The organism is Fodinibius sp. GM108, from assembly GCF_058386985.1.
This window is the reverse complement of record NZ_JBYEIR010000006.1, coordinates 230,687-288,357: the sequence shown is the minus strand read 5'-3', so window position 1 is coordinate 288,357 and position 57,671 is coordinate 230,687. Positions and strand designations below refer to the sequence as shown.

Genomic DNA, 57,671 nt, shown 5'->3' with positions numbered 1-57,671 from the left:
CGATGACCACGGCGTTGAGATCCCACTTTTCATAAATATCGATAATTTCCTGCTCTCGTCCCTTTTCAGCAACAACCAGCATACGCTCCTGACTTTCCGAAAGAAGCAGCTCATAGGCTGTCATACCATCTTCGCGTGCCGGCACTTTATCCAGATCCAATACCATGCCGCAATTTCCTTTGGCGCTCATCTCCGAAGACGAGCAGCTGATACCAGCAGCACCCATATCCTGCATGCCAACCACACCCCCGTTTTTAATCACTTCGAGACTTGCTTCCAAAAGCAGTTTTTCAGCAAACGGGTCGCCGACCTGAACACTCGGACGCTTATCTTCGCTTTCCTCGCTAATCTCTTCGGATGCAAATGTCGCCCCATGGATTCCATCTCGGCCGGTATCAGATCCAACAATAATCACAGGATTTCCCGGCCCCTCGGCTATCGCCGACGCAGTCTGATCTTCTTTGACGATACCTACGCTCATAGCATTTACCAGCGGGTTTCCTTCATACTTCTCATCAAAATAGATCTCTCCTCCTACCATCGGTACGCCAAATGAGTTTCCATAATCAGCAATGCCACGTACTACGCCATCAAGAAGAAAGCGGACACGGGGTGTTTCAATATCTCCAAAGCGCAAGGAGTTGAGACTCGCAATAGGACGTGCACCCATGGTAAAAATGTCGCGGTGAATCCCGCCAACACCAGTAGCGGCGCCTTCATATGGTTCGATGGCAGAGGGATGGTTATGGCTCTCTACCTTAAAAGCGCATCCAAGCCCGTCACCGATATCGACCAGACCGGCATTCTCTTCGCCGGCCCCTACCATAAGCTGAGGACCTTCGTTCGGCAGCTTCTTGATTTCAAGAATAGAATTTTTATAGGAGCAGTGCTCACTCCACATCACGGAGTAAACACCCAACTCGGTAAACGTAGGCGTTCGTCCGAGATATTCCTTTATCTTTTCGAACTCTTCTTCAGTCAAACCGTGCTCTTTGGCCAGTTCGAGTGTTACTTCCGGTTCTTTAATCGTAGTATCAGACATCTGTTTAGGTATGTTGAATGTTGGAAAGTTGAAGGTTGAAAGTTATTTCAGTTGGTATCTAACCTTCGATCTTTAACTTTTAATATCCAGAAATTCTGTTAAGGTGCTAAAGTTGTTAAATACAAAATCTGCTTTTTGGTGTTTTTCGGCATCGCCATTTTGTGTATACCAGGCAGTATTCCATCCGAAAGCTGATCCACCTTTGATATCGGATGTAAACGAATCTCCCACATACAGTATTTCATCCGGAGCAACACCGGCAAGCTCCGTTGCATGTTCAAAAATTTTAGGATCAGGCTTAAGTACTCCTACATCCTCAGAAATTACCACATGCTCAGCAGAATCAGTCAATGCAAATTTCTCGAACTTCAATTTCTGAGTTTCGGCAAAGCCATTCGTCAAAATGCCAACAGGATATTTCTGTACCACCTTTTGATAGACTGACCGGGCTCCGTCGACCCACTGCCAATGATTGCGGTAGCACTGCATATAATAATCGCCGACCTCTTTATATCGACTAGCATCTAAAGCCAGCTGTTGCAGCGTCTGTTCAAATCGATTTCGCTGAAGATCATTTCGTTCAATCTCCCCACTACTGTACAGGGTCCACTGTTTACTGTTCACAATGTGATAAGTATCCACAAGATTGTCTGGGGAAATACCTTTAAAGAAAGGAAAATACTGATGTACGTCTTTCAGAGCTGCTGCCTCGGCTGATTTGTGATCGAGCAGCGTATCATCCAGATCAAAATAGATAAACTTGTAAGGCAAAATCGGTTATATTCATTTATAAAAATTGTTGGGTCAAAGATAGTGAACTCGCGTCTGATCAGAAAATCATATACGGTATAAAATCACTCCTAATGCAGATTATCCGTAGAATATAGCTCCCGAGTAAAAACGAGACTATCGATATCGGGAAACTTGTTGTAAACAGATGTTGAAGAAAACTCTATTGATACTATTTTTATTCAAAAAAGGGTTGGTTGTAATTTGTATCTATTTTAAGAAGCTTTCGTATATTCAGTTTCAATTTTAAACTATCAAACTTTTGCAAATGAATATTAAAACAATCATCGGATTAGGCGTTATTGCACTGCTGGTTTTTATGGGGATAGGAAAATATAATACCCTGGTCGAACAAGAACAGAATGTTGAACAGTCATGGGCTCAAGTAGAAAATCAATATCAGCGCCGGGCCGATTTAATTCCGAACCTGGTTAACACTGTAAAGGGAGCCGCCGATTTTGAACAGGAAACATTGACAGATGTTGTGGAAGCACGCAGCAGAGCTACCTCGATACAGATTTCAGCTGACGATCTGAATGATCCGCAACAAGTACAACAGTTCCAGCAGGCCCAACAACAGCTTTCGGGTGCCCTTTCCCGGCTACTTGTTACAGTCGAAAAATATCCCGAAATAAAAGCCAACCAAAATTTTCGTGACCTGCAGGTTCAGCTTGAAGGTACTGAAAACCGCATCTCTACCGAGCGTCAGCGGTATAATGAATCTGTACAACAGTACAATACTACCATTCGAAGTTTCCCCAACAACGTATTCGCAGGGCTCTTCGGATTCGATCAAAAAGCGTATTTCGAAGCAGATGAGGGTGCCGAAGAAGTTCCGGACGTTCAATTTTGATTTATTTCTTTCAGCTTTACTGTAGCTAATTTCAAACTAAACTGGTCAATATGAGCAAGTCTGATTTTGATGAATCCCAACTGGCGGGATGCAGTTTTTCCGTCCATCCGATGAGTGACGACTTTGTAGATATTATCACCAATGCATTAGAAAATACTGATGATTCTAAAGTCTGGCTAGAGACGGATGAAGTTAGTACAATAGTACGAGGACGTACAGCTCATGTGTTTGATGTAAGCCAGTCGGTCTTTATTAATGCAGCCCAAACGGACAAGCATGTAGCTTTTCATGCTACATATTCAATCGGCTGTCCCGGTGATACCGAAGGGCATTCTTATATTGCTGAAGATGATGAAGCGCTAAATAAATCTGTAAATAGAGAATTTTCTCAAGAAGTTTCAGCTAAATTTGCACTCTATCCGATGGATGGCGGCGATTATATGGACACAATCTATGAGCAGATTGAAAATATTAAGGATTTTGGAGTCGAAGTTACTCCTACGCATTACGAGACCTGTCTGGACGGTGAATCTAATGCTATTTTTCAGGGTTTGCAGAACGTCTTCAGCAAAACAAAAGAAGCAGGTTCGGAGCATACAGTAATGACTGTATCAATCTCGGCAAATAGCCCCAGCAATTAATCTACAATTTAAAATAAGAACTATGTCTGCACGACAGTTTCTTACCGAAAAAGAAGAAGAACAAATTGTTAAAGCTATCAATGAGGCCGAGAAAAAAACATCGGGAGAAATTCGTGTGCATATTGAGCACAACTGCAACGGTGATCCGTTGGAGCGCGCCGCCCGGATTTTTCATGATCTTGGAATGGATGAAACACGGCTGAAGAATGGTGTACTCATTTACATCGCTACTGAAGATCATAAAGCTGCTGTTTATGGGGGAAAAGGAATTGATGAGGAAGTGGAAGAAGGCTTTTGGGATGAAGTACTCCGGATTTTGATCGATCATTTTAAGCAAGAAGCATATGAAGAGGGAATTGAAAAGGCCGTCCGTACCGTGGCAGACAAGCTGGAAGAGTTATTCCCTTATCATCAGAAGGGAAAGCTTAACGAGCTATCCAATGAAATCAGCTTTCATGATAATAAAAACAGATAGATCTTTTATTCGAGAATTTAGCATGTATATCATCAATCAGAAAAAAATATTATTTACTGCCTTAGTTGCTGTTCTGCTTTCACTTTCAACTATTGTCGATGCTCAGGATCTGCCATCCGAGCCAGTGGGACATGTGAATGATTTTGCCGAAATGTTGAATTCTGGCGAACGTCAACAGCTCGAGCAGAAACTTCGAAATTATAGAGATACAACCACCACTGTTATCGCTATTGCCACGCTCGAAACCCTGAACGGTATTTCTATTGAAGAAACAGCCACCACCCTCTTCAATAATTGGAAAATGTGGGAAGGCGATAAAGACAATGGGCTACTCATTCTTATTGCTGAAAAAGAACGGGAAATGCGTATCGAAGTGGGATACGGCCTTGAAGGTGCTATCCCTGATGTGATGGCGGGCCGTATCGTCCGCGAAATATTAACTCCCAACTTTAAACGCTCCAATTATTATGAGGGTTTAGATCGTGCCACCTCGGCTATCATGCAGCTTGCCAGCGGAGAGTTTACTGGACAACTGGCCAAAAACAGTACGTCTGAAGATAGTGGAATGGCAGATTTCATCATATTTATACTTTTTATCGTCTTCGTAATTTATGCTTCTAGCCGTAAAGGAGGTGGAAAGGGAAGGGGCAAGCAAAGACGTCGCACTTTTGGTCCGGGAGGACTTATTATTTTCGGCGGCGGTGGCTTTGGAGGAGGAAGCTCCGGTGGTGGAGGCTTTGGCGGCTTTAGCGGCGGGGGCGGATTCGGATCCGGCGGCGGTGGTGCCAGCGGCGGATGGTGATCTTTAAAGGCTGGATAGTTGAGATTCGATTCTGGGAATTAGGGAATTGAAGAATTCCCAAACAAGATTCCAGCTTATAACCTCTCCAAGCAGGATTGAAAATTACCTTAAATATGTAAATCGAAGCGCCTGCTTCGATGAAAACTAATAATTTTGTCTCTGTTAGCTCGTATTCCTCACAATTATTTTGATTAAACCTCTACACCCTATTCTGGAACAACAACTTAATCCTCAGCCTTGCTGACAACTAAACTTCTTTTCCATATGAGAATCCCGATTCCTTTTCTCTTTACTTCTCCAAGCAGGCGCTTGAGTTACTTAATATTATAGCGTTGAGTTAAATATAAATTGAGGCACCGCTTCGATCCTATAATTAAGTAACATATACTGCTTGATGCACACACATTTCTATTTCTTATCCAAGTTGGAACTTGGGAAAGAGAAAGGAGAAATTATGGATCCAAATAAAAAAGCCCTGCCGGTTGATGACCGACAGAGCTTCTTGTAGCGCACGCTCAAGTAATCTGTAGTAATTCTATCTGGCTATATTTTCGGGTTCGGCACTATCTTTCAGTTTCGGCGTTGAGGGCGTCTGGTTCTGGTATTCTTCTAAAGTAAATTCATCTACCTGCACCATATCTACGCGGGCCTCTTCGGCTTTTCGTACCAGTTCAGCCTCATCAGCAGTGATAATCTCTTTCTCCAACGCCTGATCAATGACAAATCGTACTTGGGTTTTGGGCAACTCTTTTCGCTTCGTCGCCTTATATATCTTTTTGTACACTGGGGCAGCTTCTTCATTCATCCCTAACGCATATTCATAACGTCCCAACGCTTCCTCTTTATTCTCGGGGATATAAATGCCTTCGGTCAGACGGTCACGCTGTTCACCACTTTTCTGCATCGCCTGTGCTACTTTATGTCCAAGTTTATCGGATGGCATACTGCCAATAAGATTCATACGGGACCAAAGAGCAATCGGTCCACGGAACAACCAGCTTAACCCCGGTACGTTGATTTCGCGATAAATAGCATCAAAAGCTTCCTGAATTTGTGCAAACGCGTAGTCCATTGACCATTCAAAAAATATCCGATCATCATCGCGTTGACCTTCCGCATCATAACGGCGCAGTGTAGCTGTGGCCAGATACATCCAGCTTAGGATATCGGCAAAGCGACCGCTTATCTTCTCTTTGATCTTTAATCCACCGCCGTACGACCCGAGGGCAATATCAGCCAGGAAGGCAAAAGATGCTGATGCCCAGGATAGTTTTTTATAATATTTTGCCGCAGGTCCACCAACCGGTGAAGGTGTAATTTTTCCGCGCGTGATCGACATCAAGAGTGAACGCGCAGCATTCCTCACAACGTGACCGATATGCTTCCAGAAGGCATCATCAAACGCTTTTGTATCACCACGGGTTAGTGCATCAATTTCATCATATGCGTATGGATGGCAGCGAATGGCACCCTGACCAAAAATCATTAGGCTTCGAGTCAGAATATTTGCCCCCTCTACTGTAATAGCAATGGGCGTGGCAATATATGAAGACGCAAAAATATTGCGCGGTCCGCGCGAAATAGCCGCCCCGCCCTGTATATCCATCGCATCATTAACAATTTTGCGTCCCAACTCTGTAAAATTGTACTTTGCAATAGCAGTCACTACCGACGGTTTTTCGCCCATATCCAGTCCGGCGCAGGTATATCTCCGCGCCGCATCCATCAGATAGGTAAACCCACCGATACGTGCCATCGGCTCTTCGATACCTTCAAATTTCCCGATATTAATACCAAACTGCTTGCGGACGGCGGTATATGCTCCAAGAGCTCGCGTGGCTACTTTGGCACCACCCATACTTTGAGCAGGCAGCGAAATCCCCCGTCCCACACCAAGTGACTCCATCAGCATGCGCCAGCCGTTACCTGCCTGTTCAGGTCCGCCAATTATTTGATTGACAGAGACTACCGCATCTTCACCGTCAACAGGACAATTATAAAAAGGTATCCCCAACGGATCATGTCGACGGCCCAACTTTATACCATCTGTATCGCTTGGGATAAGGGCACATGTTATACCCGGATATTCTCCTTTGCCCAAATGGTTTTCCGGATCGTGCAGTTTAAATGCCAAGCCGATTATTGTAGATATAGCTGCCAGCGTTATATAACGTTTTGTGAAATTAAGACGGATATAAAGCTTACCATCATCTCCCTTAAATACTTCGCCTTCGGCCGTCATCGATCCGGCATCGGAACCAGCCGTAGGTTCTGTTAATGCAAAACAGGGAATTTCCTCTCCCGTTGCCAGCTTCGGCAAGTATCGATTTTTCTGTTCTTGGGTTCCGTAGTGCATCAGCAACTCAGCCGGGCCCAGTGAGTTTGGCACCATCACCGTAGTTGCCAGCGGTCCGCAGCGGGAAGCCAGCTTGGTAACAATAGCACTGTGTGCGGAAGCCGAAAATTCGAGTCCGCCATATTTTTCCGGAATAATCAATCCGAAAAACTTGTGCTCCCGCATAAATTTCCAAACCTCATCGGTAAATCCCTTGCGGACAAATACATCCCAGTCGCTGACCATAGAACACAACTTTTCAACGGGACCATCTAAAAACTCCTGTTCACTGTCGCTAAGATCGGGATATGATTCATTGGCCAATCTCTTCAAATCCGGCTTTCCAGAAAATAACTCGGCATCAACCCATACATTGCCGGCTTCAATAGCCGTACGTTCCGTCTCGGAAATAGCAGGCAAAAAATTCATCGCATCCAACAACTTCATCAATGGACCAGTGACTATGGTACGACGAACAGGCTTTATACCGAATATCACCACTAGTACAGCGAAGACAACGAAAAGCCATGCAGGGGCCGAAAATCCCCAGAGGGCTACAAAACCTGCAATTGCCCAAATCAACAACGGGGCTCCCCAAAAAGCGAATAATGTAGCTACTATTATCATGCTTACAATAACCGCCCAGAGTGGGTACTGGAATAAGAATCCAAAACTCTCATTTAAAAAATCCATAGTAGTCACCTCACTGGTTAAGATCCTGCTCATCTAGTTATTAGTTTTTATGGATGTTCGCACCTGATATCCTTTTATGATATGATCGATTGCCTCCTCGATAAACTCTTCCTGATCGATGCGTGTATCTAACCGCTTCGACAGAACTACCGACATCACACCGTGTAGCTGTGCCCAGAAAGTGTAGGCCGCAATCCGGGGTTTTTGTTCATCAATCAATCCTGATTTTACTCCTTCTTTTAATACATCTGTAACTATTTCATACCCTTTTCGTGCTTCTCGAAATTTTTCTTTGGGATACCTTGTCATTTCCTCGGAGCTAATCAAATAGATAATTTGATACTCCCGCGGATGGTCAAGTGCAAAGTTAATGTACTTATAAGCCAGAGCACTCAATTTCGATATCGGATCTTCAAACACCTGGATCGTCTGGGCCAGCTGGCTATTAAGCTGTTCAATAGCTTCTTCCATTAAAGTATGCACAAGGTCATCCTTGTTCTCAAAATGCAAATAGATGCTTGTTGCACTTACATTAATCTCACGAGCTATCTTCCTAAGCGAAAAGTTACGATAACCGTCAGCCAGCAGCACTTTACGTGCAGCATCAAGTATGCGTTGTTTTAATTTTTTTTGCTTTTGTTCTGCCATAAGACAAGGTTAACAGTGTTAAGTTGTTAGTAATTTAACAAATATGGAGAGATAAGCAATCAGTTAAATAATATTCTATGCAAGGTGAAAAACAAATTCTTGAAATGATAGAAGATATGTACGGACAAAGTTGTTCTTATTATACTTTCCAGGCATAAAAAAATCCCCAACATGTTCGCGCTATCGGGGATCAAGTTTCTATTGAAATAAATTCAGGGTATCTTCTACTGTAATAACGACCTCCCATGTACCATTAAAAATTATTAGATATCACTCTTCAATCTATTAGGAACTAATATTACCGCAGTCAGTTTTTGGTTTTAGAAGTGATATAAAGGTGCAAAAAGGTGGTAGGGTTGAGAGGACAATTGGAAAAGCACTTAATCATTGATATTAAGAATTTACGGTGCCAATCGATACCTGGTCCATCCTCCATCTTCTTTCTCATAACAGATGCGATCGTGCATTCTTCCCTCTCTTCCCTGCCAAAATTCAATCCGGAATGGTTCCACTAAAAAACCTCCCCAAAATTCTGGCAGTGGAATTTCTTTTCCCTCAAAACGTTTTTCCATTTTCTTGAAAGCAGATATAAGTTCTTCACGAGAACTTAATTTCGCGCTTTGTTCCGAAGCCCATGCTCCCAGCTGACTTTGTCGGGGGCGTTGATGAAAATAAGCCTCTGACTCGGCTCTGCTGAGTTTCCGAACATTCCCCTGAACACGTACCTGTCGTTCATGAGGAGGCCAGTAAAAACAGAGAGCAGCCCGAGGATTTTTCTGCAACTCTTTGCTCTTCATGCTTTTGTAATTCGTATAAAAACGGAATCCCTTCTTATCCACACCTTTTAAAAGAACAATGCGTGATGAAGGAATTCCCTCTTCATTTGCTGTAGAAAGTGTCATGGCATTGGGATCAAGCATATCGGCCGAAAGTGCCTTCTCGAACCACTCCAAAAACTGATCAATCGGATCTTCATTGATTTCCGATTCAGTCAGTGACGCTTTGTTATAATCGCGCCGTAACTTTGCCACTTCATTTGCTTCTTGTTCATCCCCGGACATGATCTCTCCTATGCGAAGTAATCAGGCTCGTTGCCTTCTTTCCATTTTATATTGCACCCCATACTCGGCTTCTGATCTTCTTTGACTTTTCCGTCAAACAGCAATTCTACGGCTTCGCGAATATCACTTCCGGTAACAGGCTCATCGTTACCCGGACGACTGTCATCAAACTGACCACGATAAACCAGCTCATTATTTTCATCAAACAAAAAGAGATCAGGGGTACAAGCCGCACGGTAAGCCTTAGCTACTTCTTGTGTTCCATCATACAGATAAGGAAACGAAAACTGTTTTTCACGCGCTTCAGCCGCCATTTTTACAGGGCTGTCATCCGGATAATTTTCGACATCGTTAGAACTGATGGCTACCACACCGATTCCCTTTTGCTGCAGATCTCGGGCGGTCATAACAAATTCATCAAGAATATGCTGTACATAAGGACAATGATTGCAGATAAAAGCTACTAACAATCCCTTGGCATTATTGAAATCATCCAGCGATACAAGCTGGTTATTTACGGTATCGAATAATTTAAAGTCAGGAGCTTTGGTACCAAGCTCCAACATCGTGGAGGGAGTACTAGACATAAATAAAGATAATGTTTGAGTTACTTTTGTTTTGTTCGATCATTCAGTCGGGAATATAGGCGAATAAGGCGGGAATGTGAATTAAAAATCTCGGATAGGTACTAATGCATGATTGATTTACGTTCCTACGCGGAGTATCAGAACGAAATGTGGGATTTATTTTAGCTTTATTTCATTTCCCTCAAAAGAATTTACATTAAATGGCTTAAAATTTGTGCCGTATTCTTTATTAAAGAGCTTCAAAAGCTGATTAGCAAGTAATGCCTGACCTTTTTTATTCAGGAAGTAGCCATCAGAAGAAACTATTGTATTTTGCCCAAATCCAGTATTGAGCAACACGCCATCAAAAACTTCTTTATTCTCTTTTACCTTTCTAATCGTTGGTTTAAAATCCAACAATAGAACACGTTCTTCTTCGCCTGCAATAGAGCGTATTATCCTATTGTACTTCTCGATTAGTTCTTCACCTTCCTCTTTCTCATCAATAGTAAGAACATAGTCGTCAGCAGCAGGATCGATAGTTGCAAAGTTCTTTTCACCAGTTAATGAATTATGTTGCTTGGGTTCCGCGCTATATAACATGTTATCTCCTTGTACCATCTGTCTGTATTTGGGAATAACCGAACCATCATCTGCCTCTGCATAAGAAAGGTTATCATCAACAAATACTTTTGCATTTCGTGTATCACCTCCAAATGCAATAGTAGGTCGTATATCTTGGCCCGAATTAGAAAGATTATATTCTGTTACGTGCTGATTAAACGATTTGTAATGAGACCTTATCTGTGTCAATTCATCTTCAATATCAGATAAAGCAAAATGCCATTTTAATGTATTGAAGTAGAAAAAATCTATCGGATTTATGATTGTCGGAAGGATAATATCAGCTTGCGATCTATTAAGAATTGTCTGAATCATACTTTTCAGCGACTGTTCAAACAATGACAGAGGGGTCGCATCATCACTTTGAATATCATCTAAAGGAGGCTCAATTCGTCCGGCTGCCCCATCAATTAAGTATGGATATATATCATCAGTCCCAACAGATAATAATAATAGAGTAGGATTTTTCGATAAGACAAATTCCAGCAAATTTTGATTTATATCATCACTTAAAAAACTGCTGAAATAAATGTTGTTATACAGGCTATCCTGACTGACAATCTGATAACTTCGAAGGTTGGGTACACTGATATTATTTACAGTATCAATGTCACCTTTAAAAGGTTCAATAGCTTCACCGGAATCAGCAATACGAGCTGGAAATTCACTATCTATATTCCTGTAAACAAGACTATATTTACCCTTTATATTATTTTGGCCAGATTCTTTCAAATTAAACCCCTCCTCGGAATCAATATCAGGTATACCATATATATTCCCCTCCAAAACAGAATCTAAGCGGCTCCCAATCAAATTCGGATAAGCAGCATTCTGGCCTTTGCTATATAAAGCACCATCCATGATTCCCGCAGTAGTATTCCCACCCAAAATCATAAAACGTGCAAACTTAGAACTATCTTTGGGAAGCGGATTTTGCCCATCGGATTGTGTAGGAAATTCATAATCACATCCAGAAAGAAAACAAAAGTTAATTAAAATGAGGGCCAAACATTTACCAAAAGTATTCATCTCAAAAGTTATTTGGATCAACTGTAAATGAAGTAAAAAGGATACTCCCTATTGAGGGGCCACCATAGATATTGTAATATTTTTCGACCCCTAAATTACTTATACCGAACTTAACATTTCCTCCGACAGAAGGTATGTCTACATTAACCTGCAGATCGAGACGATTAATACCATCTATTGTACCATCTATAAATGAACTGTGCCACTCATAATTTGTTCGAATTCGATAAACCATTCGAAAACTAAACCGACTGGCTATATTCCGATACCCCCACTTAAAATTCAACTTTAGAGGAGGAGTATTAAAACCAGGGACAATGGGATCATTCGAATCTTTAAGTAATCTTGTCCATGTGCCGTTAAGACCGGTCATAAAAGAACCTGACAAATATTCTAAATTAAATGATACACCGTGTACCATTAATCTCCCCTCAGAATTACTATACACAAAATACTTTTTATGTTCTGTAGCATTATTTAACTGGCTGGCCGCCGTAAATAGATCAAGAGTAGGGCTTGTTCGTGGTTTTGCAACTCTCGTAATACCTATAAAATTTTTATATAAACACACATAATAGTTTGTGTCTAAATAGAATTGCTTTGTGAAAAGTCGTTTATACCCTACTTCAAAAGTATTAGCAGTTTCACTTTTTATATCTTCAAACGATCCCTTCCCTAAGATACCTTCCTTTAAAATACTTAAGTTTTTCAATTCGGCTTGAGGCCTGCTATACTCTTCGGGATATTGGTAAGAAACATTCATGTCTCTGGCAACAGCCTCATTAAATTTTTCAATTGATCTAGTTGTAACAGCATTCTGGGAAAGATTATACTGATGAACTACACCCGGCAAACCGCCTATTAGCCTTGCTTTACCTAGATCTTTGTTTATAAACTGTTCCCGAAGCCCGGGATAGCGAAAACCATTTTGGTAGGAAGCTCTGAAATAATTTTTGTGGTCCGGCGCATAATTTACTGCTATTGTCGGGCTCACGCGTAATTCAAAATTCTCATTTTTATCTATTCTTACTGCAGAACGAAGGTTTATCTTTTCATCATAAAGGCGGCTATCCATACTGATAAAGCCGCCAAATTCATAATTTTTTATATCGTTTGACGCAGTATCAGGAAATACAGTCCCGTTTGAATTGATATCATATAACCTAAAGTTTCCACCAAATTCCAGATCCGAATCAGCAAACAAATCTTCAATCATATATGATGACTGTAAGTTATAAAGTCTGGAGTTATCTCTTATTGCAGCACCATTTTTAAAATCAGTATTGTTTTTAATTTCTTCTGCTTTTTTATTAAACCGCTCTGTCCCCGGCACATAACGTTCCGATGCTGTTTCTCCCTCGATTAGAGTACTACCACTATCTGCAAATTTCCTGGCTGCTTTATAATCTCGAGATGGTATTCCCAAATGAGGGAGACCCCTGTTAAAAGCAATCTGAAAATCTCTAAACCAATTCTGGTCATTTTTTGCAGTTTCCATCAAATTGTTCGCTAATCTGTTTACATCATAAGAATCACCTGAGTTTTGCCAAGTTGAATATCCAATCAGACTGAAATTATCAAAACCTAATTCTACCTTACCTTGATACATCTCAAACCCATTCAATCTAACTCTGGAATCTCCTGTATAAAGAGCATTTGTAACTCCATACCTTCCTTCTGCAATAAGCCGATACTGCGGGGCAAATTTATAATGAACTGCCCCTGCAAATTTTCGTGTGGCTATGTCATAATCAACTAAAGAGCCTTCTTTATAGCCCGTTCGCGCCACCGGTACTAAGGCCCCTGGGTTTACATCAAGCTTTCCACTGCCAACCGGTAAGAAAGCAAAACTTTCATCACCATAAATATTTACGCCATTATATCCTGGTTGAGGAGCACGTTGGACTGACCCTGTTTGATCCGATCTGCGTTCCCATGATTCTCCTGGTCCTATATTATCATAGTTTTCAGCTTTCCAATCGGTCCCAGCAATTATATTTGCAGTAGCTTTTATTGCAATTTTATCGGCAAATGACTTTGCGAATCGTCCCGAAAAATCATAAGTCCCATTTGCTGAAAAACTAAAAAACTGTTCTCCTCCCCACGCGACCTCACTTGCTCCGCCCTTGGCTTGAAATGTAATCCCCTCTGAAACAAAAGGATCTTTGGTTTCTGTAAGCAAGGTTCCATTCAAGGCGCTGGATCCATATTTGGCTGAGGAAGGTCCCGGTATTACTTCGACTGAAGAAATATCAACTTCGGGTGCGCCCATCAGATTTCCAATAGGAAAACTCAATCCAGGTGCTTGATTATCAATACCGTCTGTAAGTTGCAAAAATCTTTTATTTGCACTTGCATTAAATCCACGAGTATTAACGGATTGCATTGTCATACTTTGGGTAGCTACATCAACTTCACGTAAAGTAGAAACCAAGTCAAAAACGTCGTAAGAAGCTAACTGCTCTACATCTACGGTACTTACACGATCAACCGTTGTAGGATTTGTAAGTTCCTCCTGTGATATTATATTCGATGTTACAATCACTTCCTCTGATTCGACTACCTTGGGTATAAGTTCGATCTTTAAACTAATTGTTTTGGAGCTGTTAATAGCTATTTCCTGTTCATGATAAGCAACATGATCAACTATTAACTTGAACGGTATCTTGTAGTCGAAAGAAAGTTCAAAATTACCTTCGTGATCTGTAGAAACGCCAATACTTGTGGAATCTGTACCTGTTATAGGAGCAATACGAACTGATACACCTTTAATTTCTTCGTGGGTCTCACTATTCAAGGCTATCCCGGAGACATAAATAGATTGCTGTGCCTTTGATGTTGTTGCACACCAGAGAAGTAAGCAAAGCGCCCCAATAGCCATCAACCATCCTTTTTGTCCTTGCAAAACAGAATTCTCTTTGTTAAAAACAATAAAAATCAAAATGATGTTATATGATGAATTCTATTATAAGTTATAAGATCAATTAACCCAACTCTTGATCCTGCAGCTGCTAATAGCTTTTTTGCATTGAATCAAAATAACCTCAACTGTCCCTCTTCAGGTCTTCTAAAATGCTTAGTGGAAAGCGGCAATGAAGTTTTATTAAAACCTAATTTCTTTGTCTGAATCTTAAACATACTCCGTATCTGATCGGCGAACTTTCCCTCTCCGCTAAAACGCTTTCCAAATTGTGGCTCATTCAATTTTCCTCCGCGGATATCACGAATTCTATTGAGCACTTTTTCTTTCCGCTCGGGGAAATGCTGTTCGAGCCAATCCTGAAACAGATCTTTAACCGCATGAGGAAGACGAACAATCGTAAAGCCAGCATGAGTGGCACCTGCATCGCGTGCTTTTTCCAAAATCTCCGGACACTCATGATCGGTAAGTCCCGGTATGATGGGAGCAACATTCACACCAACGGATATCCCCCGATCCGATAATTTTTCAATAGCCTGTAATCGACGATTGGGCTGAGAAGTTCGCGGCTCCATTACCCGGGCTAAATCGCGATCAAGTGTAGTTACTGAAAGTGTAACATGCACAGCATCATATTCAGAAAGCTCTTCCAGCAGGTCAACATCCCGGGTTACCAAATAGTTTTTGGTAATTATTCCTACCGGATTCCGGGCTTCGGCAAATACTTTCAGGCAGCTTCGCGTTATCTCCAGTTCACGCTCTACGGGTTGATAAGGATCGGTAACGCCGCTGAGTGTAATTGCTTCGGGCTTCCAGCTTTTTGAGGCAAATTTTGAACGCAGCTTTTTAGCGGCATCATACTTCACCATGATGCGAGACTCGAAATCGAGTCCGGCCGAAAATCCCAAAAATTCATGCGTGGGACGGGCATAACAGTATATACATCCATGCTCACAGCCTCTGTAAGGATTTAAACCATATGTGAAAGGTATGTCAGGACTGTCATTTTTGGAAAGGATGTTTTTCGAGTCATCGGCAATCAGCTTTGTATCCTGTGAAGGCTTTTCACCGGTTTCTTCATCCAGATCATAATCGGTATAGTGTCCTTCAAAACGGTTAGCGGGATTGTCTGAAGCTCCACGACCGCGTATGGGATTTTTATTGTCTATATTTTCAGATGCCATCTGGCTGATTATTTCCTATACAATCCTCTGTTATCATATTTATTATAACAAAGTTACTGACGGCATAGTGTCATTCAAAATTACAAATGCTAAGGGATCTACCGATTATTCCTTTATCAAATTAACAGCGAAAATCCGCAATGTCCGTGGCATCCGTGTTCCATTTATCAACGCACTTTTATTTTTGTGGTAACACAAATCTGTACAGAAATCCTTCCAATCTTTACCAAATAAAAAGCCCCGGATAAACCGGGGCCATACAAATTAGATATTTAAATTTAGCAGTTACAGACCTATATCAGAACAGGATATATCGTCTTTACTGGAGTTCCAGCATAATTTTTCTCCATTGTCTTTATTCCACCAATAGCCGTGGTCTGCATCCACATCCCAATAGACTTCAAGATTGTTTGAACTACCTTCTATTGTAAGCGTATGAGTGCTGCCATCCTGGACATATCCTATTGTTGAAAGATCTTCTTCATCATGGAAATTAAAGGTAGCCGTCAAATCATCATCCGCGTTAATATTCCATTCATAACTCATAATAGCTTCAGGAGTTGTATCGCCTTCGGGATAGTCATTGATTTGCCAGCTGCCACTGTTGCCGTCCAAACTGGTGGTTCCTTCCATATAGCGATAATCCTCATACTCCACTTCACCACCCGTTGCCGAAATAAAATAGGCCCAGTTTACTTCATTGGCACTTTCATTAACATTAGCAGTCAGCTTGAACTCAACAGACTGACCTTCCCAAGAAGCGCTGTAGGACCATACCCATTCACCATCTTCGAATTCCGGGTCCTCATTCTCGGCCATCTCAAAATACGTGGTACCAAGCTGGCTAAAGCTAAAAAGAAACTTTGCGCTAGTCGCTGTACTCTGAGCACTGCCGAATGCATCACCGTTAGCAAATTCTACCGAAGACTTTGCAGCGTTATCAAAATAACTGAAGTCAGGCTGTGCAGCAGTAATTTCTGGTACTGAAGGAGCTTCATCAGGATCAGGACCTGTTGCGTTGTCACCCCCACAACCTGACAGACCAATAAACAACATAGTGACTAATAGTAGGTAACTTATTTTTTTCATGACATCTGCTCTATTTTGTATTTATTTGTTGGTTCTACTAAGACTATGCGTACTCTCCGGAGAAAATAGTTCAAATAATGATAAATGAGGAGTCGTTCCGGGAAATTTTTAGTTAGAAAAATCTTATGCCCGGTAAACCGTCTTTATATTAACAAACTCTCTAATTCCATAATGTGAGAGCTCACGGCCATATCCGGATTCCTTAACCCCGCCAAAAGGAAGTCGTGGATCTGACTTCACAAAATCATTTACGAAACAGCAACCTGCTTCGAGATCGTTAGCTGCAATACGCTCTGCTCTCTCTTCGTCTTCAGAAAACACTGCAGCACCCAACCCAAACTTAGAATCATTTGCAATATTGACTGCCTCTTGCTCATCTTTGACTTTAAAAACTGATGCCACCGGTCCAAACAGCTCTTCTTCATAAGCAGGCATCCCCTCAGAGATATTCGTAAGGATGGTGGGAGGATAAAAGGCTCCGTCCCGGTCAGGTATTTTACCACCGAGGATGCACTCTGCTCCCGCCTCGATACTTTGCTGTACTTGCTCATGAAGATCATCCCGCAATCCCTGATGTACCATAGGACCAACATCGGTTTCTTCATCAAATGGATCGCCCATCTTTTTCTTTTTCATTTCTTCCGTAAAAGCCTCCAGAAATTCGTCATAAACCTGTTCGACTACAATAAATCTCTTGGCTGCGATACAACTTTGTCCGCTGTTGATGAGCCTGGAGGCTACACATGTTTTGGCAGCCTGTTCAACATTGGCATCACGCAGTACCAGATAGGGATCACTGCCGCCGAGCTCCAGCACCGACTTTTTCACCTGGCTACCGGCCTGACTGGCAACAATTTTTCCAGCTTTGGTACTACCGGTTAACGTCACTGCTGCAATACCCGGATTTTTAATTACATCTTCCATTTTATCCGAACCGGCAACAAGCGTACGGAATAGGTTTTCAGGAATTCCAGCCTCGTGCAAAATCTCTTCAATGGCCAGTGCACACCCCGTAACACTGGAAGCATGTTTGAGCAAAGCGGCGTTTCCCGCCATTAATGCAGGTGCTCCGAAACGAAATAACTGCCAGAATGGGAAATTCCAGGGCATAATCGACAGCACAGTACCCAGCGGATTAAATGTCACATAACTTTTAGATGCATCAGATTCAATTATCTCATTCGCCAAAAAATCAGCAGCATTATCGGCATAGTAATTACATACCCATGCACATTTTTCACTTTCGGATTCTCCCTGCGGAAGTGGCTTTCCCATCTCGCGGGCCATCAGTTCAGCCAGCTCTGACTTTCGATCAGTAAGCTGTCCCGCAACACTTCTCAATACTGACGCTCGCTCATCGAATGACTTCTGTTGCCAACTCTTTTGTGCCTTTTCTGCCTTTCGAATAATTTCTTCAATTTCTGTATTGTCCATCTCTTCATATTCAGCAATAATTTCACCGGTAGCTGGATTAACTGATTCCATAGCAACTACTTTTTAGTTTCAATTGATTTATTAGCACAACTTATTTCAGCAAAATCAAATTCCTTTGAAAAAGTTTGCGGCACATCATCGCCCGGCCTTGAAAGGGACCGGTCTATAAAATAAAACTATAAGCTGTCTGAAGACAGCTGATAAAAAGCACCAGAATAGATGGCTTTACTTGAATCTGCAATGATGGCTTATCGATTACATCCGCCCTTTCCTTCTTTCATCCATCTGCGGACTATTTCTGGAGACCTGTCCCCCACTTGTCCTGTGGAACCCGCTGGTATGTTTCACCGGGACCGGCGTGATCTTTCGACTCCTCGCGACAGCAGTCGGGAGGAACAGAGGGACCTATCATGGCTGAAAGAAAGTGCCACCGCTGTGTGGTTTTTCTAGGATTGGGATGAAGGCTGTTCATCAATATCACTGTGAGTACTCTTCTACACTACTGTTGATGACTTGCAAGGTTGACCGGAGCAATCCCTCTTCAATAATTAATGGTGGTGCCAAGCGCACCAGCGTATCAGAATGCAGAGTCCAGCCCAAGATAATACCTTTCTCTAAACAATTCTCCACCACCTGTTGTGTAAGTTCTCTGTTTTTTAGCTCCATTCCCAGCATTGCTCCTTTACCTCGAACTTCAACTATGCCATCAGCTTTTAGGATATCGCGCGTTATCTGTTCTATCTTTTGGGCTTTTGCCCCAAAATCTCCTTTCAATAGTTCCTGAAGTGTTGCATGAGCAGCCGCACACGACACCGGATGTCCACCGAAGGTAGTAACATGATTCAGCGGCGGATCATACATAAATGATTCAAAGATATCCGAAGACGAAACAAAAGCTCCCATCGGCATGCCTCCGGCCATCGCCTTTGCCAGGCAGAGGATATCAGGTACCACTCCATACTGTTCAAAAGCAAACAGCGATCCCGTGCGAAAAAAACCGGTCTGAATTTCATCAAAGATCAGCAGTGCCCCTACCTCGTTACAGCGATCATGCACCGCCTGTAGCCACGCTTTTTTTGCCGGGATGATACCGCCCTCTCCCTGTATCGGCTCCATTATGACAGCCGCTGTTTCATTGTCGATAGTATTTAGATTTTCATAACTGTTGAAATCCAAAAATTCTATATCGGGCAGCAGTGGCTTATAGGGATTACGATAGATATCGCGGCCGGTGACACTTAATGACCCGTGGGTATCGCCGTGATACCCGTGATGGAAAGCCACAAATTTATGACGGCCGGTATGCTTTTTGGCCAGTTTCAAAGCTCCTTCATTTGCTTCTGTGCCGCTGTTTACAAAATATACCCGGTCTAGTTTTTCAGGCAGCTGCGATGTAAGAAGATCGGCATAAGCCGATTGCGGCTCCTGAATAAATTCTCCATACACCATTACATGCAAGTGTTTATTTACCTGCTTTTTTACAGCTTTTGTTACACTTGGGTGCCGATGTCCCAAACTGCTTACGGCAATACCAGAGATAAAATCAACATACTTCTTGCCGTCTGTAGTGTGAATATGAGAACCTTCAGCCCGATCGATTTCAAGTCCCATCGGTGCTTCACTGGTCTGGGCAACATGCTGATAAAAAGATTCTTTATTTCCCAAAATGAAATGATCTTCTGTTATAATTTACATGTTCTGGCTACGACATTTCCTTGTTTATTTAAGAGCTCTAATATCCTGTGGGTTTCTATTTTTAATTTTCTTTTATTAATTATGAATAGTTTCATCAATCGTGCTATTATTAGTTACTCAGTTCGTAATATAACAGAAATGAATAATCCTGCCTATCCCTTCAACTAAGGTATTTTAATTATCCACCGGGATAGAATACTTACATTACATCTGGCCATACCGGCTTTTCTATAATATTTCGATTATCTAAACCAATAAACATGATTTTTATATGAAGATTAGTGCTACCAAACGCCTGCTGGCAGCCTTTGGATCTACATTCATAGTTATTGTAGCAGCATTTTTATTATTTACTGATTTCAGCAACTCTTTGATTGAGGATAAAGCAGCTGCTAAGATTGCGGAAGAAACAAAAACGATGGATCGTGCCGAAAAAAAGGCTGCCCGGTGGGAATATTTTTTCCAGCTGATGCGAGATCCGGCAACTAATAAGATTCCGGAAAATATCCGTAACCGGGAACTTCAATTTTCGAGAACGCTGCCATCTGCCAATCAAGCCTTCCAGCGAGCCAAAGCGAAAAATCCGACGCTTCAGGCTGCCGATTTTACCTGGCAGCAAGCCGGTCCGGTTGATGTAGGGGGACGTACTCGTGCCTTGGCTGTGGATCAACGCAATCCTGATATTATACTGGCTGGTGGCGTATCAGGTGGTATGTGGAAATCAACGAACGGGGGACAATCATGGCAATTGCGCACTCCTGATTTATCAAATTTGAGCGTAACTTCAGTAGATCAGGACCCAACTAATCCGGATACCTGGTACTATGCGTCGGGTGAGGTAATCAGAAACTCAGCCAACGCAGTAGGAGCTGCATACTATGGAGAGGGCATCTATAAATCCACTGACAACGGAGACAGTTGGACGCTTATGTCGCAGGCAAGTTCTGATACGAAGGGACTGGTTGACCCCTTCAATACGGTAAGTCGGATTCGTGTTAGTCCTACTTCAGGCTCCATTTTTATTGCCAGTACCGGCTTCGGCATCTATCGTTCTACCGATGGTCAATCATTCTCCACTTCTCCAATAAAAGGAACAGAAGGGACGCAACTCTTTGTGGATTTAGACATAGCAAGCAATGGCGATATTGGTGCCGTATTTTCCGAGGCTGACTTTAATGATCAGCAGTCCCAAAATCCTTCTAATAACCATGATACAGGGGTGTGGGTTTCTCAAAATGACGGTGATGCCTGGATTGATGTTACTCCCGATGATTTTCCCGATACTCACCGCCGAAGTGTCATAACTTTTGCTCCAAGCAATCCCGATATCCTTTACGTTTTTACGCTGAAAGGTGCCGGCGATACTTCAAACCAAGGTGTGGCCTTTTTTAAAATTGATATCAGTGATCCGCAGAATCCAGTGGCTGAAGATCGATCAGCAAACCTGCCTGATTTCGGAGATCCAGTAGGCGGCGTCAATACCCAGGGAGGGTACAATATGCTTGTAGATGTAAAACCCGATGATGAGGATTACGTATTTTTGGGAGCGACTAATTTATTTCGTTCTGATAATGGTTTTGCCAGCCTTCCAAGCGGTGGTTATGACAACGAAGATGAGTCACAGAAAGATCAATTCTGGATTGGAGGGTATTCGAAGAATAACAATGCGAGCCAGTATCCCGACCAACATCCCGACCAGCATATATTAGCATTTCCTGAACCTGCAGATAATCCTGACCGAATGTGGGCCGGGCATGATGGTGGACTCAGTTTCACAAATGATGTTACAGCTTCATCAGTGATCTGGGACGATCGAGACGACGGGTATATCACCTCCCAGTATTATGCTGTCGATATTCCCGATCCCCAGGATGACGAACGGTTTTTGGGAGGCACACAAGATAATGGGAGTCCCTTTTTCAGGATAAATAACAGCTCATCAAGTATTGATGTCTCGTCCGGTGACGGCGGATATGCGTACTGGGGGAACAAGTATGCCTTTGTCTCATCACAAAATGGACGAATCCTCCGCATTCGTCTCGAAAGTGATGGCGATATTACCTCTCCCTTCGATGGTTCCACCTCAACCCAATGGTCACAAGTCCATCCCTCAGGTGCTACAGACCAGTTATTTATTCATCCCTATACGATCGACCCCAATGACGAAACTACCATGTATTATCCATCGGGATCGATAATGTGGCGCAATACCGAGATTGACCAAATTGCTGATTTCAACAACGGTGGTACAACACAGGGCTGGGAGGAATTACAAGAAGTTAACACTGAACAACATATTATAACGGCCGTGGAAGTTTCTACCAACCCGGGAGATATCCTGTACTTTGGTGGATATCATCAAAATGAACAGCCGGTGATGAAAAAGTTATTGGATGCGAAGACAGCAACTGATGGAGTTGAGGATATTCCGCTGCCAAACAACAGTGATCTGGAAGGGGCCTATATTAAAGACATTGCTGTTAATCCGATAAATGCCAATGAGGTGATCGTCGTATTGTCCAATTATAACATAGTGGGATTATATCATACAACCGACGGCGGCGACAGCTGGACTTCAATTGAAGGTAATCTTACGGGCACAAATCAGAATCCGGGGCCGTCGCTTCGCTCAGCTGCAATAATCCCTGCTGAGAGCGGAACGATATATTTTCTGGGAACCTCGACGGGGCTTTATTCTACACAGCTGCTGGATGGAAATAACACCGAATGGGGAAAAGAGGCCGAAAATTTAATAGGTAATCCAGTTACGGAACATTTAGCAGCAAGAATTTCTGACGGAGATATTGCAGTCGGTACACACGGCCGCGGGTTATTTTATGGCGATTTCGGTGGTAGCACCAATGCTCCGTTCATTACTGCCGATCCTCAGGAAGGCCGGGCTGGAACTGTGATTACTATAGAGGCAAATGATTTTGAGTTCAGTTCAGATCCGGATGAAAATACTGTCACTTTCGGACAAGCTGAAGCCCGTGTTACCAACGCAACATCATCACAACTAGAGGTAGAGGTACCGCGTGGTGCCGTGGAACGTGATGCTGAAAATAATTCTATTATACTGACGGTAGAAACTAATAACCAAGCTCTCTCTACAACGTTCAGTGTACTGCCTCCCAATAATTTTGCAATCGAGCAAAATTATCCAAACCCGTTCAATCCTACGACAACTATCCCGTTCGATGTTCCGGCTGATACTCGTGTAACGCTGACTATCTATAACATCAATGGACAAAAAGTACTACAGCCGATCCGTGACCGAACTTATAATGCCGGTTCTTATACCGAAACTGTAGATCTTTCAGGATTGGCAAGCGGCGTATATATTTATCGAATATATGTAGAGGCTTTGTCCGGAGAAGATGACGCAATGCAGTCTAAACAGATGACATTTATTAAGTAACTGGCAATATCAAATCTATCATTGCGAACGATCGCAGGAGTGCCCCCGTTAAATTATGCCCTTCATTCCCTATGGATATTCTGTACCGCAAAATTTTTTCTGTGGTGACGTAGGTTTCCGTTCCGCACCAGAGGTGCTGAACGAGAATAAAATACACTGGTCGCGTACCTCTGGTGCGCGACCTTTTCCTCGTTCCGAAGTTTCTTGAGTACACTCTGTTACCCTCTCTGATGTATAAGGAGCTTGAGAATGAGATAATGAATAACTATACCGACGCAAGTCTGCGACTTGTGCCAAATACAGGCTGGTTGGCAAGCTCCTGCTTCAAACTGGTGATACATTACCAGGCAGGAACTTTGAAATGAGATCAAAATCTATCGGAACAGATCAAAAATACAACCTCTCTTCCAACACAGGTTGTGCTTTTTAGGAATCATGTGTGCTTGAATACCAAAGCAAATAGCAGAAAAAGAACAAAAGCCATAGAAGTACCATATTTAATCCGCATGACAAGGGAATAATCTTCCTTAACTGATGTCAGTGATCGTAGTTTTGATCGAACTAAAAGGCCAATCGCTAATCCTAATAAGCCGAAGGCAACAGCAAACCATTTGTGGAAATAAAATATCGCCATAACAACCATAACCAATCCCGTAAAGAAAGCAGCATCAAAGAAAATAAAAACTACTCTTCGTCCGTACTGCAGCGTAAATGTTTGGTCACCGCGCCGCAAATCCTCATCCTTTTGATATATTTGCGAAATGGGATACAGACTCAATAACATCAGCATGACACCAAAAGCAGCAATAAGAATGATAACGTTTATTTGAGCATAGCCGGCAGCCAGATATCCCAACAATACGCTATTAAACCCAGTGCTCATGCCAATAGCAATCAGACTTTTTACGGGACGTCCCTTCCAGCGCGCCCATGGTGTGGAGTAGAGCCAAAAGAACAGCATACTAAGAGCATAAATACCGGTATATAAACTGCCTTGTAAGATTGCCAGCAGAAAACCGATCATTTGTAAAAGCAAAGCCCCCAGCCACATCCACTGTTTCATGGGAGGCGGATTTCGAAGTCCCCCGACAGGTCCTTTGTCTTTATCCCAAAACGAATTGTACGCCGTTGCCCCACCAAATAACAGCAAGTGTACGTTAAAAAACTGGAATATAAATGTCCCTGTATTAAAACCCGGATTCAGGAATCCTCCGAGTAAAAATCCACCTGAAAGGATGAACAACTGATAGTGCCACCGCAGATGCAGTACAAAATGCCAAAGTTGAACTAATAATCCCGCATCTTGTTTGTTCGTGCTGCTCAAAGTATTAGTTTGATGAAACTTCATTAAAAAGCTTACCAATTTTAGGCTTACCAATCCATTAAAAGATTGATATTTTATGAGCTATGATTTCAGCCAAAGCTATACCTTCATATATCAACAAAACAGTTGAAGCAAACGATTGGCGGCAGCAAAAAAAGACTCACGAACAAAAAATAAGTGAGTTAATAGATGGCTACCTGAAACGGCGTTCACAGCAGCATAAAGATCCTGTAATGGATTTCCTGTTCGAATACTATGCTTTTCGTCCCTCATACTTGAAAAGCTGGACACCGGGTTTTGGTACGCTTCTGGTGGACGGTGCCTCTGCCGATTGGCGCTTTGATGAGATGATAACAACTGGTAGCAACTGTTTTCTGGATATTTCTTTTTTCGATAAAAAACGAATTTCGTCCATAGAATGGATTCTGAATGTTTTGGAGCAGTCAGAAAATCGCAAACCTTCTTTTGGCTGTTTTGGAATGCATGAATGGGCTATGGTATATAAAGCAGATCGCGTTCGCCACGACTACCTGTCGCTGCGTATGGAGATGGATGAATTAGCCAAATTCGTAGAATCACGGCCGCTGGTTTGTACCCATTTTGATGCTTTCCGCTTTTTTACGGATGAAGCCAAGCCTCAGAATAAGTTCGAGCTCAATCGCAATAAATTTGCCGAAATGGAACAGCCAGGCTGCCTGCATACCAATATGGATCTTTATAAATGGTCATTTAAAATGTATCCATGGATCTCCAGCAGCACAATACGTCAGGCGTTTGAACTGGCGGTAGAAACACGTGTCATGGATATGAAAGCCAGCCCCTACGATCTACGGGATAGAGGACTTGAACCTATTAAGATTGAGACCGATGAAGGCCGTAAAAAATATATGAGAAAACAGCAGGCGATTTTTGAGAAATCGCAACCTATCCGCCGGCAGCTGATTAAAGAATACCGACAATTGTTGAATGCTTTCAAAAATATGAAGCAGGGATAAGGATTATGGTTTTATCAGCATTTACAAACGGATTTATTTATTATACATCCTGCCATTTAAAAAAGGAGGAATTCTCTTCTTCAAAAAGCGAATATAGCGTGGAAAAAATTTGCCCATTCCCCATTGCTTTATATGCGTCTTCAATACCAGCCATTCTTTTTTAAACTGTTTTTTTAGCCCGTTAGTTGCGTGCACAAAACGATACAGATACTTCTTAGTACTGTTCGTAGAAGCATATCCGGAAATTGTCACTTGTAAGTTACGCATGGACTGGTGTGTATAAGGACTCCTACTATTTTCGCTATTTTTTAATAGATCAACACATTCAACACCATTGTCAGCAGCATCCTCAATCAAGAAGTCTGTTAATGTTTCATTAGCCTCTTCCGCGTCAAAAGCTTTCTGGTAATTATATATCCAATCTTTAAACCGGAAAGAGAGATTTACTGCAACGCAGTTGCCGTTATTGTCAATGGCTGTACTCATTTTCAAATTATCTTTTTCAGCGAAAATATGGGTTACTTCACGGAGAAAGTTTTTCAGCTTATCGTTGACAAATATGTCAGGATATCCACGTTGATTCCATTGCTTCTGATGGAGACCGAGAAATTCGATAAATGCTGAATCTATCTCTTCCTTATCCTGAACTTTCCGGATCCGGAATAAATCTTCATCCTGTCTGTCGTCTTTTGCAACATTCATTTCACCGTTCAGACCATTTTCAATGGCATCAGACAATGCTATCCTAGTGGATGTTTCTTTAAGTTCACCATCAAATTGCCAGCCCTGCTGCCAAACTTTTAACAAGACCTCATTCAACATGATACTCTCTTCTGAAATCTCATCGATCTCTATTGTGTCCACATACGTGCGTGTTCTCTTCAGATAACTGATAAATTCATCTACAACCTGTTCTTTATAATAAGGATGGATAATCAAATCCAGATAATAAGTGAAAGTATCATCAGTAAAGATGCTTGCCGCATCTTTGTCAGAAACAGAGGAACCAATAAATTTAAGTTCTTTATACTCATATATTCCTAAGATGGAAGTTTTTTCAATAAAAAACGGAGCCAAACCAACTAACTCGTCATCCTCCCAGACGGTGAGGATATGCAGATCGTTTCCATCACCAAAATTTTTCCACCACAGTCGCTGCCAATCATACGTTTGAAAAATATGAGCATCAACCTCGGGTTTATTAATCAGGTTATTCCATTCTTGCTTTATTTCATCGAATTCCTCTTGATTAGTTAATATTTTAACAGTCGATGAGGCACTATTTATTATTGGAAAATCATCTTTAGGTGTAATTTTTTCAGGTTCTAATTTTGATCTGATATAGGCCGTCATAGGTTACCTCTATGTTTATTTCTCGTTCCCTTTAAGATTTATCTCTTTACTATTTTCCCAGAATTGAAATCTTATATCTGTTCCATCCAATAGCTTTTAATTTATTTACGCCCCAGTAGTACTTTTTAGATTTTGGGTTCTTCTTTTCTGGAACTAAAACATATTTAAGAAAGGAACAACTGGCATATAAAAAGCCTTGGGAACTTTTTGTACCCTTTATCCTTAAAACCGTGTAGTATATTTATTACAAATCTTTAATAAACTCTCCAGACCGGCGATTTGAAATTAAAAAAGAGTAGGAGAAATCGAGGTTAGTGCTGGTCATTTATTTCTAAACAACCATCTTTCTACAGAATTTATTTGATAGGATATCTAGCCAATAAAAAACGCTTATTAGTCTATAAGCCCATTTTTAAGAGCATATCGAGTAATCTCGACATTTGACTTCAGCTTCATTTTTTCTTTTATCCTTTTACGATATGTATGTACTGTTTGAATACTGATCGACAACTTATCGGCAATTTCATTCACTTCTTTTCCGGTTCCAATCATACACAAAACCTGAAACTCCCGATCTGAGAGTGACTCGTGAAGCGGTTCGTTATTGTTTAAATCAACACGATTAGCCAACTGTTCGGCTACGCTGGTGCTAATATATTTCTTCTTGTGAGTAACAATCTTGCGGATCGCTTTGACCAATTCTTCCGAAATACTGCTTTTGGTTAAATATCCTGCTGCACCCGCCTTTAATGAACGAACGGCGAAACGTTCTTCGGGATGCATGCTTAACATAAGCACAGGCAGTTTGGGGTATCGTTGTTTAATGTCTTTAAGTACTTCCAGCCCATTTTTACCAGGCAAAGCAATATCCAAAATTACCAAGTCGGGATCTGCCTCCTTTAATTCTCCCAGGAGTCCTTTACCGTCTGAAGCCTCACCCGTAACCTTGATATCGATTGTACTCTGCTTAAGGATCTTTTTCAATCCTTCTCGAACCAACATATGATCATCAGTTATAAATATATTAATCATAAAAACAGAATTATTGAGTATTTAAAATATTTATTCTTCGTTTAAGGGAATCCACAAGGTCACTGTTGTACCTTTCCCTTCCTCCCCATTAATCTTTACATCTCCTCCCAAGAATTGAGTACGTTCGTACATTCCAATAATACCCAGTGATGTGGAAGAGTCTTTTTCGGCTTTTGTAATACCAACTCCATCGTCTTTTACAATCAAATATAATTCCTCTGCTTGTTTTTTCAATTCAATAATAACCTCAGAGGCCTGGGCATGCCGAATTATATTGGTCAGCGTTTCCTGAAAAATACGGAACAGGGTTGTAGTCTGTTTATCATCCAAAAAATTTGTTTGGTCAATATTGGAACTAAAACTAACATTTATTCCCGTGCGTTTTTCAAACTTTTGAGCCTGCCAGTCGATGGCTTCTTTTAATCCCAAGTCATCCAGTACTTCGGGACGCAATTCAGTTGTTATTTGTTGTACTGATTTTATGATACCATTTATACGATCCAAAATTTTTTGTGTCTGGGGCTGAAAGATCTCCATTTTTTCATCTGAAACGTTGGCCTTTATGTTACTTTTTAACATTGACACATCCATCTTAAGTACAGTGAGCATTTGTCCCAACTCATCATGTACTTGTCGTGAAATCCTAATTCTTTCTTCTTCGCGTGCCCGTTCTATTTTTTCCGATAAATTCCGAAGACGTTGGCTGTAATCCTGCAGCCTCTGCTCCTTTTTCTTTTGCTCGGTAATATCCTGCCCGGTGCCAATCATTTTAATTATTTCATCATTTTTATCGGTAATAACATGACCACGGCAAAGCAGGGTACGTTTTTCACCGTCATTACGTATTATTTTGTGCTCTATTGAAAAAGATTCTTTTGCTTCCAGACTTTCTTCTATCCTATTTTCAAACCGATCCTTATCCTCGGGAATAATAAAATTGGCAAATGTACTGTAACTATTATCAAATTCATCTGGGTTAAGACCAAATATTCTACACATTTCATCCGACCATTTAACTTCACCATTTTCCGGATTCCACTGCCAACTGCCTACCTTGGCAATTTGCTGTGCTTCTGCCAGCTGGATTTTGTGCTCCTGTAATTTTCTTACAGCTCGGTTACGCTCTGTAACATCGCGCGAGTTAATTATAATTTTGGGACCATCAGGACTATTTTCAATATATGTTGCTATGCTCTCAAGATAAATCCAATGACCATTTTTATGCTTAAAGCGAAATTCAGTAGTAATTGTATCGGTTGAAGAATCCGTTAAAGCTTTGAAAAGCTCTTTCACCTTTTGGCGATTACTTTTATGAACATACTGAAAAGCATCTCTCCCTACCAGATCGGATGGTTTATATCCCAAAATTCGCTCAATTGAAGGACTCGAATAACGAATAATTCCGTTACTATCGATAACCGTAATAATATCCTGGGCATTTTCTATTAGCGACTGGAAATATTCTTTACTTTGGAAAAGCTCTTCTTCGACTTCTCTTCTATTAGTTATTTCCTGGTTAAGCTTCTCATTCTTTTCTTCTAGCTCTTCAATTGCATTACGGTAACTCCCCAGTTTTACTTCAAAAGGTGCCAAGCATTCCTTCAGATACTCAGACGCTCTTTTGATTTTTTTCTCATATTCAAGATCGATTTCTGCCGTTTCAAGTTCTATTAACTTGCTATGATGGTAAGTAATCAGGTCGAGCTCGCTGATCCCTTTTTGTACAGCTATACGTCCCATTTCATAAGCATGAGTTAAACCACTTTCTCCATTGTATTTTAAGTACTCCTTTAATCCTTTGTAGTAATGCTTTTTTAAGCGTTTACTTAGTCTATCCATTATTTTCTTCTCCAGTGAATCTGGCAGCTAATATTAATGCATCGTCTGTTCGTTTCAAATAGTTATTAGCTATAAATTTTACAATATCATCTGTGTTATCTTTGATATTCACTTCTTGCAGAAAAGGTTGCTGAACACCATCTGTAGTAAATATTAGTAAATCTCCAACCGATACGGGAACTATAGAAGCCTGAAGTGAGGGTAACTTATATCCGACAATACCATGTCTAGAAATTACACTTTCAATATCAGATTCACCCTTTTCATCAACAGACATCAAAATTCCCGATACATTTCCGATCCCAATCCAGGTCAATGTTTTTTGACGCGAATCTATCAAAGCCAGGTTCATAACTACGCCGCGGGTGTTTTTCAACTCTTTGTGACAGTTTTTTACCAAATTAATTATTGGTTCGTTACTGAACTTCTTCAGTAGAAATTTTGCTCTCTGGCTGGCTCTAAGTGCACTTTCCCCGTGGCCTAATCCGTCAATAGCAGCAATCAATGCTTTTTCATTACTATTTGTAACTAAATAAGAGTCTCCACATTTCTGTTCTCCTGTTTTTGCCAAACTGGTCATACTCCACTTTAAACCGGCGACATTACCTGAGTGAATTTGCAACTTCTCATCTTCCATATTCATCATGCCATTTACTCATTATCACTGTAGTACCTTTGCCCACTTCTGAATAAATTTCGAATTCATCCATAATACGTTGTGCGCCCGGCAGGCCTACCCCCAATCCCTTACCGGTAGAATAACCTTCTTTCAGCGCCATTTCTATGTTTTCAATACCAGGTCCGTTATCAGAAATTTCAATGACAATTCCCCCGGGATTTCTACCGCGTTCTCTTTTAATTTGCACTTTACCGCTGCCGGCATACTCAATAACATTACGACAAATTTCCGAAAGTGCGGTTGCTATCAGAGTTTGATCTTTTCCCTCAAAACCAATGCGGCCGGCCAAACTTCGGCCAAAATCCCTAATTTCTATCAAATCTTTACTTGAATTAATAGAAAAAGTCTTTGCAGACGTTTTCCCATTATTCGATTTAGCCCGTTTATTCTCTTTCATCTTTTATAAGTCTAATAGAAGCTAAGGAATTGAGGTTATTGCCATTGTAAAGAAGGCCAAACGTTGGTATTGTTACGAATTATTTGAATCAGATTTAGCATATCCTGACACTATTGAGAATTACTGCCGATCAGATTTGTAATATTCATCCAATAGTGCCAACCCTTCTTCCAGATCCAGTGCCGTTTCTATATGTCCCAGGCTTAATCCCAGCTGAACCATAGAAAGAGCAACATCCGGCTGAATGCCAACCACAACAGTAGGTGCTCCACGTAGCTTAATCATGTGAGCTATATCTCTGAGAATTCGAGTAGCAAAAGAATCCATAACGTCTAATACGCCAACATCAATTATAACACCCTTTGCCCTAACCTCTGATACTTTAGCAACAAGATCATCACGAAGTTGTAAAAGCTCTTCGTCACTTAGCGATGATTGCACGGATGCAATCAAGTAATTACCCTGCTTGAGGATAGGTACGCGCATCAGTCAAACCCGAAACTTTTAATTATAGTTATGTTGCTGGTCTTGTTGTTGGGGCGGATCAACCTGCTGAGTACGAAATCCAAGTTTACGCTCAGCTTCTTCGATACCTCCCTGTAAGTCACCAACGGTTATTATTTTAGTCAGATCTACCCCTATAGTTACCAGTGTCTGCGCAATTTCTGTAGATAAACCAGTTAAAATGACACTCGCACCCAACAACCTTGTTGCATCAACAGTTTCAACAAGATGATTGGCAATTTTTTCATCCATCGTGGGGACACCAGTAATATCAATAACTACAACTTTAGCTCGGTTACGACGAATAGCCTGCAGTAATTGTTCAGTAAGCTGTTGTGCCCTTTTGGGATCTATAATGCCTATTATTGGCAGAATAAGCAGTCGCTCTCGTACCTGAAGTACCGGCGTAGAAAGTTCTCGGATTGCTTCCTGCTGTTCACGGATAACCCGTTCGCGCTCTTGAACAAATCCGACGGCTACTGTATTTGCAATACGGTTTGCAGCCGGTTCATAGGCATCCAGAATACGGTTTAACTTGCTGAAATCATCCCTGTATTTAGCAAACAGAGAACGAGCTAAAACATCACGAAGCAAGAGAACAATGCCTACTACTTCATGAGTTTCAACTCCGCGTGGAATAATGCGTTCTGACAAATTACGGGCATAAGACTGTAACGCTTCATATGTACCTGTTTCCAGAGCCTCAACATAGTTATCATAAACTGATGTTGCCTCTGCCAGGATCTCTTCTTTACTCATCGCTGTCAGCAACTCAGCCTCCTGAATCCGTTGCGCCCACTCTTCACGTAACTCGCTGCGTTTCTGTCTGAGATGAGCTACCAGTTCTTTTAGCAGTTCTGCAGTGCTTTCGTCAGGTGGTTGGCCGGGAATATGCGGATACTGGCTCCCGTTACCTCTGCTTTTATCCGACTTCCCACTTTTCTTTTTATTATCCTTTTTCTTCGACATGAGATTATATCCCTTGTTTTTTTGTAATTAGTCGAAAATGATCAAGGATATTATAGGAATCAGAATTTTCAAACGAAGTAACCATATTTTGTAAATAGAAGTAATAACGCTTATTACAAATTTAGTTTAATAAAAATGGCGTACCGTCCTCATTATTCATTACAATCAGCAGATTAGTAGCGAAATTCTATTAGTAGCTGGATCGTTAAAACACAAAATTGGAAATTCTAATTATTGATTGCCTTGAGTCAATTGTGTATTGTTTTACAAAAAATCCAATCAAAAGAAATTGACATGGCTGAACTTGAAGATGCTGATTACGAAGCCTATGAACAGGATATCGAACTGTTAGTCGATACCCTTCGAAAATGTTTTAATTCCGAAAAAGCACGATATAATGTGGTGGGACATCAAAATACACTTTATATAGAAATTGAAGGGTTGGAAGAACTAACTCCCGAAGAAATTTCTGAAGTTGCCGAGCCTGTTCTGGACGAACTCGATATGGATTTTGATGAAATTTCTCTTCTCCCCTTAAAAAAGAGCTGATTAAAATTCCCTGCAAAAGGATATTATTCCTGTTTAAAATCAACTATTTTTAAACATTAAAAAGGCAACGTCATTATTTTTAAAAACAGAGATTATTCTATGGCTCGAGCAACAAAAAGCTATAAGCTACAGTGTGTGGCTAACAGACACACTAATTCTGAAAAAGAGACAACTACATTTTGTACTAAATGTGATAGTGTACTGCGTGTTTACTATGATCATCCCTCAGAAGAACTACAGTATCCGCTGGAAAATCTGTTGCCGGATCCCCTGCGAACGCACCAACCACCCCTGAAGAGACTTAATCATTTATCAGAAAAATATGAATCTGATCTTTATGCCAAGCTTGAATTTGAGCATCCCACGGGATGTTTTAAAGATCGCGGTAGCTATATAGAAGTTCAGAAAGCCATAGAGCTTGATGCCGATGCAATTTGCGTAGCTTCAACTGGAAATATGGCAGCTTCAGTAGCAGCCTATGCCTGCTATTTCGATATACCATGCTACATTTTTGTCCCTGAAAAAACGACGGATGCCAAAATTGCCCAAGCTACTATTTTTGATGCCAATATTATCCGATTAAAGGGAGATTTTAGTACATGTCAAAATGTTTGTATTGAATTTGCGAAATCCGGCAACTACTATCTGGCCGGTGACTACGTGTTTCGTGAAGAGGGACAGAAATCGCTTGCTTACGAACTCTATGATGAGGGACAATCCGATTTTGACTGCATTTTTATTCCTGTGGGATGCGGAACAAATTTTGGCGCCATTAGCAAAGGTTTTGCAGAATTAAAAGAGGCCGGGAAAATTTCCCGCATACCACAGATGATAGCTATTCAGCCTGAACAGAGCTCACCGGCGGTTGAAAGCATCTTCAAAAAGAAGAAGATTATCAAGAAACAGGTAAATACGATGGCTCAATCGGTTGCCGTCTCTGATCCTGTGGATTTTCCCAAAGTGATGCTTGGCATTGAAGAGTCTGACGGTGCGGCCTATACCGTTACCGAAGATGAAATTCTGGAATCCCTTAAAGAAATGGTGGTTGAAGAAGGGCATTTTACCGAGTCGGCATCAGCTCTTCCACTGGCCGCTTTCAAAAATAATCTCGATACCTTTCAGGATAAAAAATGCCTGTTTCTACTCACAGGATCGGGATTAAAGGACACCAATGTTGTGGCCAAGCATTCTCTATCTTCACCGGTGCTCTCTCCTGATATCAAAAAAGTCCATAAATATATCAAATCGGGTTTTATCGGAATGCAAAAAGACTCGTGGGGCAAGTCACGGGACACTTTTATGGCCAATCTCGAAATGGATGAAGATCACCAGCGGCTCTATAACGATTATGTAGCCAAGATCAAGAAGAAAGGAAAGACGTTGAGCAATAATGAAATTGAGGTACTGCAGTCACTCATTTTTAACGAGGATTTAGGGCTCGAATATCCAGCTGAAGTGCTCGACTACAAGGTGACTATGCGCAAAAATGAGCTTATTCATGCAGCAGTAAAGCTGAGTATTGAAGGTGAGGAAGTAACTTCTGAATCAAAAGGCGTGGGACCCATTGATGCTATACTGGGTGCAATGAAAGCGCAAACCGACAGCATCTTTCCTCTTGAAATAAGCAATCACGAGGTAGACATCCTGAGCCCAGACACCGATTCACTTGTAGTAGTGACTCTCACCTTAGCTAACAACGACCAGGAATGGGTTTCAAAGGGTGCCTCCCCGGATACACTGGAAGCCGTTATCCAGGCCTTTACAAAAGGACTGGCAATTGCAATGAAATCTTCTGTGACATGAAGAAGTGAATGAGACAGTTTTTTAAGCCCAACGCCACAGTATCATATTAAATTAATTAGTTACAGCAAACAAAGGTACATCGAATCTATAAGCTGTCCCTGATAGCTGAGGTTAACCAGTTTTCTATCTCGCATCGTAGGGCGAAGAGAGCTTCGTCTACTTTGGGATTTCTTGTGTAGGGGTAAATGATATATCACAGAGTTACACAAAGAACACACAAAGTGGCACAGAGGGGTTTTTATTCTTTGTGATTCTTGTATCAACTCTGTGGTTTACCGTGTAAAAGACTTGTTGTTATTAAAATCTCTTTTAAAAAATCAGTTATAGCTATTTAATAACCATTGCTTTTATTCCTGATAAAACCCCCCCGTGAGACTCCCTGGTATATTTTCTTAGTATCATTCAGCGGATAAGCCCAGTAAAACCAGGTAATGGCTATTTTGACTACCTTTCACGGTTGTTCTCCAACTTTGAATCGTATCTTAAAAAAGATTTTTACGATCGCAACGCAGAGCATTGCGACCAGATAAAGGTTTTGATTAGCTTTTCTCTTTTCTATCTCGTTACGATGCTCCGCGTCGTAAGGGAAGACCAGTAATAGAGTAAAATCAGCTATAACAGTCTAACAACCATTCTTTTAACGTCTGAAAATCATTTGACATCGGTACACTTTGCTTTTCTTTATCAAAGCACGCCCGGAGCCGTTCCGGCATCGGTATCTTTTCATCAATTACAGGCTCAATAACATCTCGGAACTTGGCAGGATGTGCCGTTGAAAGAATGATTTTGGGCACAGACCTATCTTCTCCAAAATATCCAGAGGCCGATCTGCCATACTGCTGAGCCGCAAGAAAGCCGATTGCCGTATGAGGATCCATCAGATAATCATATTCTTTATAAACCTGCTTAATGGCCTCTCTGGTTTCTTCATCCGAAAATGATCTGCTCCAGATTTGTTGTCGGATTGTTTTATGGTCGCGATCATATAAATGCAAAATGCGCGCAAAATTACTTGGATTGCCCACATCCATCGCATTAGAAATGGTTCTTTTAGAAGATCGGGGAGCAAATTCGCCGGTTTCCAGATATTTTGGAACTACATCGTTTCTGTTGGTAGCGGCAATAAATCCAGCAGCAGGCATACCCAATTTTTGAGCCATAAGTCCTGCCGTTAAATTGCCGAAATTTCCACTCGGTACACTAAAAACGGGATCCGATTCGACATCACTCTGTGCTATCGCATACACATAATAGAACATCTGTGGAATAAGACGGGCAATGTTAATCGAATTGGCAGAGCTTAAAAGCAGCTGTTTATTCAACCCCGAATCAGAAAATGCCTGCTTTACCATGCTTTGGCAATCGTCAAATGTTCCTTCAACCTCTAAAGCAGTTACATTTTTTCCGGCTGTCGTAAGCTGCTGCTCCTGAATACGACTTACTTTTCCACTGGGATAAAGCAGACAAACCTGTATACCTTCTACCTCTAAAAAACCTTGTGCTACAGCACTGCCGGTATCGCCCGAAGTAGCTGCCAATATTACCAGATCCTGATCGCTCTCTTCTCTTAAAGCTGAGAATGTACGGGACATAAATCGGGCTCCAAAATCCTTGAACGCCAGCGTAGGTCCGTGAAAAAGCTCAAGAACATGTACATCATCATTAATCTGAATGAGTGGTGCATCAAAGTTAAGAGCATTATGGATAATATCTTTAAGCTGATCATCCTCAAGACTGTCAACAAAAAGCCGAGATAATTCAAATCCGATATCCTGCAAGCTCTGTTCATTAATCTGATGCCAGAATTCATCAGTCAACCGTGGCCAGTATTCTGGTAAGTATAATCCGCCGTCGGGCGCCAGTCCTTGCAAAGCTGCCTCGGCAAAGGTAGCCGTATCTGCTTTTTTAGCGGTGCTGATATATCGCATCGCTACTGTTCCTCCAAAATCTTTGGACCTTTCTTATTTATGGCTGATATATAAACATCATTATCCAAACCAACACGGCTGCAAGCTTTTTGCATGGCGTCGCCAACTGCCGAGGCGGTATCTTCATCACGGGAAAGTGCAAATATCGAAGGGCCCGAACCCGATATACCGCTTCCCAAAGCGCCGCTATCCAACGCCGCCTGCTTTATCTCATCGAAACCGGGAATTAAAACGGAACGAATTGGTTCGATAATAACATCATTGAGCGACCGGGAAATCAGTCCATAATCTCCCTTCAAAAATCCAGCTACTAATCCTCCCACGTTTCCCCATTGTGTTACCGCTTTTTGGAGCGGGACATCCCTCCGTAAAATTCTACGGGTATCTTCGGTCTTTATCTCAATATGAGGATGAACAACGGTAGCAAATAATGGCTTCGGGCAATCCAATTCGAAAACATCAGGAGGATCTTCACTACGGATAAAGACCAATCCTCCATACAGTGATGGAGCTGCATTATCCAAGTGTGGCGTTCCACAAGCTACTCGTTCTCCTTCAGCGGCAAAGCTGAGCAATTCTTTTTTGGTACAGGGAGAGCCCAATAGCCGGTTAACAGCTACCACCGCTCCTACAGAACTTGCCGCACTTGAACCAAGTCCGCTGCCAAGAGGCATCTTTTTGTGGATTTCAACTTCGATGCCCACATTGCTCTCCAAATGTTCTATTAGCTTTTGAGCAGCCACACCTGCTGTATTTTTATCGGTCGATGTTGGCAACATGCCATCTTCTCCGGTAATATTAGTAATTCTTATGCCGGCGGTCTCTGCTCGCCGTACGATAATTTCATCGCCGGGATAATCGAGAGCAAAACCCATCACATCAAAACCACAACTGACGTTGGCAACCGTAGCCGGAGCAAATACTTTTACCATTTGTAATTGGGAGTGATGAGCCATTTTACCACTCCTCCCTGAATGAAGGTGCATTACTGATACGAAGTATATCGGCAATAATACCGCTGGCCGTAACATCGGCTCCCGCACCGGGTCCTTTAACCACGATCGGACTATCCTGGTAATGTTGAGTTTTAAAAGCCACGATATTATCGCTTCCATCCAGATTATAAAATGGATGATCCGGACCAACCTGCTCTAACTGCACCGTTGCCTTTTCATTTTCATATCGAGCGATATAACAGAGCTTATTATTATTGGATACAGCCCCCTCATAAAGCTCAGTAAATTCTTCATCATGTTCTTCAAGGATGTCAAAAAAATCCTCAACGGTATCTACGTCACGTGCCTCTGTAGGCACCAGATTTTGTATATCGATGTTATCGAATTCAAGCTTGAGCCCTGCTTCACGAGTCAAGATTAACAGTTTTCGTCCGACATCCTGCCCGTTTAAATCTTCTCTGGGATCAGGCTCTGTAAATCCTTTTTCGCGAGCGGTCCGTACTACTTCACTAAAATGAGTACTGCCATCGAAGGTATTAAAAATATAGCTTAACGTACCCGAAAGTACCCCCTCGATACGTATAACTTCGTCCCCCGTTAACACCTGTTCTTTTAACGTAGCAACTACCGGCAGCCCGGCCCCAACATTTGTCTCATACAGGTATGCTACATTATGTCTAAACGCCAATCGTTGTAGTTCCTCATACTTTGCCAGCGAACTTGAATTTGCTTTTTTATTCGCCGTAACTATCGAAATATTGGATTGTAAAATATCCGCATACGATTCGGCAATCTCGTCACTCGCCGTGCAGTCAATAAAAATGCTGTTCGAAAGATTCAGGTCAGACATCTTTGCAATAAAATTGTCGATGTCAGCCTTCTCTCCTTCCGACATCATACGTTCTTTCCAGTCCTTTAATGCTATACCATCTTCATCAATCAGGAATTTCTTACTATTCGATACTCCTGTCAGCTTAAGCTCCAGGTGATAATCATCAAGTAACTTCCGTGCCTGTTTTTGAATCAGATCCAGCAGTTTTCCACCAATTAACCCAACTCCTACCAAGAACAGATTAACGGTTTTCACATCGGCCAAGAAAAAAGCATCATGAAGCGTATTCAAGGTTTTCGTTTCGTTTTTACGATCCACAACAATTGAAATATTCCGCTCCGATGACCCTTGGGCAATAGCCACTATATTAATTCCATTAGCGCCCAATGCCTGAAAAACACGTCCTGAAATACCTGGTTTTCTACGCATATTGTCACCCACTACAGCAACAACTGACAGATCCTCTTCTACTTTAACTTCGTCAATAATATTATCTCGAAGCTCATATTTGAACTTCTCCCTGATCGCATCGCGGGCCGCGGCGGCCTGCCCGGGCAAAACAGCTACACTTATCGTGTGCTCGGAAGAAGCCTGGGTAATCAAGATTATATTAATTCCGGCATCAGCCAACGCTCCGAATAAGCGCGACGAGATACCCGTTACTCCAATCATGCCACTTCCTCGGACCGTTAACAGTGTGATGTTATCGATTGAAGAAATTCCTTTTATAACCGATTCTCCAGGCAGAGATTGCTCACTAATTCGGGTTCCCTCCTCTTTAGGCTTAAAGGTATTTTTAATAAGGATTGGAATTTTCTCCTTCATCGCAGGCTGTAATGTAGGCGGATATACAACTTTGGCCCCAAAGTGAGAAAGCTCCATGGCCTCTTCATAAGAAAGATGGGGAATCACAAAATAACGTTTCACCTTCCTGGGGTCAGCGGTCATTATACCCTCGATATCGGTCCACAACTCAACAGTTTCTGCATCAAGAGCAGCACTAATCAATGAGGCAGTGTAATCTGAACCACCGCGTCCCAAAGTTGTGGTCTCTCCATTTTTCGTCGAGGCTATAAATCCCGTTACTATTTGTATATGTTGTGGATCCACTTCTGCAAAATGGGTGCGGATCGCATCGTAGGTTTCATCTAACAACACGCGGGCCGAGCCGAATTGTTGATCTGTTTTTATAATTTTTCGTGCGTCCAGGTATTCGGCCGAAACACCTATATCGTTTAGAAATGCGCTGATAATAAAAGCCGAAAATCGTTCTCCGAATCCCATCACAAAGTCGCGGGTGCGGCCGGTCAGCTCACGAGTAAGTGACACCCCGTGTAACACATCATCAAGCTCATTATACATCATTTTAAACTGGGCCAGCGCATGACTTTGATTTTGAACACTGACCAATTCTTTGATCACTTTATTGTGGCGTTTTTCCAGATCGGCAAGGAGCTGTCGATATTGCTCCTCTCCCTGAGAAGCCATAATGATTGCCTCTTCCAGGGTATCCGTTACCCCTTTAAAAGCGGAAACCACCACGGCTATATGATGGTCCTGCTTTTTTTCTGCAATGATGTGCGAGACTTGCTTAATAGCATCGGTGGTTCCCACAGAGGAACCACCGAATTTTAATATGCGCATTGGAATATTTTTAGAAAATTAATCAAAATCGGCTCGAGCCATCCCTTAATTTCATAATTAACGAAGTGCATCTTCAAGTTCAAGGGAAGCATCACTGTCGGCATCACGATATTTCACAATTAGCGGACAAGCTACATTAAGTCCCTGCTCCTGTGCCCAATCACCGCTCATCGGTCGCGTACCCGGCACTACAACTGCTCGTTCGGGGATATCAGCACCTTTACCCAACACTTCTTCATTCACGCAGTCATACACGGGAATGGATTTTGACAAGGTTACTCCGGGTGCAATCACAGCTCCTTTTTTAACCAAGATTCCCTCGACTATAACTGATCCCGCACCGATGAAGCAATCATCTTCAATAACAACGGGAGAAAGTCCCACAGGTTCCAGTACACCACCCAGCTGTACCCCCGCCGAAAGATGGACATTTTTGCCAACCTGGGCGCATGATCCGACCAGTGCATGACTGTCGATCATCGATCCTTCATCCACATAACCACCCACATTTACATAGGCCGGAGGCATGATAATTACATTAGGAGCCACATATGCACCGCGCCGTACTGATGACCCACCGGGGACAAGCCGCACATTTTCTTCGGCAGAGAAACGTCGGGGCGGCAAGTTGTGCTTGTCAACAAATCCGTCGTATATGCCGGAATATTCGGTATTTTCACCTGCACTGAATGAGGCTAATATTGCTTCTTTGACTTCACGGTTCGCTTCCCAGCGGTCACCTTTCGGTTCGGCCGCGCGTATTTCTCCTTTTTCCAGTTTGTCTAATATCTCTTCCCAGTTATTGTCACTCATCTTTAAAATAATTTTATTTGTTTAACGTCTTTTTCGATTAGATAAAACATTCTGAGCACAGGTTTGGTTGTTTCTAACCCACACCTACTCCCTCCCGAGGAGGGGAAATAAATGCCTTGATTAAGTTTTGGATTCCAAAAGATTTAAATTTCGAACATCATTTTATCTCTTTGTTTTACAACCTCTTAGACCTCACCTACTGCAAGAGGAAGAGAAGTTTAATTGTAACACGATTTTTTATTAACCACAGAGGAATCGCAGTTAATCGCAAACTTACACAGAGTATTCCTTTGTGGTACTCTGTGCCTTCTCCGTGGTTCTCTGTGTAACAAAAAACATTTATTTAGTAATCAGCCCCCTAACTATTTTCTTCATACCAGCTTTGAATCATATTATCCGCATTTTTCAGCAGGCTAATATCTTCCAGATCCTCTTCTGTCAAAGGCGGATGGAGCGTCGAATTTTCTATAACTCCCTTATCTTTCAATAATACTTTCACCGGTACAGGGTTAGGACCCGCAAATAAGGCATCCGTGCACTCCTGCCACAACGGCAGCAACTCGGGACCGCGCCCATCCAGGCACCACTCTACGTATTGATGAGTTGCCTTCGGCCACACGTTTGATGCCACCGACACCAATCCATCAGAACCAGCCATAGCAAAAAACGGAAGCAAGCCATCATCACCGCTGTAAAAAGCAATACCTTTTGCAGTTTTGCGGTAGTGCTGATAATCATCAATACTGCCGCTGGCCTCTTTTACCGCTCTAAAATTCGGATGATCCCCTAGTTCTTTAAGCACCAGTGGACTCATTTTAGTGCCTGTCCGCGACGGCACATTATATAACATACACGGTTTATCAGCGGCATCCAGCAATGATTTAAACCACTCAACCTGTCCTTTGGGACCGGGTTTGGCATAGAGCGGAGTCACCAACAAAAACGAATCAACATCAAACTGGTGACAATACTCAATCCACTCGATCTGGCTGCGGAGATTAAATCCCCCAACACCGACCATGATGGGTACATCAATATTCAGGTTAGAGGCCGTCTTCACGACCTGCTTTTTATCCTCGAGTGAAAGTGCCAATCCTTCGCCGGTACTGCCCAAAACAAGCACGCCGTTTCCGGCATCATTCTGTCGATGAATTAGTGAAGCCAGATCATCCAAATGCAGATCCCCGTTTTCTTTCATCGGAGTTACCAGTGCAGTATAAAGTTGCGTATCTGTTAAACTCATAATTGTGTTTTCATTGCATTATCAAAGATAGTTGAAAGGTCGTGAAATCCCGGATCAATATCTCCTTTAGCGAGCTGTTCGGCCGCCCAGACAGCGCCCTCGGCAAAAATTTTACGGTCGTGTGCCTGGTGTTTCAGCATGATCGATTCTGTATCAGTCTTTACTTCCAGCTGATGAATTCCTTTAATATCGCCTTTCCGCTCAGAAGTAATCTCGGCCTCTTTGCCCAGCCATTGCTCCCACGAGAGGGCTGTACCGCTGGGAGCATCCTGCTTTTGGGTATGATGAATCTCGTGAATATGAAAAGAGGGATCTGTCAACACCGACGAACTCTGCCCAATCACCGACAGGCAGCGTCGCACGATATTCATCCCAAGGCTAAAGTTCGAAGCTTTCAGCCATTTGATATTTCTTTTTTGAAGCTGCTCATTCAGATTCTCAGGCCATTCATATCCTGTCGTTCCCCATGCAGCAGGAATACCGGCATTCATTAATGGGTCCATTATATCATCCACAGCCGGACCCGGTACGAACAAAATAGCGGCATCAGCTTCTCTTAATTTATCTGCTGTGGGTTTATTTGTAGAGTTAAAAGGTCCCACAACCTGATCATTCTCTAAGATTTCAACGACTTTTCCACCGGTTTTACCAGTGCCTATAACGGCAAACTTCATATATCCTATTTTAATATTTAGCCCAAAATGTTTATCAAAACATTAAACGGTCATTAGAATCAAAAGAAAATGCAATCTCATGCAGCCGCTCAATGTATAATCAAGTATAACCTTTTGTGATTCTATTTTCACACATTTGCACATATACGCAAATATAATGTAGATTCAGGCTCAATCATTTCTAATAAATACAAAATATGTTCAATATCATTGCAGCTCCGGTTTTCACGAACGATGCGGTTGTGCTGGGCATTTTGCTCCTCATCCTGGCAGCTATCTTCATCACTTCCAGCAGCGACAATCCCAAATGGCAGAAATTCTATACTTTTGTCCCCTCCCTGCTGTTGTGTTACTTCATTCCATCTATTTTCAATTCTCTGGGATTGATATCCGGTGAAGAGTCGAATCTCTATTTTGTGGCATCACGATACCTACTGCCCGCCAGCCTTGTGCTGCTAACACTCAGTATAGATTTCAAGGGCATTATTGGTCTTGGTCCCAAAGCTATAATCATGTTTCTGGCGGGGACAGTCGGCATTGTCATTGGCGGTCCGCTGGCCCTGATTACGGTAAGCTATTTTGCACCGGAGATCACTGCCGGCGCCGGACCTGATGAGCTCTGGCGCGGGCTCTCAACTATTGCCGGCAGCTGGATTGGCGGCGGAGCAAATCAGACAGCGATGTTTGAAGTCTTTGACCCCAGTACAGAGCTCTTTTCTGCCATGGTTACCGTTGATATTATTGTGGCCAATATCTGGCTGGCTTTTCTGCTGTATGGCGCTGGTATTTCGGACAAGATCGATACCTGGTTTAAAGCCGATGCCTCTCCCATCACCGAACTGCGGAAAAAGATTGAAAATTATAAAGCAAGTATTGCCAAAATTCCCACACTTACCGATATCACAACGATTGTGGCAATCGGGTTCGTCATTACCGCTATCGGCCATCTCGGCGGAGATGCAATCGCTCCCTGGATCAGCGAAAACGCACCTAATCTGAGCAGACTAAGCCTGGATTCTGAATTTTTCTGGATTATTGTCATTGCCACAACCGGCGGACTGGCACTCTCATTCACCCGAGCACGAAAACTCGAAGGTGCCGGTGCTTCAAAAATAGGGAGTCTCTTTCTGTATGTTCTTGTTGCCACTATTGGTATGCAGATGAATGTAATGGCTATTTTTGAAAATCCGGGCTTCTTTTTAATTGGTCTGCTCTGGATTTTAATTCACGTGACGATTCTCTTTATTGTCGCCAAAACCATCAACGCTCCGTTCTTCTTTATTGCCGTAGGCAGCCAAGCTAATGTAGGTGGTGCGGCTTCGGCTCCGATTGTCGCCTCGGCATTTCACTCTGCCCTGGCCCCTGTTGGCGTGCTGTTGGCTGTTTTGGGTTATGCTGTCGGAACGTACGCTGCCTGGCTCTGCGGTGTAATGATGCAGTATGTAAGTTAAGGCAGACGTGAGACGGCAAACGGCAGACGTGAAATGTGCTTTTATACTTTTCTTTTTTATGGAAGTTAGTTTTGCAAATACCTTATTTATGATTTTATCAAGCATATCCAAATCTGATTCTGATAGAAAATTGAGTTTTGTTGATATTATAATTTGTGTGTCTAGATCTACGAGTGAAGAACGGGCAATTTCATAGAACCTTTTTCTTTCTTTTCGGGATGAGCGTGCTGCTCCTTCTGAAATATTTGATGATACAGAAACAGAAGCACGCCTCATTTGTGATATTAATCCAAACTTTTCTTCCGAAGGATAGTGTTCAGTTAACTCGTAAAAGTAACCAGTTCAATACTGTCCTTCCAGACTTCTAATTTTTTGTGGCTTAAATTTAACATGAGGGACTGGGGTTTAATGAAAGTATTTATAGTATGATCCTTCTATCGATTAATCCTTACATTCTATTTTATCTACTCCTACCTTTCTTTCGTTTGCCATCTGCCATATTCATGCTGATTTAGGAGCTCATACTCCGTATATTAGGTGAATAATCACAATTCAAGTTTTTCCCCTGCTTCTACATGCGCATTCTCAAATTTATCGGTGCATTTCTCGGCACGCTAGTAGTCGTATTTTTCCTCGTTTTCGGATTCAATCTTGATGCCTTAACTACTCTTTTCAAAAACAGTGAAGACCTGCAAGAGGGGCAAGAATGGGTTTCAAAGGCTACTTCATTAAAAGGACTAACACAATATATTAGTCAGAATCCCGAGCATGCGACAGTTGTCTCGCGCTCCGTCACCAATCCCGATACAACAATAGCGTACGGTGAAAATAAGCAGCGCACTCTGGGAACACTTTCAAATTTCTTCCTGATTACCACTTACGTCCGGCTTGTAGAGGATGATAAAATCGATCCGGATGAGCTCATTTCAATTAATGAGATTGACCGCTATCAGCTGCCGTATATCGATGCCTCCAATCACGAGAATGCCAAAAATGCTCTTGAGTTAACAGACAATCAGGTACAGCTTCAAGATTTAATGCAGTCAGCTATCATTTACAATGATTTGGCTGCTTCCGATTTCCTTTTTCAGAAATTGGGTATGGATGAGATAGCCCAAACGTATGTTTTGCTGGATATTCAGCATACCGATGCTCCACTTCCCTTTGCGGGATTGTATATCACCCTGCATCCGGATCTCAATGAACAAGATTTTGCGACTCATCTCGAAGAGCTACGAAACCTATCCAAAGAAGAATTTAGAAAACAAGTACTATCAAACTTTGATCGTTTTTTGAATGATGATGAATTTCATGATGAAGTCAATACGCTATTTGAGGAAACGAACGGACTCGGAATAGGTTTTACCGAGCGGCGGGATATTTTGAGCCTGTTTCCAAAATCCACCGCAGCCGAACTCTCACAGCTGATGGTAAAGCTGGAACGAAATAACCTTATATCGCAGGAAGTTTCGAAAGGCGTCAAAGATATTATGGACTGGCCGTATGACGAGCAGGGATTGAATAACGACTTTAAATATTATGGCGCTATCTATGACAATCGGCTTGGTCTTCTTAACGGATTAGATTACGGTGCTTCTGTTTATTCAGAAGAACCATTCGCACAAGCTGTCTTTTTTGATTCGCTGCAAGTCGCCTTTTGGTTCCACATGAGCAGTACGCTGATGCATCAGGATTACCAGCAGCGCCTGATGTGGGATCCCGCATTGCGCACAGCAACGCTTCAGGAAATCAACAAATAATTGTACTTTATCTACTGTAAATATTCACTAAACAAAGTTTACTATGGCTAACTCTGGTAAAGCTGAAACGGTACGCGGAGGCATCACGTTGGGAACAGCTTTGGCTGTTACGATTTCGTGGACGACAAATAATTCTATTCTGTGGGCCATTATTCATGGACTGCTAAGCTGGCTTTATGTGATCTATTACGCCCTGGTTTATTAAAGAGACCGCTATCGTGTCATGCTGAACTCGTTTCAGCATCTATTGCGATGGTTGTTTTAATGCTACTGACCTGAAATTTGCAAAAGACCCTGAAATAAATTCAGGGTGACACGAGTTTTGCAAGAGCTTTTTTTAAGATTTATGTCCGTGATTACCACATTTTTCATAGATATCAGAAAACATGCAATAACCGGATGCTATTTTGTAGTCATTGATATACACTTTAAATCCACTTTATAAATGAATCGCTACAAGTTTTTCTATCTATTTTGGCTGCTGCCCCTTGCTTTCCTCTTTTTGATCACACATCAGGGGGCTGTCTATTATGGAATAAATAATACCTATGAAAATGGCAACAGCTATACCGCCGAGGTTGTTGAGTTTGAGCTTAAGCAAATTGCTGCTCAAACAAACGGATATATTGTTCTTCGATTTGAAACCGAAGATGGAGAAGAAATACAACGTCAGCTATCACTACCTGTTGAAATGGCCGCAGAACTGCAGGATATTCGCGTAGTGCCCATTCGCTATCAGCCGGATAACTGGCAGGAGATCGTAATGATGCCGACGTTTGAAACACATAAAAGTCTCATCTGGAGCAACATGCTAATGAGTGGCGTAGCATTGTTGATCACTTTTTTCATTGGCCTTGCGGCTCATCGTTTTGCCAATAAAAAATTAAGTGAAAAGGAAGAAGAATTTGTCATCGAAAGGATAGATTAATTACATGACAACCTCTGATTCTGATCAAGGTACACTTTTCCTCATCCCCAATACACTCGGCAAGACACCTGAGAACAACACGATTCCAGAATTTGTGTTAAATATTATCCGACATCTCGATGTCTTTGTCGTCGAAAATGTTAAAACCGCCGCACGCTACCTTCGCTGGGTTGGCGATACCGTCCCGGAATATGAGATCGATTTTTTACTTCTTAATAAAGAGACACCGGTCCGGGAAATGGTTTCTTTCCTGGATCCTTTAAAAAAAGGAAATGATGTAGGCCTGCTTTCTGAGGCCGGATGTCCAGCAGTGGCCGATCCGGGATCGGAATTTGTTAAACTCGCTCATGACCGGGGCATCGAAGTGCACCCACTGGTAGGTCCGTCCTCTATTTTGCTTGCTCTGATGGCATCAGGTTTTAACGGACAGCAGTTTGCCTTTCATGGGTACCTGCCTATTGATGAAAACAAACGAAAAAGTGTGATCCAAGAGCTAGACAGAGAATCAAAATCCACCGGTGGCACGCAGATTTTCATGGAGGCGCCTCACCGCAATGATGAGGTAAAAAAAGATGTAATAAGGTACTGTAACCCGCAGACGCGCTTTTGTACGGCTACTAACTTGACGCTACCTGACGAGCAGATTATTTCTAAGAAAGTTTCTGAGTGGCGGAAGGATCAGGGACCGTCTATCCATAAAGAACCGACGATTTTTCTGCTGTATGCTTCCTGATGGCAATAGCGTTTAAAATTAACTTTTCCGTATCTCGGGGGAAAATGCCATCTAATTAAAATATAAATAAGTGGAGCGGGTCTCCCTTGGAACCTATCTTAAATCAAGCCTTTTACGTTACGCACCAGAGGTACGTAACGAGCTATAACTATTTTGCGGACCTGGCAAAGCCGGTGGGTCTGGATCACGCCAATAATCAACTTTAGATTATTTATACACGACCAAAACCGTGTCATGGAAAGTGAATCCCGAATGCTATAACTTTTTCAACCGTCAAGCAGCTTTTTTCTCCCAGTCAAACCGAGAGGTGTGATTTGGGTCGTAGGACTGACCGCTGTTTCACATAGCACATATCAGGGTGATTAGCTTATTCACTGTCGGGAGAAGTCGAATCCCATCTCCCAGAAGCAGGTCGCAGGCGTGTGGTGGCAATCTTCAGATCCTACACGAACCACGTCTAGGAGATCCCTCGACTCACGCTCGGGACGACACTGCTTTTTACTCAACTGGTGCAATTCTACGTTTTGTACCTAAAGCAGGTACATTGATAATTCCCAAGTACAGACTACTAAGATCGGATTAAGGCATAAGCGCTGATAACAAATTCGTGTGACGTCATTCTTTCCTACTGTACGGGACTCCGCTCCAGAGTGCGGAGTGACGATGTAGTGGTGTTGGAATAAGCTCTTCTTCAACAGGCAATAACACACATACCCAAGCAGGAGCTTGGGAATTAGTAACCAAGCATGTCTTCGTTGCTGATTTCACGGTTTTCTGTCAGGCCTTGTAATTGTGTGCTGAAGCCAATGGATGCGGGTGTGGATTTTGTGCCGGTGATTATTTCAATAAAAAAACTTATCAGTCAACGGACCATCAAAATCCGCGCATCATACCGGCTGAAGCGTTTACACAATTCTCAGCCTTGATTTTTTAGCACCTTTTGTACCAAGACAAAAGGTGCACCACAATTTTGGTACCCACCAGCTGTATAATGTATCCCCCCAATAAAAAAGCCTGCTCTTTGGCAGAACAGGCTTTAAAATAATCGCATTTAATATCAGGCTCCGGCATCCTCCAGCATATGGACGATCTCTTCGTAGTGGTGCGAACTGGCTTGATCTTTAGCTGACCACCCGCGGTCATCCACTACTCCAACATCACTGTGATTTTGAATCAGCAGCTGTACAATCTCGTCGTGACCATTACTTGATGCCCAATAAAGGGCACTGGTCCCTCGATTGTCGCGGATATTCACATTAGCGCCGTGATCAAGTAAGATTTGAACGATCTCCAAATGTCCGTGCTTGGCTGCTTTCATCAATGCCGTGCGATCATGCTCATCACTGGTATTAACATCAGCCCCATCTTGCAACTGTTTTTTTAATGCTTCAACGTCTCCACTTTCGGCTGCTTCCAGAAAGGCGTTTTCTTCCATATAAAACCTCCTAAATTTTAAATTTTAAGGTGGGTCTCTTTTACCATTTTAACTGATTGAATAATGATAATCAACCGAAGAAAATTATTTGTTTTGGACTTAATTTATCTAAAAGTTAATTAGAGTTTTTTATAATAAATTACTGTCATCTTTCTGTACCTCATTTAAGGCAATAAAATACCATCAGCGGCTTTTCGTTGATATACTTAGCTGTCTCTGCTTTTTATTCTTGAGTAAATATTAGTTAATTTCGATTAAAGATTTCTTCAGCATTCAATCAAATCAAAAAGGTGATTCAACCAGGATTCAGACATAAGAAAACAAGAGCTGCTTGCTATCATTTACTGCTTATCTCCATAGTGAGCGGTTTCCTTCTGTTATTTCCCATCTTTGGACTTCAGGCACAGGACAACTCACTGCAAAGAGTAACAGTATCAGAGCGTAGTGACGGCAAGGGATATGTTACTCGTTTCCACCTGAATCAGCCCGTTGATTCTTTTGATGTATATCAGCCCAATGTTGATCTCGTTCAGATGACCCTCTACGGAAATCAACTGGATACCACGAATATTACTTTGCCCAACTCATCCATGGCTTTCGATGAGATAAGCTTTTATGATATACCTGATGGCATTGGCGTCGACGTGTATATCAAGGAAGGACAATTTTATGATGGGAAAGCTTATCATGATGCAAACAGCGATGACCTGCTGCTGGGATTTACAGAAACAGACAGAACCGAGCTGGAATATCTGACGAAGGATCTGGAACCAATCATCTGGTCAAGTCTTAGTATTACCGAAGAAGAGTTGCTGACGGAACAACAAGCCGGTACGCTAGGAGTCGGTAATTCTGATTATCAAAATGCCAGGGAAAAGTACAAGTTTGATACAATTGTCATTGATGCCGGTCACGGTGGACATGATCCCGGATCTATCGGTTACCGCAATGTTAAGGAAAAAGATATTGTACTCGATATTGCAAAAAAGTTGGGTGGATACATCAATGAATATCTACCTGATGTCAAGGTTGTCTATACTCGCGAAGATGATACGTTTTTAGAACTTGAAGAGCGGGGAAGTATAGCCAACGAAGCCGAGGGCGATCTGTTCGTATCTATCCACTGTAACTCTCATTCGTCCAGACAACCCTATGGAACGGAAATATTTTTCCTTGGATTAGAACGAAGCAATACGGCTCTGGAAGTGATGAAGCGAGAAAATCGCGTCGTAAGGGCCAATAATGAAACCGAGCAAAAAGAATTGAGCCAGGAAGAACTGCTTGTTTACGAACTGGCAAATAGTGCCTACATAGCCAACAGTGAACGCCTTGCCGGCATGATGGAATATCAGTTTGATGAACGTGCACAACGATATTCACGTGGTGTTAAACAGGGACGTTTTGTAGTACTATATCATGCATCGATGCCAGCCGTACTCGTAGAAACTGGTTTTATCAGCAATCCCAGTGAGGCCCGCTATCTTACTTCTGAACAGGGACAAGCTTATATTGCATCCGCTATTTTCAGAGCAATACGCAATTATAAAGAGGGCAGATCAAACAGAAAGCAATCCAAATCAAAATAGCTACCATTGGATCCTTTAATTATTGGCGTTGCAGGTGGAAGCGGATCAGGAAAAACAACCGTCGTGCGACATATTATCGATGCTATCGGCAAAGAAGATATTTTGCTGATTCAGCATGATTCTTATTATCGCGACCTGAAACACCTTCCGTTTGAGGAGCGCACGAAGCAAAATTTTGATCACCCCTCTTCCCTGGAAACAGAGCTAATGATTCGACATCTCAAGGCACTGACCGAAGGCTACCAGGTAGAAATTCCCATCTACGACTTTACGAAACATATTCGCAAGGGTGAAAAACGGCTCGTTGATCCAAAAAAAATAATACTCGTAGACGGAATTTTAATCTTTACAGAAAAAGAACTTCGCCAGCTTATGAATATCAAGCTTTATGTAGATACAGATGATGACATTCGCCTGCTTCGCCGCATTCAGCGCGATATCGTAGAACGAGACCGTGAGCTGGAAAATGTGCTTACTCAATACGAAAAACACGTTCGGCCCATGCACCTGGAGTTTGTTGAACCCACGAAGCGCTACGCTGATATTATTATCCCGCGGGGTGGCGAAAATGAGGTAGCACTGGATATGGTCAACGCCCTCATCCAGGACCGACTAAAGACAGCCGAAAGCAGCTCGGAATGAAATTTGCCTCTGCTTTGGTTCTTTTAACCGAACGATTCACCAAAAAGGAATCATTGGATGAATAACATTTTACACACTCTAAATCTCCTCTTGAAAAGGGACTGCATATTGCCGGATGCTTTAAATAAGTCCAAAGAACAAGGTTTAAATTAAGCTAATATTATTTATGGATTTAGAATCAAAAACTGCCATTATTACCGGAGCAAGCAGCGGAATCGGGGCCGAATTCAGCCGCTCCCTTATTAACAAAGGAGCCACAGTGTATGGACTGGCACGAAGCACAGATAAACTGCAAACCATCCGCGAAAAACTCGGCGATCAGTTTATACCGGTAACAATGGATATCACTGATCATGATGCTATAGAAAAATGGATCGGAGATACATTTTCTGAACAAAATCAGCCGGACATTCTTATTAATAATGCCGGACTCGGTCGCTTTGCGAATGTTGATGAACTATCTCTTGAAGAATGGGAGTCAATGATCCAGACCAATTTATCGGGCACGTTTTACATGACGCGTCAAATTGTTCCCCTGATGAAGCAGAATGAATCCGTCTGCCATATCATCAACATTGCATCCATTGCCGGTAAAATTGGTAATCCTCAACTTACCGGCTACAATGCTTCTAAATTTGGTGTTCGGGGATTTAGCGAAGCTCTTTTTAAGGAGGTACGCTACGATGGCATTAAAGTCACCTGTTTTTATCCCGGCTCTATCGCTACCAACTTTTTCGGACAAAATGATATGGAAACTCACTCAAACATGATGCAGCCTGATGAAGTGGCCGATGTATTGATTAACGTACTGGAAACCCCCGATAATTTTCTCATCAACGATATCACCATGCGTCCTCTGAATCCCAAAGATCCATCAGAAGAATAATGAACCTGCGCCTCTTTTTTTTATCTATTCTGCTGGTATTCATTCTGGCAAGCTGTTCTGACGACCCTCAAAAACCGGACAATCTTATCGATGAGGATACCTATACCGATCTTATGGTAGAGCTGCAGCTAATCCGATCCTACGGTGAAAATGCCGAAACCGATAGCTCGACAATAGATTCACTAACAACCGAAGTGTTTCAGAAGTATAATGTATCCGCTGAAATGTTCATGAAAAGCCATGAATACTATGAGCATTTTCCTGAACAACAAAAAGCACGAACCGAAGAGGCCATTGAACGATTAAAGATGGATCAGGTTGGAAATAGCGATACGGCCAGAGATACCACCATACCCTCCATCAGTCATTAGTTGAATTTTTCCATATATATTTTTCCTCTCGGACCATCACTTTGTTTTCGCGGACCAGGTAGCCGAGTAATCGTTTAGCCTCTGCTTTACTCCACCCGCCGCTGCGAGAGATCTCATTAAAGGTCTTGGCACCCTCATCCAACGTTGATTTAATTTGCCGTAAATCATCTTCCGTCACCGGCATTTCCGAATGTCCACTGCTCAGGCAGTTATCACAGTGACCGCACGCGGCAACATTTTCCTCACCGAAATAGCGACGGATATATATCTCCCTACAAGTCCCAGTTTCGATATATCCTATCATATATTCCAGCTTTTTCAACAGCGTATTTCGATGCTTCTCCAGCTCCTGTTTGCTCAAGTTTAACGAAGGTCTGCGTTCTTCTATCACTTGTACAAGCGGCTGCTCTCCGATAGATTCAAATTTGAGCATATGATCACGGTCCTGTAGCACCTGTAACCCTTTTATCACTCCATTGGGAGAGACATTCAGCTTGCCCTGCAAATAATCAAATTCGATATATTTCATTTTTGCAAAAGCCTCTCCGCCGTACTGACGAAAAAGCGTGTCCAGAAAAGAAGCTTTCTGCTGATTTTCCAGCTCCTCAATTTGACCGCTGACATAGTCCTGGCTCACAACAAACTGCACGCCCACCTGGGGCGTTATATGATCCACCAGCTCAATAATTCCCAGCTGATTAAGCACATCCAGCGCCGAACGAACCTTCCGTGAGGACAATCCCGATCGTTTTTTTAATGCTGCAAGTGAAATCTCTTCTTTCTCCTCCATCTCCGATCCTACCGCCAGATTCAGATGATCGCAAAGTACATCATACATATGCTGCAGCTGTTCTTTTTCGGGATAAGAGTCCTTGATACGCTGTTCTGCAATAATAGCATCGGCGGGCTTAAACAGCAGCAGCGGAAAACTTTCTTCGCCATCACGTCCCGCACGTCCTGCTTCCTGGTAATACGACTCCAGCGAATACGGCATCTCGTAATGAATTACATAGCGGCAGTCGGCTTTGTCGATTCCCATTCCAAAGGCATTTGTCGCCACCACCAGAGGTGTAGTCCCAGCAATCCATTCTTCCTGGATCTGCTTACGCACTGCGGCGTCCACCCCGGCATGATATGCTTTCGTCTTTATTCCCAGCCGGCTTTCTATTTTTTGGGATAATTCTTTGCAGTTTCGGCGGGTTCCGCCATAAATCAGTCCGGAACCCATAGGAGCCGCTTTTTTAACAGCTTGCAACAATTTTTTCTCTTTCTGTTCGGTTTGTGTCACCCACCACTTAAGATTGGGACGTTCAAATCCTTTCGAGACTATTACCGGATCCTCCAGCTCCAGGTTTTTTTGGATATCATCCCGAACTTCGGGTGTTGCCGTCGCCGTAAGTGCTATCCAGGTAACTTCTTCCGCAATATCTTCCAGCGATGGACGAATTTCGCGATAGCTCGGTCGGAAATCATGTCCCCATTCCGAAATGCAGTGTGCCTCGTCAATTGCAATAAGATCGATGTTCAGCTTGGGCATTTCCGCTTTCCAGAGATCGGTTTTCAGCCGCTCCGGCGAACAGTACAGCAGATCATACATGCCGTTGCGGGCATTGGCAAAACGCTGTTCAATCTCCCATCGGGAAATAGAACTGTTTACAAACGTAGCAGAAATCCCCCGATCATTGAGCTGCTGGACCTGGTCCTGCATGAGCGCCACAAGTGGAGAAATCACAATCGTCAGCCCATCCAAAACCGTAGCCGGCACCTGGTAGCAGAGCGACTTTCCTCCCCCCGTTGGGAAAAGCACCATCGTATTTTTTCCGTCCAAAACAGACTGAATCACCTTGTCTTGTCCCGGGCGAAAAGATGGGAACCCCCAGTATTTTTCCAGGGATTTTTGTGCTTTTTTAAAAAGATCGTTGTCCATTACAATGAGGCTTCATCTTCTTCAAAGCACGAGCGGACGCTCGCACTACTGGGTAACAGATTCGATTCCCAAGTTAATGAATCCAGACGAAATATGTAGGTCGAACAGCCTGTCCGACCAGACGAGCAAGCTGCCCGGTATACCTTAAATGTAAATTTTGAAATTCCTGTTTGAGTTTTAGTTCAAAAGTCATAGTTTAAGGATCACATGAAAACAACCGGAACACATACCACTTTTTCCAGCGACAGTCTATCTGTTGCAGTCCCATCTACGTTCCGGACTCCAGTACGGCCACGGGCCCTTCGGGCTCAACAATAACCTTCCTATCGGAGGGTACACGTCATTGTACCACTCCGTACGACCCAAATCATTTTAAGTAACCAATTTTAAATCAGCGATAACTTTTATTCAGCTGATTTTAACACTGCCGTACAATGGATATTCATATAACTGTAGCAACCACCGATCATCTTTCTTATGCCGAAGAAATTTGTGACCTGATGGAGAAAGCCGCCAAGAAGCGCGGCACCGGGATTGCCAAACGCGCTCCTGAATATATCAGGGATAAAATGAACGAAGGAAAAGCAGTCATCGCCGTTGACCAGGAAAACGATCAGCTGGCCGGATTCTGCTATATCGAAAGCTGGGGACATGAAAAATATATTGCCAATTCCGGACTCATCGTCCACCCGCACTATCGAAAACTCGGCCTGGGCCGTAAAATCAAAGAACGTATTTTTCAGCTTTCCAGAGAAAAATATCCCGATGCCAAAATATTCGGGATTACCACCAGTATGGCTGTGATGAAAATCAATTCTGATATGGGATACAAGCCGGTCACCTTTTCCGAGCTAACGCAGGATGAAGAATTCTGGAAAGGATGTCAGAGCTGTCCCAATTATGATATTCTGACCAGCGAAGACCGCAAAGACTGCCTTTGTACCGGCATGCTCTTCGATCCCGAAGAGAAAGAAAAAAGGGCTGAGAAACAGGAGAAACACAAGCAGAAGGCCAAACGCTGGGAAAAGTTTAAGCACTTCGTACGACGGCACAAAGTTAATATCGAACGCAAGACGAAATCTATTTTCAATTTAAAAAGCTAAACTGCAATGAGCTCGAAGACAATTGTACTGGCATTCAGCGGGGGACTCGATACCTCGTACTGTGTGCCATACCTAAAACAAACCTATGATGCGGAAATACATACTGTGCTGGTTAACACCGGCGGATTTTCCGGAGAAGAGTTATCCGAAACAGAAAAACATGCCTACAATCTGGGGGCTGACACTCATCAGACACTGGAACAAACAGAAGAATTCTACGAAAAGGTTGTCAAATTCCTGATCTTCGGAAATGTTCTAAAGAACGACACCTATCCCCTGTCGGTGAGTTCCGAGCGCGTCTTTCAAGCGATTGGAATCGCCGAATATGCACAAAAGGTTGATGCTGATGCTGTTGCACATGGCAGTACCGGCGCCGGCAATGACCAAGTGCGTTTTGATCTCGTTTTCAATGTTATTGCTCCTGATCTGGAAATTATAACACCTATACGTGACCAGCAGCTCTCGCGACAGGAAGAGGTTGATTTCCTGCAGCAAAACGGCTTCGATTTCGACTGGGCAGAATCGAAATATTCCATTAACAAAGGGCTCTGGGGCACGAGCGTAGGTGGAGCAGAGACGCTGACTTCAGACCAACCGCTGCCCGAAAAAGCGTGGCCGAGTCAGTTTGAAAAGCAAGATACGCAATCCATCGAATTTTCATTTGAAAACGGTGAGCCAACTGCCTTGAACGGGCAAAAACTCTCTCCAGTCAAGCTGATTCAACAGCTTGATGAACTGGCTTCGAAATATGCCATCGGTCGCGACATTCACGTGGGCGATACCATTATCGGCATTAAAGGTCGTGTAGGATTTGAAGCTGCCGCTCCGCTTATTCTGATCAACGCTCACAAGCACCTCGAAAAACATGTACTTACCAAATGGCAACTTCACTGGAAAGATCAGCTTTCCGACTGGTACGGCATGATGCTGCATGAGGGACAGTACCTGGATCCGGTGATGCGAAATATCGAAGGTTTTATGTCAGATACTCAGGAGGCTGTAAATGGTACGGTAAAAATTCAGCTACACCCATACCGCTTTGAAATCGAAGGCATCTCGTCGCCAAACGATCTGATGAATGCCCAGTTCGGCGACTATGGAGAGATGAACAAAGCATGGAGCGGCCAGGATGTGAAAGGCTTTGCCAAAATTCTATCCAATCAAATTAACATCCATAAATCGGTGAACAATCATGATTAATGCAGGAATTGTAGGTGGATCGGGTTACACGGCCGGAGAACTCATTCGTCTGCTGCTAACTCATTCGCAAACAGAAATCGACTTTGTCTTTAGTACCAGTCAGGCCGATCAACCCGTGGCCTCAGTGCACGGGGATCTTCTCGGAGATACCGATCTCAAATTCAGCTCAGAGATCAATCCTGATATCGACGTGCTTTTTCTCTGCACCGGACATGGGAACTCCACAGAAGTTTTGCAAAAGTACTCTATCTCGGAGGATACTAAAATTATTGATCTAAGTCGTGATTTCAGGTTTACGAATAGCAATTCATTTGAGGATCGTACCTTCGTCTATGGTCTGCCCGAACTTCAGAAATCTGATATTGCAGATGCCCATAACATTGCCAATCCCGGCTGCTTTGCTACGGCTATTCAGCTGGCACTGTTTCCCCTGGCAAGTCAATCCGCCCTGGATTATGACGTGCATATCCACGGCATCACCGGTTCTACGGGTGCCGGAAGCTCGCTGCGCGATACCACGCACTTCAGCTGGCGCGATAATAACATATCGATATATAAAGCGCTCGATCATCAGCATATTGGAGAAGTCACGGAAAAGATCAAGCAGCTTTCTCCATCTTTTGATTCGGAGCTTAATTTTATTCCTGTCCGCGGTAACTTTTCCAGGGGCATTTTCATATCCGCATACACCGCAAGCGAGCTTTCGCTGGAAAATGCACAGTCGCATTTTAAGGAATTTTATGCCGATGCGCCCTTTGTGCATATCAGCAAAGAACCGCTGCACCTGAAGCAGGTTGTAAACACCAACAAATGTCTG

The 57,671-nt window shown here is 42.5% G+C and carries 49 protein-coding genes and 1 pseudogene (2 of these 50 running past the window's edge); 20 read left to right on the top strand and 30 right to left on the bottom strand.

What is annotated here, in order from left to right; genetic code table 11:
• Both purL and ACT3ID_RS13115 read right to left on the bottom strand, forming a co-directional pair.
• On the bottom strand, positions 1-1,042 hold the start of the coding sequence (purL, locus tag ACT3ID_RS13120; RefSeq protein WP_491542501.1) for a phosphoribosylformylglycinamidine synthase subunit PurL. Its footprint begins 1,220 nt before the window's first position; only the first 1,042 of its 2,262 coding nucleotides appear in the window; the start codon lies at positions 1,040-1,042; its stop codon lies beyond the left edge, outside the window.
• A 72-nt stretch (positions 1,043-1,114) separates the two neighbouring features.
• Entirely contained in the window at positions 1,115-1,813 is a 699-nt protein-coding gene (locus tag ACT3ID_RS13115) for a YjjG family noncanonical pyrimidine nucleotidase (protein ID WP_491542500.1), read from the bottom strand.
• A 286-nt stretch (positions 1,814-2,099) separates the two neighbouring features.
• Here ACT3ID_RS13115 and ACT3ID_RS13110 point away from each other — a divergent pair, with 286 nt between their 5' ends.
• Genes ACT3ID_RS13110 through ACT3ID_RS13095 form a run of 4 tightly spaced genes read left to right on the top strand, consistent with a single transcriptional unit; the run spans position 2,100 to position 4,602 of the window.
• Positions 2,100-2,684: a LemA family protein gene (locus tag ACT3ID_RS13110; protein WP_491542499.1), complete on the top strand. Its 585-nt coding sequence runs from the start codon at positions 2,100-2,102 to the stop codon at positions 2,682-2,684.
• 50 nt (positions 2,685-2,734) lie between these two features.
• On the top strand, positions 2,735-3,325 hold the full coding sequence (locus ACT3ID_RS13105) for a YkoF family thiamine/hydroxymethylpyrimidine-binding protein (RefSeq protein WP_491542498.1): 591 nt from the start codon (positions 2,735-2,737) through the stop codon (positions 3,323-3,325).
• Positions 3,326-3,347: 22 nt separating this feature from the next.
• Positions 3,348-3,800 carry a TPM domain-containing protein gene (locus ACT3ID_RS13100; protein WP_491542497.1) on the top strand — a complete coding sequence of 151 codons (453 nt, stop codon included), beginning with the start codon at positions 3,348-3,350 and terminating at the stop codon, positions 3,798-3,800.
• Entirely contained in the window at positions 3,781-4,602 is an 822-nt protein-coding gene (locus ACT3ID_RS13095) for a TPM domain-containing protein (protein WP_491542496.1), read from the top strand. Before ACT3ID_RS13100 ends, ACT3ID_RS13095 begins: the two co-directional genes overlap by 20 nt.
• A 535-nt stretch (positions 4,603-5,137) precedes the next feature.
• Here the strand turns inward: ACT3ID_RS13095 and ACT3ID_RS13090 are convergent.
• From ACT3ID_RS13090 to ACT3ID_RS13040, 11 genes are all read right to left on the bottom strand, one after another.
• Complete coding sequence (locus ACT3ID_RS13090) at positions 5,138-7,630, bottom strand: acyl-CoA dehydrogenase (RefSeq protein ID WP_491542547.1); 2,493 nt, start codon at positions 7,628-7,630, stop codon at positions 5,138-5,140.
• A 33-nt stretch (positions 7,631-7,663) separates the two neighbouring features.
• A complete protein-coding gene (locus tag ACT3ID_RS13085; RefSeq protein ID WP_491542495.1) occupies positions 7,664-8,278 on the bottom strand; it encodes a TetR/AcrR family transcriptional regulator in 615 nt (204 codons plus the stop codon).
• 401 nt (positions 8,279-8,679) lie between these two features.
• Positions 8,680-9,339: a pyridoxamine 5'-phosphate oxidase gene (pdxH, locus tag ACT3ID_RS13080; protein ID WP_491542494.1), complete on the bottom strand. Its 660-nt coding sequence runs from the start codon at positions 9,337-9,339 to the stop codon at positions 8,680-8,682.
• Between the two features lie 8 nt (positions 9,340-9,347).
• Positions 9,348-9,926, bottom strand: a complete 579-nt coding sequence (locus ACT3ID_RS13075; RefSeq protein WP_491542493.1) for a thioredoxin family protein — start codon at positions 9,924-9,926, stop codon at positions 9,348-9,350.
• Between the two features lie 156 nt (positions 9,927-10,082).
• Positions 10,083-11,558 carry a hypothetical protein gene (locus tag ACT3ID_RS13070; protein WP_491542492.1) on the bottom strand — a complete coding sequence of 492 codons (1,476 nt, stop codon included), beginning with the start codon at positions 11,556-11,558 and terminating at the stop codon, positions 10,083-10,085.
• A gap of 1 nt (position 11,559) precedes the next feature.
• Positions 11,560-14,499: a TonB-dependent receptor gene (locus ACT3ID_RS13065; RefSeq protein ID WP_491542491.1), complete on the bottom strand. Its 2,940-nt coding sequence runs from the start codon at positions 14,497-14,499 to the stop codon at positions 11,560-11,562.
• Positions 14,500-14,591: 92 nt separating this feature from the next.
• The gene (locus ACT3ID_RS13060; protein WP_491542490.1) at positions 14,592-15,662 is read right to left on the bottom strand and encodes a PA0069 family radical SAM protein; all 1,071 of its coding nucleotides are present in this window, start codon (positions 15,660-15,662) and stop codon (positions 14,592-14,594) included.
• A 285-nt stretch (positions 15,663-15,947) separates the two neighbouring features.
• Complete coding sequence (locus tag ACT3ID_RS13055; protein WP_491542489.1) at positions 15,948-16,751, bottom strand: hypothetical protein; 804 nt, start codon at positions 16,749-16,751, stop codon at positions 15,948-15,950.
• A 123-nt stretch (positions 16,752-16,874) separates the two neighbouring features.
• Positions 16,875-18,236, bottom strand: coding sequence for an NAD-dependent succinate-semialdehyde dehydrogenase (locus ACT3ID_RS13050; RefSeq protein WP_491542488.1), 1,362 nt, complete (start codon positions 18,234-18,236; stop codon positions 16,875-16,877).
• A 241-nt stretch (positions 18,237-18,477) separates the two neighbouring features.
• On the bottom strand, positions 18,478-18,657 hold the full coding sequence (locus ACT3ID_RS13045; protein ID WP_491542487.1) for a hypothetical protein: 180 nt from the start codon (positions 18,655-18,657) through the stop codon (positions 18,478-18,480).
• Between the two features lie 5 nt (positions 18,658-18,662).
• The gene (locus tag ACT3ID_RS13040; protein ID WP_491542486.1) at positions 18,663-19,850 is read right to left on the bottom strand and encodes an aspartate aminotransferase family protein; all 1,188 of its coding nucleotides are present in this window, start codon (positions 19,848-19,850) and stop codon (positions 18,663-18,665) included.
• A gap of 301 nt (positions 19,851-20,151) precedes the next feature.
• Here ACT3ID_RS13040 and ACT3ID_RS13035 point away from each other — a divergent pair, with 301 nt between their 5' ends.
• Positions 20,152-23,298, top strand: coding sequence for a T9SS type A sorting domain-containing protein (locus ACT3ID_RS13035; RefSeq protein WP_491542485.1), 3,147 nt, complete (start codon positions 20,152-20,154; stop codon positions 23,296-23,298).
• 433 nt (positions 23,299-23,731) lie between these two features.
• Here ACT3ID_RS13035 and ACT3ID_RS13030 read toward each other — a convergent pair whose 3' ends face one another.
• Positions 23,732-24,646, bottom strand: a complete 915-nt coding sequence (locus ACT3ID_RS13030; protein ID WP_491542484.1) for a UbiA family prenyltransferase — start codon at positions 24,644-24,646, stop codon at positions 23,732-23,734.
• A 59-nt stretch (positions 24,647-24,705) separates the two neighbouring features.
• Here ACT3ID_RS13030 and ACT3ID_RS13025 point away from each other — a divergent pair, with 59 nt between their 5' ends.
• Positions 24,706-25,617 (top strand): 3-methyladenine DNA glycosylase, encoded by a 912-nt coding sequence (locus ACT3ID_RS13025; protein WP_491542483.1) that lies wholly within the window; start codon positions 24,706-24,708, stop codon positions 25,615-25,617.
• A gap of 33 nt (positions 25,618-25,650) precedes the next feature.
• Here the strand turns inward: ACT3ID_RS13025 and ACT3ID_RS13020 are convergent, their stop codons facing one another.
• The 7 genes from ACT3ID_RS13020 to ACT3ID_RS12990 form a co-directional block, all read right to left on the bottom strand.
• On the bottom strand, positions 25,651-26,970 hold the full coding sequence (locus ACT3ID_RS13020) for a GNAT family N-acetyltransferase (protein ID WP_491542482.1): 1,320 nt from the start codon (positions 26,968-26,970) through the stop codon (positions 25,651-25,653).
• Between the two features lie 393 nt (positions 26,971-27,363).
• Complete coding sequence (locus tag ACT3ID_RS13015) at positions 27,364-28,002, bottom strand: response regulator (RefSeq protein ID WP_491542481.1); 639 nt, start codon at positions 28,000-28,002, stop codon at positions 27,364-27,366.
• A 30-nt stretch (positions 28,003-28,032) separates the two neighbouring features.
• Positions 28,033-29,841, bottom strand: a complete 1,809-nt coding sequence (locus tag ACT3ID_RS13010) for a PAS domain-containing protein (RefSeq protein WP_491542480.1) — start codon at positions 29,839-29,841, stop codon at positions 28,033-28,035.
• Entirely contained in the window at positions 29,834-30,478 is a 645-nt protein-coding gene (locus tag ACT3ID_RS13005; protein ID WP_491542479.1) for a SpoIIE family protein phosphatase, read from the bottom strand. The genes ACT3ID_RS13010 and ACT3ID_RS13005 overlap by 8 nt, the downstream gene beginning before the upstream one ends.
• On the bottom strand, positions 30,468-30,917 hold the full coding sequence (locus ACT3ID_RS13000) for an anti-sigma regulatory factor (RefSeq protein WP_491542478.1): 450 nt from the start codon (positions 30,915-30,917) through the stop codon (positions 30,468-30,470). Before ACT3ID_RS13000 ends, ACT3ID_RS13005 begins: the two co-directional genes overlap by 11 nt.
• A 120-nt stretch (positions 30,918-31,037) precedes the next feature.
• A complete protein-coding gene (locus ACT3ID_RS12995) occupies positions 31,038-31,403 on the bottom strand; it encodes an STAS domain-containing protein (RefSeq protein ID WP_491542477.1) in 366 nt (121 codons plus the stop codon).
• Between the two features lie 18 nt (positions 31,404-31,421).
• A complete protein-coding gene (locus ACT3ID_RS12990) occupies positions 31,422-32,390 on the bottom strand; it encodes an STAS domain-containing protein (protein ID WP_491542476.1) in 969 nt (322 codons plus the stop codon).
• Positions 32,391-32,684: 294 nt separating this feature from the next.
• Between ACT3ID_RS12990 and ACT3ID_RS12985 the strand changes: the two genes are divergently transcribed.
• Both ACT3ID_RS12985 and thrC (ACT3ID_RS12980) read left to right on the top strand, forming a co-directional pair.
• Positions 32,685-32,939: a hypothetical protein gene (locus ACT3ID_RS12985; protein WP_491542475.1), complete on the top strand. Its 255-nt coding sequence runs from the start codon at positions 32,685-32,687 to the stop codon at positions 32,937-32,939.
• Between the two features lie 99 nt (positions 32,940-33,038).
• A complete protein-coding gene (thrC, locus tag ACT3ID_RS12980; protein ID WP_491542474.1) occupies positions 33,039-34,742 on the top strand; it encodes a threonine synthase in 1,704 nt (567 codons plus the stop codon).
• A 608-nt stretch (positions 34,743-35,350) separates the two neighbouring features.
• Here thrC (ACT3ID_RS12980) and thrC (ACT3ID_RS12975) read toward each other — a convergent pair.
• The 6 genes from thrC (ACT3ID_RS12975) to ACT3ID_RS12950 form a co-directional block, all read right to left on the bottom strand.
• A complete protein-coding gene (gene thrC / locus ACT3ID_RS12975; protein ID WP_491542473.1) occupies positions 35,351-36,670 on the bottom strand; it encodes a threonine synthase in 1,320 nt (439 codons plus the stop codon).
• Positions 36,671-36,672: 2 nt separating this feature from the next.
• Positions 36,673-37,626 carry a homoserine kinase gene (locus ACT3ID_RS12970; protein WP_491542472.1) on the bottom strand — a complete coding sequence of 318 codons (954 nt, stop codon included), beginning with the start codon at positions 37,624-37,626 and terminating at the stop codon, positions 36,673-36,675.
• A 1-nt stretch (position 37,627) separates the two neighbouring features.
• On the bottom strand, positions 37,628-40,102 hold the full coding sequence (gene thrA / locus ACT3ID_RS12965; protein WP_491542471.1) for a bifunctional aspartate kinase/homoserine dehydrogenase I: 2,475 nt from the start codon (positions 40,100-40,102) through the stop codon (positions 37,628-37,630).
• Positions 40,103-40,159: 57 nt separating this feature from the next.
• Positions 40,160-40,915: a 2,3,4,5-tetrahydropyridine-2,6-dicarboxylate N-succinyltransferase gene (locus ACT3ID_RS12960; RefSeq protein WP_491542470.1), complete on the bottom strand. Its 756-nt coding sequence runs from the start codon at positions 40,913-40,915 to the stop codon at positions 40,160-40,162.
• A gap of 358 nt (positions 40,916-41,273) precedes the next feature.
• Positions 41,274-42,158, bottom strand: coding sequence for a 4-hydroxy-tetrahydrodipicolinate synthase (dapA, locus tag ACT3ID_RS12955; RefSeq protein WP_491542469.1), 885 nt, complete (start codon positions 42,156-42,158; stop codon positions 41,274-41,276).
• Positions 42,155-42,832 (bottom strand): dihydrodipicolinate reductase C-terminal domain-containing protein, encoded by a 678-nt coding sequence (locus ACT3ID_RS12950; RefSeq protein ID WP_491542468.1) that lies wholly within the window; start codon positions 42,830-42,832, stop codon positions 42,155-42,157. The genes dapA and ACT3ID_RS12950 overlap by 4 nt, the downstream gene beginning before the upstream one ends.
• 197 nt (positions 42,833-43,029) lie before the next feature.
• Here ACT3ID_RS12950 and ACT3ID_RS12945 point away from each other — a divergent pair, with 197 nt between their 5' ends.
• On the top strand, positions 43,030-44,283 hold the full coding sequence (locus ACT3ID_RS12945; RefSeq protein ID WP_491542467.1) for a DUF819 family protein: 1,254 nt from the start codon (positions 43,030-43,032) through the stop codon (positions 44,281-44,283).
• A gap of 108 nt (positions 44,284-44,391) precedes the next feature.
• On the opposite strand, the pseudogene ACT3ID_RS12940 reads toward ACT3ID_RS12945, so the two are convergent.
• Positions 44,392-44,559, bottom strand: a pseudogene (locus tag ACT3ID_RS12940) (four helix bundle protein); the annotation flags it as partial.
• A 299-nt stretch (positions 44,560-44,858) separates the two neighbouring features.
• On the opposite strand from ACT3ID_RS12940, the gene ACT3ID_RS12935 reads away from it, so the two are divergent.
• From ACT3ID_RS12935 to ACT3ID_RS12920, 4 genes are all read left to right on the top strand, one after another.
• The gene (locus ACT3ID_RS12935) at positions 44,859-46,043 is read left to right on the top strand and encodes a serine hydrolase (RefSeq protein WP_491542466.1); all 1,185 of its coding nucleotides are present in this window, start codon (positions 44,859-44,861) and stop codon (positions 46,041-46,043) included.
• A gap of 43 nt (positions 46,044-46,086) precedes the next feature.
• Complete coding sequence (locus tag ACT3ID_RS12930; protein WP_491542465.1) at positions 46,087-46,248, top strand: hypothetical protein; 162 nt, start codon at positions 46,087-46,089, stop codon at positions 46,246-46,248.
• Positions 46,249-46,488: 240 nt separating this feature from the next.
• On the top strand, positions 46,489-46,971 hold the full coding sequence (locus tag ACT3ID_RS12925) for a DUF3592 domain-containing protein (RefSeq protein WP_491542464.1): 483 nt from the start codon (positions 46,489-46,491) through the stop codon (positions 46,969-46,971).
• A gap of 4 nt (positions 46,972-46,975) precedes the next feature.
• Positions 46,976-47,704: an SAM-dependent methyltransferase gene (locus ACT3ID_RS12920; RefSeq protein WP_491542463.1), complete on the top strand. Its 729-nt coding sequence runs from the start codon at positions 46,976-46,978 to the stop codon at positions 47,702-47,704.
• A 1,057-nt stretch (positions 47,705-48,761) separates the two neighbouring features.
• On the opposite strand, the gene ACT3ID_RS12915 is transcribed toward ACT3ID_RS12920, so the two are convergent.
• A complete protein-coding gene (locus ACT3ID_RS12915) occupies positions 48,762-49,139 on the bottom strand; it encodes an ankyrin repeat domain-containing protein (protein ID WP_491542462.1) in 378 nt (125 codons plus the stop codon).
• 359 nt (positions 49,140-49,498) lie between these two features.
• Here ACT3ID_RS12915 and ACT3ID_RS12910 point away from each other — a divergent pair, with 359 nt between their 5' ends.
• The 4 genes from ACT3ID_RS12910 (at position 49,499) to ACT3ID_RS12895 (ending at position 52,624) form a co-directional block, all read left to right on the top strand.
• Complete coding sequence (locus ACT3ID_RS12910; RefSeq protein WP_491542461.1) at positions 49,499-50,725, top strand: N-acetylmuramoyl-L-alanine amidase family protein; 1,227 nt, start codon at positions 49,499-49,501, stop codon at positions 50,723-50,725.
• Between the two features lie 6 nt (positions 50,726-50,731).
• A complete protein-coding gene (gene udk / locus ACT3ID_RS12905; RefSeq protein ID WP_491542460.1) occupies positions 50,732-51,367 on the top strand; it encodes a uridine kinase in 636 nt (211 codons plus the stop codon).
• 166 nt (positions 51,368-51,533) lie between these two features.
• The gene (locus tag ACT3ID_RS12900) at positions 51,534-52,253 is read left to right on the top strand and encodes an SDR family oxidoreductase (protein ID WP_491542459.1); all 720 of its coding nucleotides are present in this window, start codon (positions 51,534-51,536) and stop codon (positions 52,251-52,253) included.
• A complete protein-coding gene (locus ACT3ID_RS12895) occupies positions 52,253-52,624 on the top strand; it encodes a DUF4296 domain-containing protein (RefSeq protein WP_491542458.1) in 372 nt (123 codons plus the stop codon). Before ACT3ID_RS12900 ends, ACT3ID_RS12895 begins: the two co-directional genes overlap by 1 nt.
• Here ACT3ID_RS12895 and ACT3ID_RS12890 read toward each other — a convergent pair.
• Positions 52,614-54,551: a RecQ family ATP-dependent DNA helicase gene (locus ACT3ID_RS12890; RefSeq protein WP_491542457.1), complete on the bottom strand. Its 1,938-nt coding sequence runs from the start codon at positions 54,549-54,551 to the stop codon at positions 52,614-52,616. The two genes, ACT3ID_RS12895 and ACT3ID_RS12890, sit on opposite strands and share 11 nt — an antisense overlap.
• A 434-nt stretch (positions 54,552-54,985) precedes the next feature.
• Between ACT3ID_RS12890 and ACT3ID_RS12885 the strand changes: the two genes are divergently transcribed.
• The 3 genes in view from ACT3ID_RS12885 to argC are tightly spaced (at most 6 nt apart) and all read left to right on the top strand, a layout consistent with a single transcriptional unit that may run on beyond the window.
• The gene (locus ACT3ID_RS12885; RefSeq protein ID WP_491542456.1) at positions 54,986-55,654 is read left to right on the top strand and encodes a GNAT family N-acetyltransferase; all 669 of its coding nucleotides are present in this window, start codon (positions 54,986-54,988) and stop codon (positions 55,652-55,654) included.
• A gap of 6 nt (positions 55,655-55,660) precedes the next feature.
• Positions 55,661-56,854, top strand: a complete 1,194-nt coding sequence (argG, locus tag ACT3ID_RS12880; RefSeq protein ID WP_491542455.1) for an argininosuccinate synthase — start codon at positions 55,661-55,663, stop codon at positions 56,852-56,854.
• Positions 56,847-57,671, top strand: partial view of an N-acetyl-gamma-glutamyl-phosphate reductase gene (gene argC, locus ACT3ID_RS12875; protein WP_491542454.1) — the 5' portion only. Its footprint extends 153 nt past the window's final position; only the first 825 of its 978 coding nucleotides appear in the window; its start codon is at positions 56,847-56,849; its stop codon lies beyond the right edge, outside the window. The genes argG and argC overlap by 8 nt, the downstream gene beginning before the upstream one ends.

Bases quoted from the DNA above. Each gene is read 5' to 3' on its own strand.
- ACT3ID_RS13110 (WP_491542499.1), top strand. From the start codon at position 2,100: ATGAATATTAAAACAATCATCGGATTAGGCGTTATTGCACTGCTGGTT.
- ACT3ID_RS13105 (WP_491542498.1), top strand. From the start codon at position 2,735: ATGAGCAAGTCTGATTTTGATGAATCCCAACTGGCGGGATGCAGTTTT.
- ACT3ID_RS13100 (WP_491542497.1), top strand. From the start codon at position 3,348: ATGTCTGCACGACAGTTTCTTACCGAAAAAGAAGAAGAACAAATTGTT.
- ACT3ID_RS13095 (WP_491542496.1), top strand. From the start codon at position 3,781: ATGATAATAAAAACAGATAGATCTTTTATTCGAGAATTTAGCATGTAT.
- ACT3ID_RS13090 (WP_491542547.1), bottom strand. From the start codon at position 7,630: ATGGATTTTTTAAATGAGAGTTTTGGATTCTTATTCCAGTACCCACTC.
- ACT3ID_RS13085 (WP_491542495.1), bottom strand. From the start codon at position 8,278: ATGGCAGAACAAAAGCAAAAAAAATTAAAACAACGCATACTTGATGCT.
- pdxH (WP_491542494.1), bottom strand. From the start codon at position 9,339: ATGTCCGGGGATGAACAAGAAGCAAATGAAGTGGCAAAGTTACGGCGC.
- ACT3ID_RS13075 (WP_491542493.1), bottom strand. From the start codon at position 9,926: ATGTCTAGTACTCCCTCCACGATGTTGGAGCTTGGTACCAAAGCTCCT.
- ACT3ID_RS13070 (WP_491542492.1), bottom strand. From the start codon at position 11,558: ATGAATACTTTTGGTAAATGTTTGGCCCTCATTTTAATTAACTTTTGT.
- ACT3ID_RS13060 (WP_491542490.1), bottom strand. From the start codon at position 15,662: ATGGCATCTGAAAATATAGACAATAAAAATCCCATACGCGGTCGTGGA.
- ACT3ID_RS13055 (WP_491542489.1), bottom strand. From the start codon at position 16,751: ATGAAAAAAATAAGTTACCTACTATTAGTCACTATGTTGTTTATTGGT.
- ACT3ID_RS13050 (WP_491542488.1), bottom strand. From the start codon at position 18,236: ATGGAATCAGTTAATCCAGCTACCGGTGAAATTATTGCTGAATATGAA.
- ACT3ID_RS13045 (WP_491542487.1), bottom strand. From the start codon at position 18,657: ATGAACAGCCTTCATCCCAATCCTAGAAAAACCACACAGCGGTGGCAC.
- ACT3ID_RS13035 (WP_491542485.1), top strand. From the start codon at position 20,152: ATGAAGATTAGTGCTACCAAACGCCTGCTGGCAGCCTTTGGATCTACA.
- ACT3ID_RS13030 (WP_491542484.1), bottom strand. From the start codon at position 24,646: ATGAAGTTTCATCAAACTAATACTTTGAGCAGCACGAACAAACAAGAT.
- ACT3ID_RS13025 (WP_491542483.1), top strand. From the start codon at position 24,706: ATGATTTCAGCCAAAGCTATACCTTCATATATCAACAAAACAGTTGAA.
- ACT3ID_RS13020 (WP_491542482.1), bottom strand. From the start codon at position 26,970: ATGACGGCCTATATCAGATCAAAATTAGAACCTGAAAAAATTACACCT.
- ACT3ID_RS13015 (WP_491542481.1), bottom strand. From the start codon at position 28,002: ATGATTAATATATTTATAACTGATGATCATATGTTGGTTCGAGAAGGA.
- ACT3ID_RS13010 (WP_491542480.1), bottom strand. From the start codon at position 29,841: ATGGATAGACTAAGTAAACGCTTAAAAAAGCATTACTACAAAGGATTA.
- ACT3ID_RS13005 (WP_491542479.1), bottom strand. From the start codon at position 30,478: ATGGAAGATGAGAAGTTGCAAATTCACTCAGGTAATGTCGCCGGTTTA.
- ACT3ID_RS13000 (WP_491542478.1), bottom strand. From the start codon at position 30,917: ATGAAAGAGAATAAACGGGCTAAATCGAATAATGGGAAAACGTCTGCA.
- ACT3ID_RS12995 (WP_491542477.1), bottom strand. From the start codon at position 31,403: ATGCGCGTACCTATCCTCAAGCAGGGTAATTACTTGATTGCATCCGTG.
- ACT3ID_RS12990 (WP_491542476.1), bottom strand. From the start codon at position 32,390: ATGTCGAAGAAAAAGGATAATAAAAAGAAAAGTGGGAAGTCGGATAAA.
- ACT3ID_RS12985 (WP_491542475.1), top strand. From the start codon at position 32,685: ATGGCTGAACTTGAAGATGCTGATTACGAAGCCTATGAACAGGATATC.
- thrC (WP_491542474.1), top strand. From the start codon at position 33,039: ATGGCTCGAGCAACAAAAAGCTATAAGCTACAGTGTGTGGCTAACAGA.
- thrC (WP_491542473.1), bottom strand. From the start codon at position 36,670: ATGCGATATATCAGCACCGCTAAAAAAGCAGATACGGCTACCTTTGCC.
- ACT3ID_RS12970 (WP_491542472.1), bottom strand. From the start codon at position 37,626: ATGGCTCATCACTCCCAATTACAAATGGTAAAAGTATTTGCTCCGGCT.
- thrA (WP_491542471.1), bottom strand. From the start codon at position 40,102: ATGCGCATATTAAAATTCGGTGGTTCCTCTGTGGGAACCACCGATGCT.
- ACT3ID_RS12960 (WP_491542470.1), bottom strand. From the start codon at position 40,915: ATGAGTGACAATAACTGGGAAGAGATATTAGACAAACTGGAAAAAGGA.
- dapA (WP_491542469.1), bottom strand. From the start codon at position 42,158: ATGAGTTTAACAGATACGCAACTTTATACTGCACTGGTAACTCCGATG.
- ACT3ID_RS12950 (WP_491542468.1), bottom strand. From the start codon at position 42,832: ATGAAGTTTGCCGTTATAGGCACTGGTAAAACCGGTGGAAAAGTCGTT.
- ACT3ID_RS12945 (WP_491542467.1), top strand. From the start codon at position 43,030: ATGTTCAATATCATTGCAGCTCCGGTTTTCACGAACGATGCGGTTGTG.
- ACT3ID_RS12935 (WP_491542466.1), top strand. From the start codon at position 44,859: ATGCGCATTCTCAAATTTATCGGTGCATTTCTCGGCACGCTAGTAGTC.
- ACT3ID_RS12930 (WP_491542465.1), top strand. From the start codon at position 46,087: ATGGCTAACTCTGGTAAAGCTGAAACGGTACGCGGAGGCATCACGTTG.
- ACT3ID_RS12925 (WP_491542464.1), top strand. From the start codon at position 46,489: ATGAATCGCTACAAGTTTTTCTATCTATTTTGGCTGCTGCCCCTTGCT.
- ACT3ID_RS12920 (WP_491542463.1), top strand. From the start codon at position 46,976: ATGACAACCTCTGATTCTGATCAAGGTACACTTTTCCTCATCCCCAAT.
- ACT3ID_RS12915 (WP_491542462.1), bottom strand. From the start codon at position 49,139: ATGGAAGAAAACGCCTTTCTGGAAGCAGCCGAAAGTGGAGACGTTGAA.
- ACT3ID_RS12900 (WP_491542459.1), top strand. From the start codon at position 51,534: ATGGATTTAGAATCAAAAACTGCCATTATTACCGGAGCAAGCAGCGGA.
- ACT3ID_RS12895 (WP_491542458.1), top strand. From the start codon at position 52,253: ATGAACCTGCGCCTCTTTTTTTTATCTATTCTGCTGGTATTCATTCTG.
- ACT3ID_RS12890 (WP_491542457.1), bottom strand. From the start codon at position 54,551: ATGGACAACGATCTTTTTAAAAAAGCACAAAAATCCCTGGAAAAATAC.
- ACT3ID_RS12885 (WP_491542456.1), top strand. From the start codon at position 54,986: ATGGATATTCATATAACTGTAGCAACCACCGATCATCTTTCTTATGCC.
- argG (WP_491542455.1), top strand. From the start codon at position 55,661: ATGAGCTCGAAGACAATTGTACTGGCATTCAGCGGGGGACTCGATACC.